The following is a 53,672-nucleotide window of genomic DNA, read 5'->3' as shown; positions in this document are numbered from 1 at the left end:
CCTTTCGCCTTTCGCCTTATATTTATTTTTCCAGATAAGTATAGGAATCCAATCCAGCCAACAACTCTTGCTCGAAAGCCTTTTTTTCTGTGTCGCTGAGCAAAGTGTTATCCAGCTTTTGCCGATAGGCGGCTTTTAAGGTATTGGTATTGATGTGCACATAATCCAGCAATTCACTGACGTTCTCGCCGGCCATGAACTCGCCAAATCGGTAGCCATTGTCATCTAATTCAATATTAATGGAATGGGTGTCGCCAAACAGGTTATGCATATCGCCTAAAATCTCCTGATAAGCTCCCACCATGAAAAAACCGATTAAATAACTGGCATCTTCGTTGATCTGATGCAGCGGCAGAGTGTTGCTGATGTTTTGATGATCGACATAGTGATCAATCCGGCCATCTGAATCGCAGGTTAAATCCTGCAGCACTGCGCGGCGGGTTGGTTGCTGCTCCAGTTGATGGATAGGCATAATCGGAAAAATTTGCTCAATACCCCAGATATCCGGCATGGACTGGAATAGCGAGAAATTGCAAAATACTTTATCCGCCAATTTTTCATCCAGCTCCTGCAAAATTTCCCGATGCTGATGATTATTTAGATTGAGTTTGTGTTGAATATGTTGGCACAAACTAACGTAGTTTTTTTCCGCTTCAGCCAGTTCAGTTAAGGCTAAATCGCCTTGCACAAAGCGGGCGCGCGCTTCCGCCATGTCGAATTGGGCATTATGGTAGGACTCGCTGATGTTATTAAGCATGGGCGGCGGTAAATTATCGGCCGCCTGCAGGCTTTCCACTTCCGTAACATTGGTAATCAACACCGCGTGGTGGGCGGTAATGGCCCGGCCGGATTCGGTGATGATGTTGGGGTGTGGCAGATTATGCTCCCGACTGATTTCAGCAAAACTGCGCACGATATTTTCTGCGTATTCGGTCATGCTGTAATTAATTGAACATTCGCGCCGGGAGCCGCTGCCGTCATAGTCCACTCCCAATCCGCCGCCGGCATCGACGGTGGTGATATTAGCGCCGAGTTGATGCAGTTGCAGATAAAACTGGCCGGCTTCTTTCAGGGCTAATTTTATATCGTGGATATTGGCGATCTGCGAACCCATATGAAAGTGCATCAGTTGCAAACAATCCAGCATGGATTTTTCCTGCAAACGCGCGATCAACTGCAGCACCTCGCTGGCATGCAAACCAAATTTGGATTTTTCGCCGCCGCTGTTTTGCCATTTGCCGGCGCTGATAGTCGATAAACGCACGCGCAAACCAATCAGAGGGCGTACCTTTAATTTAGCCGCTTCTTCAATGATCAATTCAAGCTCGGAGGGTTTTTCGATCACAATAAACACCGACAAGCCCATCAACTGCCCCATCAGTGCCATGCGTATATAGAGTCTGTCTTTATAGCCATTACAAACTATGGTGCCGCCGGATTTAGCCAGGCCCAGTATCGCTAATAGCTCCGGTTTGCTACCGGCTTCCAAACCAATGTGATCTGCAGAAACAATGCTTTCCACCACATTGCCCTGCTGATTGACTTTAATCGGATACACCGGTGTGTAATGGCCGCTGTAAGCATGCGTTTGGCGAGCCAGGTCGAAAGCCTGTTGCAGCTTGCGGATACGGTCGCCCAAAATATCGGTAAAACGCACCAGTACCGGAAAATTAAGGCCTTTGGCTTGTAAAGCCAGGGCAATCTCGTATAAATCGATCTCGGTGGCGCAATCGGTTTGCGGTTTGACACAGACATGTCCCTGCGCGTTAATGGAAAAATAACCGTTGCCCCATTGCTGGATGGCATAAAGCTGCTTGGATTGTTCAATCGACCATGGTTGTGTCTGCACGCACGCTCCTAAAAGGACTGTCATAAAGTGTGACAAATTCTAAAGTATAATGATGAAGCTTATATGACTTTTTAGGACTTTCATCATGCTCGACGCACAATGGTTCAGTGAAGCGCAAACTTCCTCCGGTACCGCTTTTTCATTAAAAATCACCCGCAAGCTGCACGAAGAGCAATCCGAGTTTCAGTTTCTGGAAATTTACGAAACCGAACAATTCGGCAATTTGATGGTGATCGACGGCTGCACCATGGTGTCTACCCGGGATAATTTTTTCTATCACGAGATGATGAGTCATCCTGTGTTATTCACACATCCCAATCCAAAGAGAGTCTGGATCATCGGCGGCGGTGATTGCGGTACTTTGCGGGAAGTCTTAAAACATCCGGGTGTCGAGCAAGCCGTGCAGATCGATATCGACGAACGAGTTACCCGATTGGCGGAAATTTATTTTCCTGAATTGTGCGAGTCCAACAACGACCCGCGTGCCGATTTGAAATTTATCGACGGCATTAAATGGGTGAAAGATGCGGCACCTAACAGCGTCGACATTATCATTGTCGACAGCACTGATCCGGTTGGCCCGGCGGAAGGTTTGTTCTGTGCCGATTTTTACAAAGATTGCTTCAACGCCTTGAGCGAAAACGGTATCGTGGTGCAGCAAAGCGAATCCGCTTTACTGCATATGAAAATCTTAAAAGAAATGCGCGACGAAATGCAGGCCGGCGGTTTTACCCATCTGCAAACCGTATTTTTCCCACAATGTATTTATCCATCCGGCTGGTGGAGCGCCACCATGGCCAGCAAACAAGATTTATCCAAATTCCGCGAAGCGGATGCTGCTAATAAAGGGTTTGATACCGTTTATTACAATAACGATATCCATAAAGCCAGTCTGGCCATGCCGGAGTTTTTCAAAAAAGCGTTTGCTTGATCTATAAATCTGGGTCCGGTGAAATTCCATCACCGGATTTGGCGCTGGCAGAACTGACATATTTGTCAGTTGAAAGCAAAAATGTCAGGGCTTTTGCTATAGAAATTAGTCCTGATTAAATTTGAAATGACTCTTTTTAAGTTCCATTGAGCACTGATAAAAAATAAATTACATGAAAAAATAACATTTAATAACAGTATCTTACTAACCATTTCACTCATTGAGTGGTAGGATTTTTTAATTATGGTCTAAATAGTAGAATTAATTGGCACGCTAATCGCTTTAATCTTTGTATTAATTGACTACCTGTTTACCCAATATTGGTGAACAGGTAATAAAGTCAAAATACATCAAAAATAATAAACACGGTGGGCCAATGATGAAAATTAAATCTTTCAATACTGTTTTGACGTTAGCGGCTTTTGCCGCACTGTACTTTTTTTTGCCGGCAGATAAGGTTACATCCAATGTGGTCGAAAATACGCCACAGACTGAGTCTTCACAACTCAACGTTAATCAAAAATCAAATCTTCCAAAAGCAATAAGAGGAAGTTATTTACATTCAGCCTAATTTTGCTAAATCCTGCTTTGTTACTTAGGTATGAAAATAGCCGGCACTGATAGTCTATATGACTTAAATGTCGGCTTTTAAGCTCAACGCCCGATTTTGCTCGTTTCATTGACGGTTCTGGTCAACTCTTCGTGCGAAAGATGACGTACATCTTTACCTTTAACCATGTAAATCACATGTTCACAGACATTACAGGCATGATCACCAATACGCTCTAAGGCACGAGCAGTCCACAGCACGTCTAAAGCACGCGTGATATTACGCGGGTCTTCCATCATCTGCGTAATCAGTTGTCGAGTAATGCTGCCATATTCACGATCAACTTTGCTATCTTGCGCGGTAATGGCGACGAGTTCTTCAGTATCGGTACGGGCATAAGAATCCAGCGCACCATTCAGCATTTCTTTAACCATATCCAGCAAATGCTCGATTTCGAAATATTTATCCTGATAAAACTCCCCACCCTCGAGGCGCATAGCCATTTTGGCGATACGCGTAGCTTCATCGCCGATACGTTCCAGATCAGTAATTATCTTCAGGGTAGCGATCAACATCCTTAAATCAAATGCGGCCGGTTGACGCTTGGCCATGATTTCAGTGCATTCATGATCGATATCTTTTTCCAGTGCATTGATCAATTGATCTTGCTCTATGACTTTTTCCGCACTCTCGGCGTCAGAAGACATAAACGCTTTAGTGGCTAATTCGACCTGCTCTTCAACCAAGCCGCCCATCGCCAGCACCTTGTTACGGATTTGTTCCATCTCATTGTTGAATTGCCGGGATATGTGTTGTTTGATAATCATGTTATCCATAGCTTTTCTCCTAACCGTAACGTCCGGTAATGTAATCTTCAGTTTGTTTTTTTGCAGGGTTGGTGAACAGCTCACTGGTCTCACCAAATTCAATCAATTCACCCATGTACATAAATGCCGTAAAATCAGAAACTCGCGCCGCCTGCTGCATGTTATGCGTAACAATGACGATAGTATATTTTTCCTTGAGTTCATCGATCAGTTCTTCGATTTTCAAAGTAGAGATCGGATCCAGGGCAGAGGCCGGTTCATCCAACAAAATCACTTCTGGTTCTATGGCAATGGCTCTGGCAATCACCAAACGCTGTTGCTGACCACCCGATAAACCCAAAGCGTTATCGTTTAATCGATCTTTTGCCTCATCCCACAATGCCGCTCCACGCAGAGATTTTTCCACGATTTCATCCAGCACACGTCTATCATTGACCCCCTGAATTCGTAGGCCGTAAGCTACGTTTTCATAAATACTCTTCGGAAACGGATTGGGTTTTTGAAATACCATACCCACCCGCCGCCGCAAGGCTGCGACATTAACATTTTTATCGTATATATCTTCGCCATCCAGTAATAGTTTACCCTGGATGGTGACGCCATCGACCAGATCGTTCATACGGTTGATACAACGCAATAAAGTCGATTTGCCGCAACCACTGGGGCCAATATACGCGGTGACTTTTTTCCGCGGCATTTCCATATTTACGCCATGTAATGCCTGTTTGCTGCCGTAAAATAAATTTAGATTCTGTACCGTAATGCAAGGGTCAAATTTATCGTTAGTCGTTTTACTGCCTCGATTTAGCGCACTAATATCAATAGCGTGAGTTTTTATTGCTTCTGTGGTCATTTTAATTTTCCAAACGTGTCTTGTTGACGAACAACGTTAATTTTCTAATGCGCGGTATTTTTCTCGGAGGTTATTTCGTATCGTGATAGCAAACATATTCAAGCCAATAATCACAACCACTAATAACAAGGACGTCGCGTACACCAAAGGCCGTGCTGCCTCGACATTAGGGCTTTGGAAGCCTACATCATAAATATGAAACCCTAAATGCATAAATTTTCTGTCCAAATGCAAATAGGGAAAGTTTCCATCCAACGGCAAGGTTGGAGCCAGCTTGACCACACCCACCAACATTAATGGCGCCACCTCGCCCGCTGCACGCGCAACGGCTAAAATCAAACCGGTCATGATAGCCGGGCTAGCCATAGGCAACACAGTACGCCATAACGTTTCTGCTTTGGTTGCCCCCAATGCCAAACTGCCTTCTCGAATCGATTTGGGAATACGCGATAAACCTTCTTCAGTCGCCACAATCACCACAGGTAACGTCAATAAAGCCAAGGTCAGCGAAGCCCATAGCAAACCCGGTGTGCCGAAAACCGGCGCAGGTGCTGCTTCAGGAAAAAATAAACGGTCTATATTGCCACCCAGGATATAAACAAAAAACCCTAAACCGAATACCCCGTAAACAATAGACGGCACCCCGGCTAAATTGTTGACCGCTATCCGAATCAGTCGGGTAATAAAGCCCTGTTTGGCATACTCACGCAGATAAACTGCGGCAATTACACCCAGAGGCGTTACCAGAACCGCCATCAGCATAACCATTAATACGGTGCCAAATATGGCCGGAAAAATACCACCTTCAGTATTGGCTTCGCGTGGATCGTCGCTGATAAAGGCAATAACGTTTTTAATGTATTCGATAGATTTATCCAGCGCACTCATTGCGTTGGGTCTAGTCAGCTTGATGACCCTGTTCAAAGGAATGCTAATTTCACGGCCGCCAGCTTCTGAAACCACGATACTGCAGCATTTATTAGCAATATTCAGTTTAAGCAACTCTGCTTGAATGACTTTGTATTCCTCTTCATAGGCCAATTTCTGCTTGGCAAACGCCTGTTTCTTGCTGTCATCCCACTCGTTTTTCAGCTCCAACGCCCGTTGTTTCAAACGTAAACGCTCTAGATTGTAATTAATCGACCCCATTTCCTTTTTTTGCAGATGGTCGATTTCATCGAACAACTGCAAGTTTTTTTCTATCTGTTCCTGCGCTACCGGCCACGCTTTTGCGCCCTCGGCAATCACTTGACCATTCTGTTTAACTGCCAGTAGTCGTCCGTAAAAATTACCCCATTCTCGTCGTTCAACGGCAATCAAATCCTCCGGGGTAGTTTTGTCTTGAATGTATTGATCCTGTATCCAACGAAAATCCGTGCCCAGGATGTCACGATTACCGGTTTTAATCAGGTATTGTTGTAAATAGTCAGCACCATTCAAAACCTCCAGCCCCGCCGAAATGGCTTGCGCTTTATGCAACAAGGACTCATCGACTTCCTCACCTATGATAACTGAGCTTTGGCCTTGCCTATCCTTATAATGATATTCCACAACATCCGCCGGCCAAAAATGTCCTAGGCCGCGCACAGCAATCAACATCAATAATCCCAACACCAGCAACAAGTTGATACTCACTGCACCGGCAGTCATCCATATCCACGGTAAACCGCTTTTAAACCATGCTTTTATCATAACGAACTATATTTTTGTCTTAGATTCTGACGAATCAATTCAGCAACCGAATTGACGACGAAGGTAAACATAAACAGCACCAAAGCCGCTAAAAACAATACCCGATAGTGTGTGCTATTAACTTCTGCTTCCGGCATTTCGACGGCGATATTGGCAGATAGGGTGCGTAAACCCTGGAAGATACTTAAATCCATCACAGGGGTATTACCGGTTGCCATCAATACGATCATGGTTTCGCCAACAGCACGCCCAAGTCCGATCATCACAGCCGAGAAAATGCCAGGGCTAGCAGTGAGTATCACAACCTTGGCCAAAGTCTGCCAAGGTGTAGCACCCAACGCCAAAGAACCGGTAGTTAAGTGTTTAGGTACACTGAAAATGGCATCTTCGGCAATCGAGAATACCATCGGAATGACGGCAAAGCCCATGGCTAAACCAACCACCAAAGTATTACGTTGATCGTAGCCGATATCTAACTCCTTTAGCATCCAGATGCGTAAATCGCCATTAAAGAACAACGCATCAATACCCGGACTTATTACAAACGCCAGCCAGCAGCTTAAAACGATAACGGGTAACAGCAAGATGGCATCCCAACCTTCCGGCAATTTATTGCGAATAGTTTTCGGCATAAACTGCCAGCAATAGGCAAACAGCATCACAACTACCGGCACGACGAATAACATGGCAAAGATGCCGGTCAGATTTTTCTCCACAAACGGCGCCAACCACAAACCCGCCAAGAACCCCAAAATCACCGTGGGTAATGCACCCATGATTTCGATGCCTGGTTTAACATACTGACGCATGCCGGTTGCCATGAAATAACCCGTATAAATTGCCCCGAACAGTGCTAATGGAATAGCCACCAACATGGAGTAAAAAGCTGCTTTCAAGGTACCGAACACTAACGGGGTCAAACTCATTTTAGGTTCGAAATCGTTGCTAGCGGCAGAAGACTGCCAGATGTAGTCCGGTTCCGGATAACTCTCGTACCAGACTTTTTCCCACAAAGAGGACCAGGACACTTCCGGATGCTCGTTTTCAACTGTCCAGAAATGAATTTTAGCGTCCTCTGTTTCCAACAACATGGCATTGGCGCGTGGCGACAAAGTAACCGCTATTGGTTTGCCATTAAAAGCCTTTTCCTTGATAGCCTCACGCTCTGAAGTTGAATTGTAAATACCTATCACACCTTGTGTATCAGCCACTAACATCCCCTTTCGACGTTGCTCCGGGTTGATAGTGACCAGCGGCGAATCAGAAACCTTAAATGAGCGTAATTTCTGCACACTGTAATGATTTTGCTTATCGCGTACGATAGTCCATTGCGAAAGCAAGCCTGTGCTATCACCAATCAATACTGAAATATCCCCATTCAGAAATTCCATACTGGTAATTTGTATCCCTTGACTGGTGACATTCAGTTTATAGGCAGCAGTCGGTTTACTTTTATCGGTAATATCGATAACACTTAGTTCACCACTACGAGAGGCCAGATAAAGGTTGCGCTGCTCTTTATCCATCAATACAAATTCGATGTTTTCGCTGGGTAAATCAATGTCAGAATCGATACGCTCCCAGCTGACTTCATCATCAAACAGGGATTCTTTTTTGCTTAGGTTAGTCAACACCAAACGATTATCTGCCGTTTTCGCAAACAGGGTATTGCTTTTATCCCCCAACTTTACTGCCAGTTTAATTAAGGGCTGACCCAAGTTATCCACCACTACCGGCTCTTGGCCTAACGGATATTGGATTGATGGCGTAATGACGCGTTTGTCATTCGGATACGACAATTTGTAGGCGTGTTTAACAACCAAGGCACGTCCATCAGATAAGCCATAAGCAATCACACCTTTATCAACACCACCATGGGCATAGCTGGTAATTTGAACGCCTTCCGGAATTGGCAGCGGATCAATGCGAATGGTTGCGCCATCGGCAACATTAAAAAATATGACCTTAGCCTGATCAGTAAAACGCACCCCAACTTCGTTTTGTTCTTCCATAGACAAAAACACTGTCTTGCCCAACGCCTGCTCGGGCGCACTATATTGGTTGACAGCTTCGGCATGCGCCGGTAGTAGCAAGGGAAAAACCACGTAAAGTAGATAAAAAAAGATCAAAACAATTGCAAGAATAATACTGAGGCCGCCAAATACGACCGCATGTGCAACGATTTTATCTTTCAAAAGCCGCCAGCGTTGGTACGCATCGCTCGATGACAGTTGTAGCAACGTCGATTTGGAAGAGGATGATTGATTTTCAGGCATAAACTAAACGGTCAAAGTAAGCAGAGTGTCCTTGTAACATTTTACAAGACTCAGTTATAAAAAAGCCGATAAACCACTAAGGTAATTTATCGGCTTTTATCGGGTTTAAAATCAAAATCCTTTACTAAGATATTGATTTTTTAAAGTATTCCGTAAGGCTTCCATGCCAAATATTTCCCTAAATCACTCATCCTTAAATGATAATTACTGAATTAAAGTCAACGCTTTTTCCACTGCTTTAGCAGGCAGTGGAATATAGCCGTCTTTAACAACGACTTGCTGACCGGTTTTTGATAACACCATTTTAATGAACTCTTTTTCTAGAGGCGCTAAAGGCTCGTTAGGTTTTTTATTGACATAGACATACAAGAAGCGAGACAGCGGATAAGCACCGGAAGTAGCATTCTCTGGCGTTGGCTCAACAAAAGCCGCGCCTTCTTTTGCTGACAATGGAATCGCTTTTACACCGGAAGTGGTGTAACCGATACCTGAATAACCAATACCGTTATTAGAAGTAGTCACCGCTTGCACGACAGAAGCAGAACCTGGTTGCTCGTTAACATTGCTTTTGTAATCACCTTTACAAAGTGCTTCGTCTTTAAAGAAACCATAGGTACCGGAAACCGAATTACGACCATACAATTGAATAGGTTTAGCTACCCAGCCACCTGTTAAGCCAGCTTCACCCCAAGTGCTGATGTCGGTTGCATAACCGCATTTGCGAGTAGAAGACATAATGGCATCTACTTGCGGAATGCTTAAACCTTTGACTGGGTTGTCTTTATTAACAAATACCGCCAAAGCATCAATTGCGACTGGAATTGCAGTCGGTTTGTAGCCATATTTACCTTCGAACTCGTCGATTTCGTTATCTTTCATTTTACGGCTCATAGGACCCAGGTTAGAAGTACCTTCGGTCAAAGCCGGTGGCGCAGTTGATGATCCAGCCGCTTGAATTTGAATGTTTACGTTAGGATATTGCTTGCCAAACTCTTCAGCCCATAACGTCATTAGGTTTGCCAGTGTATCCGAACCGACACTGGAAATATTACCGGATACGCCGCTAGCAGGCACATAATCTGGTAACGATGGATCAACAGTAGTGGGTGCAGCTTCTGCTCCGCCTGCCAAAAATGCTGTAGAAGCAAAGCCAAAGCCTAAAATAAGTGATTTCAGCTGAAATGTTTTTTTCATATTATTTCTCAATCAATGTTTAAAACCAGAATCTATACTGCCCTGTGAGCGTGACAATAGTATGAAGCAAATATGACAGTTTTATGACAACAGCTAATTGTAAGCCGCTACCCGGGTTTTTACTATCCTTTAAGATCGCCTTGCCGGGCCAGTTTTATAAAGCTATAGGTAAAATCAACACTCGCATCATCTGCCACATCTTCCCGACTGAGCTGCTGCCAACCAGCATCCACGATCTGGGGGAAAAAGGTATCGCCGGTAAATGGCTTATCAATTTGAGTCAGATATAAATAATCTGCTTCCGGAAGCAATGCTTCATACAGAGTCGCACCACCGATCACAAATAATTCAGCACTGTTTTTAGCATAATCCAGCGCGCACCCGATATCAGTAAATACCCGACAGCCAGCTTGTTGATAATCCGCATTTCTGCTGATGATTAAATTCTCACGTCCGGGCAGGGGCCGGCCGATGGCTTCAAAGGTTTTACGACCCATTAAAATCGGCGAACCCAGCGTAATTTGTTTGAAACGTTTTAAATCAGCCGATAAATGCCAGGGCATTTGACCATTTAAGCCGATAGCACGATTACTGGCCATCGCCACGATCAGTGAAATTTTCATGTGTAATGTTTTAAGATGCACAGCTTCTAAGATTATGGCTGCGCATCTTACTATTTTATGAAAAACATATTGTTGGTTTTTACCGGCGGCACTATTGGCTCGCAACTCCAAAATGGCACGATCGATACCCATCAAAATGCTGGCTTTAAACTGATCCAGTTATTTCAACAACATTACCCCAATCAAAATCAGCTTAGCTTTAAAACCATCCAAACGGAACAAATTCTTAGTGAGAACTTGCATCCGCAATTTTGGCAACAGGTCATTGCTACGATAGAAGCTGAAGTTTTAGATAATGTTGACGGTGTCATCATCACGCACGGCACTGACACGCTCGCCTTTAGCGCTGCAGCTTTAGGGATTTATTTCAATCAAATCAAAATCCCCATATTGCTGGTTTCCAGCAATATGCCATTGGAAAACCCAAATGCCAATGGTTTGAAAAATTTTATCTGTGCGGTGGATTACATCCGGCAAAAGCAGGCAGCGGGTGTATTTGTACCCTATCAAAATCCAGGTCACCCCATGCATTTACACATTGCTACTCGCATCAGTAGCTGCCTGCCGCTGAGCAGTGATTTTATCAGTGTGCAATCCAAACCTTATCTGTTATTTGAAAACGGCAAATTTACCCACCAACACGAACTGCCAACAAGAATGACCCCAAGCTATCCGCTTAAAAAACAATTTGCCAATATTCTATTGATAAAACCCTATCCAGGATTGAATTACAGTCACTTCAATTTGGATAACATTGATGCAGTACTACACGATTTGTATCACTCCGGTACTGCCTGCACCTCGGAGCAATGGGGCCAACAGCATAGTCTGCTTGTTTTTAGTGAACATTGTCACCATCGCAATATTCCTCTGTTTCTGGCACCCAGCATCAAAACCGATGCCCTATATAGTACAACTCAGCAATTACTTACCCATAATACAAAAATGATCTGGAATACTTCGCTGGAAAGCGCGTATGCCAAACTCGCATTGGCATACGCAAACTTTACCGACAATCAAACAATTGATGATTTTCTGATGCGAGATATTGCTTGGGAACAAGTTTAAATAATCACCATTTCTTTTTCATCAGCGACCCACTCTAAACCAGGCGGCATACAACGCAGGTAAAAACAGCAAGGTTAATAATGTGGCTACCGTTAATCCACCCATAATCGCAACCGCCATGGGACCAAAAAATGCGCTTTGGGTGAGTGGAATCATGGCCAAGATGGACGCAGCGGCAGTCAGTACGATAGGTCTAAATCGGCGTACGGTGGATTCTACGATGGCATCAACATCGCTCAATCCGGCGTGTTTATCCTGATCGATTTGATCGACCAAGATTACCGAATTACGCATAATCATACCGGACAAGGCAATGGTGCCCAGCATGGCGACAAAACCAAATGGCTGATTAAAAAGCAACAAAAACAACGTGACGCCTATCATGCCCAAAGGCGCGGTTAAAACTACCAGCGCCACTCGGGAAAAGCTTTGTAATTGAATCATCAATACCGTCAACACCGTCAAGATAAATAACGGCATTCCCGCTGCAATAGAATCACTGCCTTTGGCCGATTCTTCCACCGCCCCGCCGGTTTCCAGCCAATAGCCAAGTGGCAGTTTACGTTTAAAATCCGCCAGTATTTCTTCAACCTGATCTGAAACTGTTGGTGCTTGCATGTTGCCATATAAATGCCCACGCACTGTGATCGTAGGAATTCGGTTACGCCGCCAGATTACACCCTCTTCAAAACCATAATCAAAGCTGGCAATTTGTGACAATGGCACACTTTGGCCGCCGGAAATTGGAATCATTAGATTGGGCAAGCGAGACAAGTGTCGACGCTCGGTTTCTGCGCCGCGAACCAACACATCAATACGCTCTATACCTTCTCTAAACTCCGTAACATATAAACCCTTTAAAGCTCCATTGACTAAATTGGCAATATTATTCGAACTGATCCCTAACAAGCGGGCTTTGGATTGATCAACCTCTACTCTGACCACTTTTACCGGTTCTTCCCAATCCAGTTGCACATTGGATAGATAAGGATTTGCGCGCATGATTTGAGCAACTTGCTGCGCCAAGGCTTTAAGCGTGGCGATATCCGGTCCGGAAACCCGAAATTGCACTGGAAAGCCGACCGGAGGGCCATTTTCCAAACGCAATACACTGGCACGCAAACTGGGGAAATCTTGCTCGAACAATTGAATCAATTGCTTACGTAAACGCTCCCTATCTTTTGCACCGTCAGTCAAAATAACGAACTGGGCAAAATTACGCTGTGGTAATTGCTGGTCCAGCGGCAGATAAAACCGTGGGCTACCGGTACCGATATAAGCAACATAATTTTCGATACCGGTTTGCTGATCAAGCCAGGCCTCCAGTTTTTTGACTTCGGTTTCGCTGGCGGCATAGGACACACCTTCAGCCAGGCGTAAATCCACGATTAATTCCGGACGCGTTGAGTCGGGGAAAAATTGTTGCTGTACCAGGGAAAATCCAGCCATGGATCCGATAAATAAACACAAGGTAATACCAATCACCCACCAACGCTGATTGACGCAGATACTTACTAATCGTCGAAAATAACGATAAAAAGGTGACTGATAAGTCTCGTGCTGCCGGTTTTCCTGATCAACACTGTCTGTTTGTGGCAGCCATTTTTTTAACCAAACTACGATTCGAGGAGATTGCTGTTTCTTACCGGTAAAATCCGGCAATATGCGGTAGCCCAGATAAGGTACAAAAATCACCGCAGCCAACCAGGACACCAGTAGGGCAATCACCACCACTTGAAAGATGGAGCGGGTATATTCGCCGGTAGTGGAGTTAGCCGTGGCAATGGGCAAAAAACCTGCAGCTGTGACTAAAGTACCACTCAGCATCGGCATGGCAGTTGAGGTATATGCAAAGGCTGCTGCACGGGTGCGCTCCCACCCCTGTTCCATTTTAGACGCCATCATTTCTACAGCAATAATGGCGTCATCCACCAGCAAGCCTAAAGCCAGAATCAATGCACCTAGCGAGATCTTGTGCAAACCTACATCAAATAAGTGCATCAACCAAAAGGTGATTGCCAACACTACCGGAATAGTAATCGCCACCACGATGCCGGTGCGCAAACCCAAAGACAACAAACTGACCGCCAAAACGATGATCACCGCTTCGCTGAGCGATCTTATAAACTCATTAATAGAGTGCTGTACAGCTTTGGGTTGCGAAGATACCGTGTTTAATTCCAAGCCGACCGGTAATTGGGCTTGTATCCGTTGAATGGTATTATCGAGATGAGTTCCGAGTTTGATTACATCGCCGCCCTCTTGCATGGACACGCCAATCAGCATGGCTTCCCGTCCGTTATATCGGACCTTTTCTTTTGCAGGATCCTCGTAACCCCGGCTAATACTGGCCACATCACCTAAGCGGAATTCATGACCGTTGGCGCGCAACCGAGTATCCCGTAATTCCTGTAACTGATCGTAACGTCCGCTGATGGCAATCCGAACCCGTTCCTGCTCGGAATCGAAATTACCACTGCTGGTCACCAAATTCTGCAGTTGTAAGGTACCCAGCAAGGTAGCGGTATCTATGCCTAAAGTGGCCAGTTTGGCATTGGATAAATCAATATAAATGCGTTGCTTCTGTTCGCCGAAAAAGTCGACTTTGGCTACATCTTTAATCTGCAACAATTCTGCTCTAACCACTTCGGCCTGACGCTTTAATTCGGCATAATCGTAACCATTGCCGGTCAGCGCATAAAGATTGCCATACACATCGCCAAACTCGTCGTTGAAAGCAGGCCCTTCGACACCATCAGGTAAGGTCGAACGAATATCCGAAATTTTTTTACGGGCTTGATACCAAATATTGTCGATTTCCTCAGGCGGCGCAGAATCTTTGGCTAACAAAAAAATCAGCGATTCGCCAGGACGGGAATAGCTGCGTAAATTATCCAGCCAGGGCACTTCCTGGAGTTTTTTTTCCAGCTTGTCTGTAACCTGTTGCTCCACCTCCGTAGCACTGGCACCTGGCCATCCGGTTCGAATAACCATCACTTTAAAGGTAAACGGCGGATCCTCCGACTGCCCTAAATGCGTGTAGGACATCATACCCACCAAAGTCAACATCAACATGGCATACAACACCAGCGCAGGATGCTTCAACGACCATTCTGATAAATTGAAGCGTCTCATGGATTTATCTGCGCTTGCACCGGACGCACCACCTGTCCTGGCACCAAAGTATGTACACCGGCTACTACTACCTGTTCACCTGTTTGCAAACCGTGAGTAATGATAATGCCATCTTCCCTAAACATACCGGTTTGCACCGCTCTGGATTCTACTTGACCGTTTTCCGGATTGACCACCCAAACTACGGTTTCTCCTGCATACTGGGTTACTGCCGGTAACGGTAAGAGCAGTTCTTGACTGTCTTTATTGTAAAAACGCACACCGGCCGTCATCCCCAAACGCACATTATTATCCGCATCTGGTAAGGCAACCCTGATTTGAAAAGTGCGGGTAACACTATCGGCAGCAGGCGCTACTTCGCGTACCTTGCCTTGATATAACCGAGTCGGTTCAGCCCATAATCGCACCTCGGCTGGCAGATTGATTTCAATGCCTTGCATACGCGACTCCGGCACAGCAATCGACACTTCTCTATCTTCCGGTTTAGCAATACGCACAACAGTCTCGCCTGCGGCAACCACTTGACCGGGTTCGGCGTGAATTTCGGTTACCACGCCCTCTCTTTCAGCCCGTAAATCTGTGTACGCAAATTGGTTATCCGATACAGAGGCCTGGGCTTGGGTTTGTTTGACCAAAGCAATCGCAGATTTAAGTTTAGCCTCTTGAATATCAATAGCCTGCTTTGATATGAATTTTCGCTGGTAAAGCTGTTGCAATCGATCAAGTTCTGCACGTGCCAATACCAAATCAGCTTGTGCTGATTGAACTTGTGCTTGAGCTGCTTTTGCCGTCAAGCCGGTATCCTGATTATCCAGTTTGGCTAAAATCTGACCTTTTTTAACCACAGCACCAACATCGACGTAACGTTTGATAATCTTGCCGCTGATACGGAAGCCTTGCGCTGTTTCATAACGTGAACGTATTTCCCCAATCAAAATAGTCGGCGATGCTGTGGTTTTTTCACCCACAGTCACCACTAAAGCTGGTCTTGGTGGTAACTGTGGCGGCTGGGTTTGTTCACATCCAAACAAAAACAAGCCACTTATTATCAACAAAAATATCTTCATTCAAATTCCTTTAAAGGCTTATCCAAATGGATTAAATCAGGACGACTATCCCAGAGACTTTATAATCAATTCCAAAGGTGCCAGTGAAATCAAAGCCCTAAATAAACAAGCATTGTCATTGACCAAGCCATAACATTCATAATCCAAGGCAGTCGAAAACTGTTCGCCAAAATCATGCTCTGCACTGTCTTCAGCAGGTTTGATCAAAATATGCAGTGCATCATTACTCTTTAATTGCGTAAGTTGTTGTCTATCGACACTTATTTTATGTGAGGTATACACCATTGGGTTATTCTCGAAATCATGGTGACTCTTTAAGGCTTTTTCTAGTAAAGCACTGGAAAGTAACGCACACGGAAACATTTCCGGAAATCCGACTTTGTCCTGCAGTTCATCAAAAAATTCAGTTTGATCGCGCAGGGAACCGCAGAGGAAATTTTTGGCATTACTAGTGGTCATGAATTTTCGTTTTAAAAAATGACCACTAGTCAAAAAACTACGATCGGCGTGTAATCGTAAATCCCCTAAATCAGAAAAATTTGCCTCAGCTAGATAAAGCGGCTGACTGCTTTCTTTTTTGTACCCCATTAAAGCTAACTTAGCATTGCTTTTTACCATGATCCGATTACTCAGTACCGGCTCAGACTGATTTTTGAATTGCGAAGCTTTTACCTCGACCTCGACAAACTGATCAGCCTTAATGGCGTTAGCAAACGAGAACTGATAATTACTGAAATTTAAGCCATGCTCTTCAATCAATGCCTGTTCATCCGCCTGGCGGCGAAAGTTAGCCATTTTGCCTTCAATGAGTGACTCCAGCTGAAAACCCAGTGTTATAGGTCCCTGAAAGGGATTGTCCTTGATTTTTTTCCAATTTTTACTGTCATGGAACAAATTAAAGTCGTCCGTAGAATTGCGAGTTACGTCGATATGAAGCTGAGTAAAAATGTCTGCATGGATATCGTGCATAACAGGCTCCTGTTGGTTTTCGATTAAAGTTGGCAAAATTATTAGGAATTTAGTCCACAGCTGTTGAAAGCTTGTGCACAAGAGTCTGTTAAATCTGTGGATAAAATAATGATAAAAATAGCCTGTAGGTTATCCACAATGGCATAACAAGTCTTAATCCTAGAAGAACACAGGCTTATAATTAAACCAAAACCATGATTCTTATAACAAAAAATAGGTTTTCCACAACACAAGCTCGTGCTAGTAGTAATAATAGATTTTAAATATCTATATATTGTTATTATTAGTTGAAATTGCTGGTTTATAAAAGCTCTATGCTAAACCGATTGCCAATTTCATTTATTCAGGTTCATTATCCATCTGCATTTGTTCGGTCAAGCTTTTCGGCAATTTCTTTTTGACTTTTACCCCCAATTCTTCAAAAGAACTGGCCTGACGCAATAAATTTCCACTGCCTGTACTGAGCTTGTTGACGATGCCATCGTAGGTTTTATGCACAGTGCTTAGTTGATTACCGAGCTTTTCGATATCTTCTGCAAAACCACGAATTTTGTCATATAAAGTGCCGGCTTTATCAGCAATCAAGCGGGCATTTTCATTTTGTTGTTCATATCGCCAGATATTCTGAATGGTACGCAATGTAGCCAACAGCGTGGTTGGGGTAACAACCACGATTTTATGCTCGAAAGCATCACTGAATAATTTTTCATCCGCTTGAAATGCCGCCATAAATGCAGCTTCTATAGGCATGAATAACAATACAAAGTCCAACGAACGCAAACCTTTCAGGCTGGAATAGTCTTTACTGCTAAGACTTTTGATATGGTTACGCACGGCTTCGGTGTGTTGTTTCAAAGCCTCAATACGTTGATGATCTTCTTCGGCTGAACAATAACGTTCGTAAGCCACTAAGGAAACTTTTGAATCGATAATCACATCTTTATTATCAGGCAAGCGGATGATGACATCGGGTTTGAACATCCGGTTATCTTGATCGCGCAAGTTAGCCTGCGTTTCATACTCAATGCCTTTGCGTAAACCCGATTGCTCTAACACTTTTTCCAGAATCATCTCTCCCCAGTTACCTTGGGTTTTATGATCACCTTTTAACGCACGGGTTAGATTTAAGGCTTCTTGATTCATTTTTTGCGTATCGCGACGTAGAGAGACTATTTCTTCACGTAAGGAAATGCGATCTTTAGTTTCGTTGTCATATACGTTTTCGACACGATTTTTGAATTCACCCAATTGCAACTTTAAAGGAGCTACCAAACTTTCGATACTGGTTTTATTGTGTTCGACAAACTGCTTGCCGCGTTCCTCAAAAATGCGGTGAGCCAAATTTTCAAATTGTGCTTTGAGTTGATTTTCCGCATCTTGCAATAAACGGATTTTTTCGGCGTTGCTTTTGTGTTGTTCTTGTTGGCGGGCGTTGAGATCGGCATTTTCGGTTTTTAGTTGTAACAGTTGTTGTCGCAAACTTTGTAGCTCAACTTCTTTTTGCTGCAATAAAACCAGCCGTTCCTCGGTAACCGCCAGCTTAATGTTTTGTTGTTGCAGTTGTGCCTGCTGATTTTCGATTAATTCGTTTTGTGCCCGACGACGGTTGCCCGCTGGCCAAGCACTTAAAACAAAACCCAATACTGCCGCTAGCAATGTCGCTAGCGGCCAAAGCCATTGATCCATCACAGGGTTTTAAAAACCGCTGCGGCAGCATCGATAGTGAATTGAATATCATCGTCGGTGTGTGCAGCTGAAACAAAACCGGCTTCAAATGCTGAGGGTGCCAAGTAAACACCTTGATCCAGCATGCCATGAAAAAAGCGTTTAAAGCGATCCTGATTGCATTGCATGACTTGCGCAAAGCGGGTGATGTGTTTTTCTTCGCTGAAAAATAAACCAAACATGCCGCCGACTTGATTAGTGGTAAAGCCAATGCCGGCTTGATCGGCCGCTTGTTGCAAGCCATTGACTAACTGGCTGGTTTTGTTGCTGAGATGGTCATAAAAATCCGGCGCCCCGATTAATTCCAGGGTTTTCAAGCCAGCAGCCATTGCCACCGGATTACCGGATAAAGTACCGGCTTGATAGACAGGACCCAGTGGCGCTAGATGTTGCATGATTTTCCGACTACCACCAAAAGCACCCACCGGCATGCCGCCACCGATGATTTTGCCCAAGGTGGTTAAATCCGGCTTAACCATGTATAAACCTTGGGCACTCTGCAAACTAACTCGAAACCCTGTCATCACTTCGTCAAAAATCAATACGCTGCCATATTGGTCACAGACTTCACGTAAGGTTTCCAAAAATCCGGCTTCCGGTGGAATGCAGTTCATATTGCCCGCTACCGGCTCGACGATGATGCAGGCGATTTTGTCACCCAATTCGGCAAAGGTTTTGCGTACATTATCACTGTCGTTATAGGTCAAGGTAATGGTATCAGCCGCCACTGATGCAGGTACACCCGGCGAACTGGGTACTCCAAAAGTCAAAGCACCTGAGCCGGCTTTCACCAGTAATGAATCTGAATGACCATGGTAACAACCTTCAAACTTGACGATTTTGTCGCGACCGGTAAAACCGCGTGCCAAACGTAAGGCACTCATCGTGGCTTCGGTACCGGAACTAACCATGCGTACCATCTCAATGGAGGGTAGCAATTGGCAGACTTTCTCTGCCATACGGGTTTCGATTTCGGTCGGCGCACCAAAGCTAAGACCTTTTTCGGCGGTTTGTTTAACGCTTTCGATCACCTCTGCATGAGCATGGCCCAGAATCATCGGCCCCCAAGAACCCACATAATCGACATAGCGTTTATTTTCGCTGTCGAACACATAAGCGCCTTGGGCATGATCAAAATACACAGGGGTACCGCCTACACCACTAAAGGAACGGACGGGTGAATTGACGCCACCGGGAATAAATTTTTTGGCTTGAGAGAATAAATCGCTAGCTTGGGTCATGATAAAGAATGTGAGTAGATAGAAAAAATAAAGGGCACGAAGAGACACTCTCCGTACCCTTGGCTAAATTGATGAAGCTTATTTTTTGCCGAAAATATGTGGGCCTTTAGGTTGCTGTTTGTTTTGCACACAAAAATAGGCTGCAGCATCAAATTTGATTTGTAGCGAGTGGGTATTTTCGTGCTCTTTCAGGAATTTTTTGGCTTCTTCGCTTGATAGGTCTTTCATCATATGTTTGGCAATACACATGCAATCTTTATCAAGGCGTGGTTTGTCGACATCCGGATTGTTCGAGCTTTTGAGTTCGCGTGCCACGCACTGATCTGAAAACTCATGCTCAAATTCATGTTTAACCACGTCAGTAACTATTTCATCATGGGTATGATCAAAAGGGTTATGTACAGGTTTGGTAGCTGTGGTTGGCGTTTTAGCTACAACTGGTTTATCGTCGGAACAAGCTGTTAAAAGTGTGACACTCATGCTAGTCAATAGCACAAATAAAATAGGTTTTATTTTCATAATAGTTAGAATGTTATAGTTTTAGTTGAGTAGGTTTTGCAGTAATGGAGCTAATCGCTGTTGTTGTGTGATCTGTAATAAACGATTGGCTGTGATGACACTTTTTAATTGATTAAAAGCCAGATCAAAATCATCATTCACAATCAGATAATCGAATTCTGGATAATGACCCATTTCCGTAACGGCATCCCGCATACGCCGAGCGATAATGTCATCACTATCTTGTCCGCGATTTTGTAAACGTTGTTTTAACACTTCAATCGAAGGTGGCAAGATAAAAATGGATAGACTGTCAGGTAGCAGCTTTCTGATTTGTTGCGCACCTTGCCAGTCGATTTCTAAAATTACATCCAAACCTTGCGCCAAATTATCTGCTACGGTTTTTTGTGCTGTGCCATAAAAATTATCGAATACTTGAGCATATTCCAGAAACGCCTGATCTTCGAGCATGGTTTGGAATGTATCGACCGAAACGAAAAAATAATCTCGTCCGTTGCTTTCTCCATTACGCATGTTACGCGTAGTATGCGAAACTGAAACCACCAGTTGATCCATTTCTGTTTGCAGTTTTTTTACCAGACTGGTTTTGCCAGCCCCGGACGGAGCAGAGATGATATAAAGTTTGCCTGTAATCATTTGATTTTGCTTATGCTCCAAAAGGTAAAGGTTTAATTAAGCTCAGCTGCCATTTTTTTCTGATATTGCTCAAGAGTCAAGCCAAAAACCGTCCAATAGGGGGGCTGTGGTATTATTAACGGCCTTTCTAACCCCATCTTTGAATGCCGATGAGCGCTATTTGGAACAATTGTCTGGCCAAGCTTGAACACGAAATCCCCACAACCGATTTCAGTACCTGGATAAGACCACTGCAAGCATTAGAAACCGATAGCGAATTAAAACTATTGGCGCCGAACCGGTTTATTATCGATCATATCAAGCAGCACTTTTTTTCCATTATCGAAGATGCGGTAAATGAATTTTCTAATGCTACTTTAGCCGTTCATTTTGAAATAGGCAGCAAAAAATCGCCAGCCATAAAAGCGCCTACCTTGATGAAAGCGCCCACGCAGAAAAAAAACCAGCCCAACTTTTTAAATAGAGCCTTTACCTTTGAAAGTTTTGTCGAAGGCAAATCCAACCAGTTGGCTAAAGCCGCATCTATGACGGTATCCGACAACATTGGCAAGGTCTATAACCCACTATTTATCTATGGCAACTCCGGTTTGGGGAAAACTCATTTGATGCATGCCATCGGCAATGCGGTTTTGCTAAAAAATCCTGATGCCAACATTGTCTATTTGCATTCGGAAAAGTTTGTGCAGGATATGGTGAAAGCGCTGCAACAAAACAGTATCAACAACTTTAAAGACTACTATCGCAACATTGATGTGTTGTTGATGGACGATATTCAATTTTTGGCCGGCAAAGAGCGCTCTCAGGAAGAGTTTTTCCATACCTTCAATAATTTGCTGGATCAAAAGCATCAGGTAGTGTTGACCTGCGATAAATATCCAAAGGAAATTCAAGGTCTGGAAGATCGCCTGAAGTCACGTTTTAGCTGGGGCTTGCCTGTCGCAATTGAGCCACCGGATCTGGAAACGCGCACAGCTATTTTGATTAAGAAAGCTGAACAAGTCGGTGTTGAGTTAGATCAAAAAGTTGCTTTTTTTATTGCTCAGCGCATACCCTCGAATGTCAGAGATTTAGAAGGCGCATTACGTCGAGTAGTTGCCAACTCGCAATTCACTGGTCGCGATATTACTGTGGAATTTACCAAAGAAGCTTTGCATGATTTGATTAGTCTGCAGGACAAATTGGTTAGCATCGATAACATCCAGAAAACGGTAGCTGACTATTTCAAAATTCGCTTGGCGGATTTATCTGCCAAAAGCCGTAAACAATCGTTGACGCGTCCACGGCAAATCGCCATGTGTCTAGCACGAGAGTTAACCTCTCATAGTTATCCTGAAATTGGCGATGCTTTCGGTGGTCGCGATCACACCACTGTTATCAATGCTTGCAAACGGGTTGCTGAACTAAAAGATAACGATGTCAAAATCGCTGAAGATTATAAAAACCTGTTGAGAACTCTATCGCATTAAGTGCGGATAAGTTGGGGATAAACTGAGCTGTAATTGTCCTTGTTGAGTTATCCCCAATTCATTAACAGACTAAAATTAAGTTAAACAACAAGATAAAAGCAGGCCAAGATAATGATTTTTATGCCTAAAATCAGCTTTTCAACAGATTTTTGTTCACTTAGTAATAACAATAAATAAAAATATCTATATGAAATTTATTATTAATAGAGATCAAATATTAGCGCCGCTGCAGCAAATCGTCAGTGTGATCGAAAAGCGGCAGACCATGCTAATCCTTTCAAATGTGCTGCTACAGATAGCTGATAACCAACTGGTGATAACCGGTTCCGATACCGAGATTCAAATAGTCTGCAAGCTCAACCTTGAAACCGAAGCAGAATCGGGAGACATTACCGTACCGGCGCGGAAGTTTTTAGATATTTGTCGCTTGTTACCGACCGGGGCAGAAATCAAGTTTGAATTACATGATGACAAGGTTAAATTAAGCTCAGGACGCAGTCGGTTTTCTTTGAGCACGCTTCCCGCAGAGCACTATCCAGAATTTAATGAATCAGAATTCGATTATCAGTTTTTGCTAAATGCCGGTAAGCTGAAGAAAGGTCTCGATAAAACCATATTTTGTATGGCTAACCAGGATGTACGTTATTACCTAAACGGTTTGATGTTACAAATCAGTAATACGCGATTGAAATTGGTGGCTTCTGACGGGCATCGATTATCGATATTTGAAGATGATATCGGCCAGAGTACCGGTTACGAAGCGCGCATTATTTTGCCAAGAAAGGCTGTGCAAGAGTTAAGTCGTTTGCTGGATGATGCTGATGCAGAATTGAATATCCAGTTTTCCAGTAACCACATCAAAATTTACTACAAGGATGTGGTGTTCTCATCGAAATTGATAGACGCCAAATTTCCGGATTTTGGCAAAGTGTTCAATCAAGCCTTTATGACGCCTATTCTGATTCAAAAGCAATTACTCAGAGATGCATTGACTCGGGTCGCTATTTTGACCAATGAAAAATTCAAGGGAGTAACCCTGGATATTGCCAATGATTTAGTCAAACTAAGCACTCACAATCCGGAGCATGACGAAGCTGAAGAAGAACTGGTTATCGACTTTCAAGGTCAGCCATTAAGTATTTCTTTCAACTCACAATACATGCTGGATGCTGTGACTAATCTGGATTCGGAATTGGCGGTGATTACTCTGGCCAGTAATGCCAGCACCTGTTTTATTGAAGAGCCGGAGCAGCCTTTATTTAAATTTATTGTTATGCCGATGCGCATATAGACTCAATTTATGACGTTGTTGAAACTGGATGTGTTCTCGGTCAGAAACATTCATTCGGCAAGTATTCAGCCGTCACCCGGCATCAATTTAATCATTGGTGCCAATGCCAGCGGCAAAAGCGCATTGCTTGAAGCTATCTTTATTTTAGGCAGAGCCCGCTCTTTCCGTAGTAATCATCTCAAACAAGCTATCTGTTTCGATCAGTCGCAAATGATCATTGCGGCACAGCATCGTCAGCCCAATGGTTCAGAGACCCGTTTAGGGGTTCAAGTAGATGCCAAGCAATGCGAAATTCGTATTGATCAAGAAAGTCGGCAAAAAGCCGATTTGGCGTATACCTTGCCCGTGCAACTAATCCATCCCAAAAGCTACCAATTGCTGGATGCCGGTCCACAAAATCGGCGTGAATTTCTGGACTGGGGTATCTTTAACCACAAGCGCCAATTTTTACCTGCCTGGCGCAAATTTAGTAAGGCACTGCAACAACGTAATGCTTTGCTTAAAACGCGTCAGATCAAACAGCTTTCTGCTTGGGATAAAGAATTAGTTGAGTACGGAGTTTTGGTTAACGAATTTCGGCAAGACTATATCCAATTGCTACAGCCTGAATTTTTACAAATGGCGGGACAATTTCTGGATACCACGCAGATTGAAATGCGCTTTAATTGTGGTTGGGATGACAAGCAACCCTTAGAACAAATTTTAAGATCGGATTTTGAAAAAGATTTGCGCTATGGCTATACCCATAGTGGCCCGCATCGGGCTGACTTTCTTACCTACCTCAATACAAGACTGGCTAAGGATTTTTTGTCACGCGGCCAACAAAAATTACTCGTGCTAGCCTTGCTACTATCACAAGTGAGTTTGTTGAATAACCAGGCCCAAAACAACTGCTGTATTTTGATTGATGACCTTGCTGCCGAATTGGATACAGAAAACCGGTCAAAATTGTTAAAATACCTCGCTGGAACAGGTTGTCAGGTATTTATGACCAGCACCGAGTTAACTAACTTCGGTGATTTAAGCCTTATAGATAATTATAAAGTGTTTCACGTGGAACAAGGTTACATCAAACAGCTTTAACGTTTCACGTGGAACAATAAAAACACACATCAAGCAGGTATCTTCTAGCTCTTTTGTTTGATAGACAGAAGCTGATACAGCATTGTTGTACAACACCAAAACTGGAATACAAAACCATGAGTGAGCAATACGATAGTTCGAATATCACAGTACTTAAAGGACTGGATGCTGTCAGAAAACGTCCAGGCATGTACATAGGCGATACAGACGATGGTTCCGGTCTACATCACATGGTGTTCGAGGTTGTCGACAACTCCATTGATGAAGCCTTGGCAGGTTATTGCAAAGGTGTCGATGTGGTGATTCATGAAAACGGCTCGATATCGGTTTACGATGACGGTCGCGGGATTCCAGTTGATATTCATAAAGAGGAAGGCCGCTCTGCTGCAGAAGTGATTATGACCGTGTTGCACGCTGGCGGTAAATTCGACGACAACGCCTATAAAGTCTCAGGTGGCTTGCATGGTGTCGGGGTATCGGTGGTTAATGCATTATCGGAAGAGTTAATCCTAAAAGTACGCAAGAACGGCAAGCTCTACATGCAAAAATATATGCTCGGTGAGCCAGTAGCGCCTATGGCGATCGTGGGTGACGCCGAAGGCAGTGGAACTTATATCAACTTTAAACCGAGCCCAACCATTTTTACCCATATCGAATTTCATTACGAAATTCTAGCCAAGCGACTGCGCGAGCTGTCGTTTCTTAATTCCGGTGTGCGGATATCTTTACGAGACGAGCGAACCGGCAAAGAAGATGTCTTTGAGTTTGAAGGCGGCATCAGTGCTTTCGTACAGCATCTGAATAAAAACAAAACCCCGTTGTTCGAAAAAGTATTTCACTTTCAAGCCGAGAAGGAAGGGGTGGTCGTGGAAGTGGCAATGCAGTGGAACGATTCCTATCAGGAAAACGTATTCTGTTACACCAACAATATCCCACAGCGCGATGGCGGCACCCATTTGGCCGGTTTTAGAGCGGCATTAACCCGCACTATCAATCAATACATTGAAAGCAACGGCTTGGCCAAAAAGGAAAAAGTAGCTACTACGGGTGACGATGCTCGTGAAGGCTTGACCGCCGTGTTATCGGTCAAAGTGCCTGATCCAAAATTCTCCTCGCAAACCAAAGACAAGTTGGTATCGTCAGAAGTAAAACCGCTGGTGGAATCGACCATGAACGAAAAGCTGCAGGAATTTTTACTGGAGCAGCCGCAAGTCGCCAAATCTATCGTCAATAAAATTATCGATGCGGCCCGCGCGCGCGATGCAGCGCGTAAGGCTAGAGAAATGACCCGCCGCAAAACCACTCTGGATATTGCCGGCCTGCCTGGGAAATTGGCGGATTGTCAGGAAAAAGATCCCGCCCTATCAGAATTGTTTATTGTGGAAGGGGACTCGGCGGGCGGCTCTGCAAAACAGGGTCGTGATCGCCGCACGCAAGCCATTCTGCCTTTGAAAGGTAAAATCTTAAACGTGGAAAAAGCCCGTTTCGATAAAATGATCTCATCCGAAGAGGTCGGTACCCTGATCACTGCCTTAGGTTGCGGGATTGGTAAAGATGAATACAACATCGACAAGCTGCGTTATCACCGCATCATCATCATGACCGATGCTGACGTCGACGGTTCACACATCCGCACCTTGCTGCTGACCTTCTTCTATCGTCAACTGCCGGAGTTGGTGGAGCGTGGACATATCTACATCGCCCAGCCGCCGTTGTACAAAGTCAAAAAAGGTAAGCAGGAACATTACGTCAAAGACGACAGTGCGTTGAACCAATATTTGATTCAATTGGCGCTGGATAAAGCCCAACTGCAAACAGACATCGATACCCCATTGATTCAGGGTCAGGGTTTGGAAAAACTAGCCACTGAATTTGCTGAGGTAATGGGGATTATTAATCGTTTATCCAGACGTTATGATGATTTGTTTCTGGAACAGATGACTTATCTGCCACCTTTGAATGACGAAACCAAAGCCGATAAGGATAAATTGAATGCCTGGATTAAACTGCTGGAAACCAACCTGAATACGGGTGATCACAAAGCGGTATTCAGCACCGAATTGAAATATCAAGACAGCGATGATTTCGATGTCACCGTCAATAAACGCCTGCACGGCATCACCAAAACCTTTGTCTTGCACGCCACCTTTTTTACCGGCAAGGATTACCAAAAAATTGCCCACTTTGCCGAACAAACCTTAAGCCTGTTTGGTGTTAATTCCTTGATGAAGATGGGCGAACGCGAGCAATCGGTTAGCACTTTCAAACAGGCATTCGAATGGATGATGAAGGAAGTCAAAAAAGGCCAGCATATTCAGCGCTACAAAGGTCTGGGAGAGATGAACCCGGAACAGTTGTGGGAAACCACCCTGGACGCCAACAGCCGCCGCTTGCTAAAAGTGACCATCAAAGACGCTGTCGGCGCCGATGAAATCTTCACCACCCTAATGGGCGACGTGGTTGAACCTCGCCGCGATTTTATTGTGAAGAATGCGCTGGATGTGGCGAATCTGGATGTTTGATTTTTGAGAATATTTTCCTGACTTGCTTTCCGTATATCGTCAGAAAAGGGATGATATACGGAAATGTATAATCACTTGTTATGCATCCAAGTAGTCTTCACCATAATTGAAGGAGTTAACAAATTGGCTTTAAGTAGTTCATATACTCAAGCATACGGAAAGTTGGAGGAATTTTTCAGTAAAATTCGTGACGGCCAGGCTCCCCCTTTGTTTACAAATCAGCTCCTTAAAGATTTGGGGTTTAAGTCAAATAATCATAGGCCTTATATAGCAATTATGAAGGCTTTGGGATTTCTTTCGTCTGATGGGAAGCCTACACAAAGATACTCTGACTATCGGGATCATTCGAAATCTAAGCTCGTCATGGGGGAAGGACTAAAGGAAGCTTATTCAGATATTTTCCTTATTAAGGAAAATCCAACGCAAGCGGACAAATCGACGATAGAGGGAAAGTTTAAGAGTTATCACAACGTCAGCGATACAGTTGCAAAACACATGACGAGCACTTTCTTTGCCTTATTGGCCTTAGCTGATTTAAATGGCCAATTAGCGGCAACTAGCGATGGGTCCGAAAAACAGGAAGAAGCTGCTGAATCCGAAATTCAAAATCCTGTTGCACCACAAATTAGTCATCTAGGAACGGGCCTGCATTACAATATCCAAATTCACTTACCCGCCACCAAAGATGTAGAGGTTTATAACGCAATTTTTAAATCTCTTAAGGAGCATTTGTATTGAAACACAAAGATTTACGAGATTTCTTGTTTCGTGGTTTGTTGTTTGAAGCAGAGGCTTCTGAGTTTCAAAAAGCTGGGATAAAGATTGGGGCAGACCAAACGGAAACAGAGCAACAGCTTCTGGCAGAAGCCTTAGCTCCTTTTCCAGTAGGAATTAGAAATAAGTCGTTAGAAATGGCTCGTCTATATTCGGTATTGTTCGCGTTTGAAAACCATGTAAGGGACTTTATTAGAGAAACATTAACAGAATCAGAAGGCGTTGACTGGTTAGATAAGTTACCCCAGAAAATTCGACAACATGCCGAAAATAGACAACAAACGGCTATAAAGGATTCCTGGTTAGAGGGCGAAAAAACAGATTTACTTGGCTTTTTAGATTTTGGTCACTTGGCCCAGTTGATTCTTACTAAGTGGGAGCATTTTGAATCGATAATTCCTTCGCAGCACTGGCTAAAGCAAAGAATGGATGAGTTGGAAAAGTCACGTAATTTTATAGCCCATAATAGAATGTTATTACCGAGTGAATTTCAAAGAATGTATATGTACATAGCTGATTGGAATCGAGTCGTTGGACTGTAAATGCATAACAGCCGCATTAACTCCGACCTTCGCCGCAATGCGGCTCAGCCGGGTTGTGCGGAGCGTTAAATGTACACGGAGAGACAATCACATGACAGAAAAATCTAAGTCCCCTTATCTCAAAGCAAGGCCGTAAGGTGCAATCGTAGGGCGTCAATAGGCGTAGCCGTATTGCGCCGCATGTTGGCTTTAAAAATCATTCGGCGTATTACGCTATCGCTAATACGCCCTACACGGGCTGGACGCTACGTAATAAACCCGCGTAGCGCCGATTAACTCTATCTTAGGTTATTACCATGGTTAGGCTGCTCTATCACGGCGTAAACAAGACAATGGACGCCGACAACCAAGGGGTGATTCGCCCAAAGGGATCAACGTCTAAGGTGGCAGCTAAGTATGATGGGAAAATTAGACATGACGGTAAGTTTTCCCATGGCTATAGCGAGGCAAATGCGGCCAGAGCTCAGCAGATAGACGGCAGTCCTTATGTCCCTCGTACCATCTCAACATCTAGTTCTGAAGCTATAGCAACGTATTTCGCAACAACCGGGAACACCGAAGATGGCTTCATATATGTAATTGATGCCGAACAATTAACGCAAGAAGGGGTACTTGATTTTGAGTTCGCTGACCCAGAGCATCCACATGAGCTGGAAGTCACTCTAGTTTTACAATTACACGACTTCGTTCCGCCTGTCCTCATTGTTAGAAAGTACGAGGTAAAAAGTGATTGGATGCAAACATAACAAGCGTTTCAATTTGACCTAAAGAAACTACACTCCTATCGTAAGGCCGTAGGGCGTCAATAGGCGTAGCCGTATTGCGCCGCATGTTGGCTTTAAATCATTCGGCGTATTACGCTATCGCTAATACGCCCTACGCGGGCTAAAGTTTTTTCCACATTTGTTTAGTCCGACATAGGCCTAATAACGTGCTTCTGTCTTTACTTTAACGGCGGAGGGGGTGGAGAGCCGGGTGGTGGCGGTGGAATCTGAGCGGCGGGTCTTGGGGTGGATTGTTGATTTTCATTCAGCAACTGCCCTGAAACCGGTACACGATGGCCTTTGGCATACATGCATTGAATATAGGCATTATCATAGCCTTCCTGGGTCGCTGTGGCCGCGCTACTGCCTTTGCTCATACCGACCGCACTTCCGGCCACCAATCCGGCTCCAGAGCCAATAGCGGCACCGCTACCGCCGCCGAAAGCAGCCCCGGCAGCAGCCCCAATTGCGGTTCCCACCACAGCGCTACCAACTCCACTGACTGCCGCTGCCTGATTGGCATTAGAACCACCGACTTGTCCGGAGGCAAATTGTTGACAAAGGTAATCATCTTGTCGAAATTGATCAAATGTCATTCTCGAACCCGGCAGCACCATCACACTTGGACCTGTTGGCATTTGTGCGCATCCTGACAGAAAAACCATCGCAGCCAACCCGATAAATCTAATCTTCTGTTTCATACGGTATCTTCCTTTATTGTGGTGGAATGGGGTCAACTTGACGCCAGCCATTCGGGCACTCTTGTACGTAAGGATAATAGCCTTCCGGATCGCTACAGTAATACCAAAAGCCTGGCGAAAGTGGCTGCGCAGGTTGAGGTTGACTGCGCTCGATATAAACAGGAGGATTCACAGGAACTGTAACAATTGCCGGTGGATAGTATGGGTAATAAGGTTGATAAGGGTAGGCGTAGTAAGGCCGGGAATAGAAGGGTGCACCGAAGTAAAAGCCAAAATTGGGGCCACGGTTATAGCCGTAATGACCACCACGACCATAATATCCGCCGCCTCCACGATGATAACGATCTGCATAAACATTAGTCGAACTGAGCAAGACCAAAGCAGTCAGCACTAGAAAAAAAAACCTTTTGTTATGCATCTTAATGCCCTCAAAACTGAATAATCTGACTGTCATAAAACCTATTTTTGCAAGATATCACTCGATTTAGAGCGATGTAAAATCTATGAAATAGATTATCGGCGATTGCTTATTATTGGCTTAAGGTAATGTCTGTCAGAGTTTATTTTGTGACGCTAGAAAATGTTGCGCGCCAAGATTTTTGCTTCAAAAGAAAGCTGCAGCGCTAAAAAATGCTATCAAGCAAGAAACAGAGTCAGGAGTGTGACTTAGTTTCCAGCCAAACGCCTGCTTCATTTTTATGGGTGGTAATTTCCAATCCGGCTTGCTGATAATGTCGATAACGTTGCCGTCCGGCCTGTTTGCTGGCTTCACTGTTATCCAGAATTTCCAGGATGCGTTCTGTAGGTTGGCTGGTGGCAGGAAAATGTGTGGATAGGTTGACGATGACTTTCTGCCAAGCTGTTGGAATATCGCTGCCGCCAATCAGGATGGTATTTTGAAGCGCAGGCGGCAAGCCTTGATAAAGCTGGTGGGGTACAAAACTACCGGCACGAAAAGTCCATAGTAGTTTATCGATTTCGTTGGCCTGTTCGTCGTTATCGGTTAATAGATAACAAAACTGGCCGCTACGATAAATCTTTTCAATCAATTTGCAGGCAAAGTCCTGGCGCTCATGCTGTGAGCTGGAGGCCAGGATATAAAAGATAACTTCAGGATGCTGCACGGTTAATCAGATATTGGCTCAATAAAGCGACTGGCCGCCCTGTTGCGCCTTTGGCAGCACCTGTGCGCCAGGCAGTGCCGGCGATATCGATATGTGCCCAGCGATATTTTTCGGTAAATTTGGACAAAAACACCGCAGCGGTAATGCTGCCGCCGTCCGGACCGCCAATATTGGCTAAATCGGCGAAGTTGGATTTGAGTTGTTCTTGATATTCTTCCCAAATTGGCATCCGCCACAACAAATCGCAAGCGGTTTCGCTGGCATCTAGCAAATCATCGCAAAGCTTGTCGTCGTTAGCAAACAAACCGCTGGGTACACGACCTAAGGCCACGATGCAGGCGCCGGTTAAGGTAGCCATATCGATAACGACTTCCGGCTCATACTTTTTGGCATAGGTCAGTGTGTCGCACAGAATTAAACGGCCTTCGGCGTCGGTATTTAACACTTCTATGGTTTTGCCTGCCATGCTGGTGAGGATGTCACCCGGTTTGTTGGCCGCGCCATCCGGCAGGTTTTCCGAGGATGGAATCAGGCCGACAATATTCAGATTAAGATTCAACAGGCTGGCGGCACGTAATATCCCCAAAACGCTGGCACCACCGCACATATCGTATTTCATTTCGTCCATGCCGGCGCCGGGTTTCAGGGAAATGCCGCCAGCATCGAAAGTCAGACCTTTGCCGACCAAGACTATTGGTTTGGTATGTGTATCGGTGCCTTTATATTCCAGACAAATTAATTTGGCCGGCTGACGACTACCGCGTGATACCGACAGAAAAGCACCCATTCCTAAGGCTTCCATATCGGTTTCTTCAAGGATTTCGCAGGTTAAATTTTCGTGCTGACCGGCTAAAACCAGTGCCTGTTCAGCCAGATAAGTGGGGGTGCAAATGTTACCGGGCAAATCAGCCAATTGCTTGGCCAATGCCATACCTTGGGCAATTGCGATACCTTGTTGTAAACCGGTTTCTGCTAGCTGTTTGTTGGTATCATTGACGATGATATTCAAGCTTTGCAATGGGGTTTTATCGTCACATTGTTTGGTGGTGGTGTATTGATATAAGCCATCATTGACCACTTCGACGATTTGACGTGCCAGCCATTGGGCGTCGGCTTTTTCGATTTCTAGATCGAGCAAGGCGCAACTGACATTAACGACTTTACTGTCTTTTAATACCTTGGTGACTGCCGCTATAGCTTTACGAAATTGTTTAAGGCTGAGTGAGCCGCGCTTACCTAAGCCAACCAACACTACTCTTTCAATACTGCTATTCGGTAGATTATTGATTAACAGAGTTTCGGCATTTTTACCTTTGATGTCGCCTCGTGTAATCAGTTTGTTAATCAAACCATCTAAAAGCCCATCCAGATGGGTTGCAGCCGGGCTTAATTGTTGATTTTCGTAAATTCCGACCACAAGACAGTCGCTTTGTAGTTTGTCTAAGGTTACGCTTTCTATAGAATAGTCCATGGCAGTGTCTGTAAGTATCGTAAAGTGAGGGTTCCCGGAGCCGGGCTTTTCCCCAATTATACATGACAGCGCAGGTAAACATGAGGCCGGGCTTAAGCGAGTCAGCCTAGAAAATTTGACAAAAGTCGTTCAATACTTGGAGAACGTTGTTGAGCATTGATAAACCCCTACCCAGCGCCGGTAAGCCTTTCAGGCTATTTACGGTATTGGACAAGATGATAATCAAAGACCTGTTTAAGACCGTTTTTTCGGTGCTGACTGTGTTAGTGGTGATTATTGTCAGCCGAAAATTCATCAAAATTCTAGCTCAGGCCATTGAGGGCAATATCGCTACTGAGACGGTGCTTAGTCTGCTAGGGCTAAAAATTGTGATTGCCGCTACGACTTTTTTACCCGCTGCGCTGTTTATGGCGGTTTTGATGATATTGGGCCGCATGCATCGCGAACAGGAAATGGCTGCCATTGCCTCTGCAGGTGGTGGCGTATTCACCATCTATCGGGCTGTATTCTGGCTGGTCGTGCCTTTAAGCATTTGTGCCGCCGGCTTGTCCATGATCGCCTCACCCTGGGCGGAAGCGCAAACCGAAAAACTTATGCACCAAGATGAGGAAAATGCTGATGTGCGTGGTATTTCGGCAGGCCGTTTCAGTGAATACAGTAGTGGCGAATTGATTTTTTATACCGAAAAGGTTGATCAGTTCGGCAAAATGCACAATGTGTTTGTACAAAACAAGCAAGGCGAAAAGCTTGGGGTGGTAAATGCCGATTATGGTCGTATGGAATTCTTGCCAGGCGGTTTGTATCTTATCCTGGAGCAGGGCGAGCGTGTGCAAGGTATTCCTGGCCAGAAAGACTTTACCATCGAAACTTTTAAAGAATATGCCGTCTTGGTAGAGAAAAAAGCCGTTGCCTTTATGCCTCGTCTGGAAGCATTACCCACCGAAAAAATCTGGAAATCCACCACGATAAACGAGATTGCTTTAATGCAGGACAGACTGAATGCACCAATGGGCGTTTTATTGCTGGCCTTTTTGGCCGTGCCATTGGCAAAGTCTTCACCTCGTGGCGGGGTTTATGGCAGCGTGTTGATCGCATTTGGCATATATTTTAGTTATGCCAATTTACAGCGTGTTAATCATAGCTGGGTCATCAGTGGTATCGTTCCCAGTTGGTTGGGTTATTTTTGGGTGGAAGCCATATTGGCTGCGATAGGTTTTTTGATGCTGATACGCTTATACAACTGGAAATGGTTGCTACTTAAACTGACTGGCAAGGTGTCGTAGTGAATGTTCTGACTTTATACATTGTTAAAGAGGTCACCAAAGGCTCTCTGTTAGCGGTACTTTTGTTGTTGACGTTGTTTAATCTGTTTACCTTTAGTGATGAATTAAAGGATTTGGGTAATGGCAATTATGGTCTGAAACAAATTCTGATGTATGTCGCTTTGACCTCGCCGCGGGTTTTTTATGACCTGGTGCCTTCTGCGGCTTTGCTGGGCAGTTTGTTTGTGGTCGGAGCAATGGCTAATAACCGCGAAATCGTTGCCATACGTGCGGCTGGATTATCCACCGCCTGGATTATCCGCAGCATCATGTTGGCAGGTTTGGTGTTGGTGATAGTGGCGGTTTTTGTCGGTGAGTTTGTCGCTCCGGCCAGTGAACGTGCGGCACAAATATTAAAAAATACGGCGCAGAATAATGGCGTAGTCATGCGTTCTCAATACGGCATGTGGTTACGGGAAGGCAATCGGTTTATCAATGTACGCAAGGTCGACGATGACGGCTCTTTAGGCGACATTCGGGTTTATGAAATTGATGAGCAACACAGACTCGATCGGATAACTCAAGCCGAGCATGCCACTTTTCTCGGTGATAAAAAATGGCAATTGAACAACGTCAAACAAACTTTTGTTACGCCGAAACAGATCAATGCCGACAATCTACCTGAAATGTCATGGCAATCTTCAATTGATTCCGATTTGTTAAAAGTCGCCGTGGTTAACTCAGATAATATGTCGCTTTATGATTTATTCATGTACATCGACTTTTTGAAAAAAAATAATCAAAAATCACAAAATTATGAGTTGGCATTCTGGGGTAGGCTGGTTAATCCATTTGTGACATTTGTGATGTTGATGGTTTCTGCACCTTTTGTGATTGGCATTGGTCGAGGTATCAGTACCGGAGGGCGCATCATGATGGGCGTGTTGATTGGTATGGGCTTTAACATCGTAGACCAAATAACCGGCCATCTTGGATTGGTCTATGAGATTAATCCCATGCTAATGGCCGTGCTACCAAGCTCATTGATGTTTTGTATTGCGGTTTTTGCGGTCTGGCGGGTCAGTTGACCAGTTAACCTAAAAGCATATATGCCAACAAATCGACAGAATTAGTCAGAATTTATGCTTAATCTATCGGCCTTTCGCATCGGAGGCCAAATGAAAAAAGTCAAAAAGCATCTTTATTGTTCGCGTTGTGGGTGTGAAATATCGGCTGAGGAGCGTCGGAGCTCAACCGATACAAGCTGTGGTTTATGCAGTAATATGCAAATGGAAGCCAAACAAATTTGGTTAAACAAACGCCAAACGGCAAAACCAATTTTATCCATCGTTCCTTCCATCAAATCTCAATAGCGCCATCTACTATACGAATACGCCGTTTTGCCCGCTCACCGATGTTGTTGTCATGAGTGATAATCATCAAGGTGACGCCTTGTTGATTGAGTTTTTCCAATAAATCGATGATTTCCATGCCCGCCTTACTGTCCAAATTGCCGGTCGGTTCGTCTGCCAGCAAAATGGCTGGTTGCATAATCATGGCTCGGGCGATGGCAATGCGTTGCAACTGACCCCCAGACAGCTGGTTGGGTTTGTGTTCGCCACGGTCGAGCAAGTTTACCGAAGCTAAAGCCTGTTGTACTTTCTGCTTACGTTCTTTATTATCGACCCCGGCTAATATCATCGGCATTTCAATGTTTTCAGCTGCGGTCAATCTTGGAATCAAATGAAAAAACTGAAATACAAAGCCGATATTGTCTCGACGAATTTTTGCCAGCTCATCATCCGTTTGTCGGGTGACATCGTTGCCATTTAAAATATAATTGCCGGAAGTCGGCTGATCCAGCAAGGCAATTATATTCAACAAAGTAGACTTTCCGGAACCGGAAGGCCCCATCACTGAGACATATTCTCCAGACTCTACCGACAGATTAACGCCATTCAAAGCATGCACCGTCTGGTCGCCAACTTGAAAATAGCGGTGAATATCAGTCAAATGCATCATGGTTTGATAATAACCTTGGCCCCATCAATCACGCCCTCTTTACCTACCGACATGACCACTCGATCGCCTGCTTTTAATCCTGATAATACTTCGGTATAGGTCCAATTAGATAAGCCAGGCTGGAAGTTTTTTTCGTGCAATACATGGTCATTATCGATCAATAAAACCCGGTTATTATCCAAAATGGCTTCGGCCGGTAATCGCAAGGCCTGATCCTTGTTGGCCAGCAACACTTCAACATCGGCACTGTAACCCGGCATTAATTCTGCCAGATCTTTCGGGTCTTTCAGGGTGACTTCTACTTCAACTGTGCGTGCCTGTTTTTCTTTTTCCAATACATAGGGCGCTACCCGGGTGACTATGCCCGAGTAGCGTTTATCCGGAAATGCATCCAGTGATACCCCGGCAGGCATACCAGTCTTAATGCTTGCGGCATCCACTTCATCAATCGGTGCAGAGACTGTCAAACAACTGATATCCAGTAAATCGATAGGCGGCAGAGTGGGAATGCCTGGTGGCGATGGGGTGACAAATTCGCCCAGTTCGGCGTTTACTTCAGCCACCGTACCGTCAAACGGCGCCAATATCAGAGTGCGTCGTACGGCCGTATCCGCAACAGTGACCTGAGCTTCTGCAACTTCAATCGCTTGCAATGCAGCTCGACAAGCTGCACGTTGTGCTTTGCTTCCGGTGACAGACTTGTCGACCTGTTCTATCGAAACAATTTGCTTGTTTTGTTGTAGGCGCGACAAGCGGGCAGCCTCACGCTCAGCACCACCCGCTAGCTGGCAAGCCTGATCGGCGCTGGCTCGGCTGGCTTTGATCTGTGACTTTTGCAAGGCAACTTGAGCTTTTAAATCCTGATTCCACACTTCTAGCAGCAATTGGCCTTGCTTGACTTTGTCACCTTCGGTGACATACAAAGCCGCAACCTGTCCGCCTGTTGCCGGCGCTAAATAAGCCCGCCGGCAAGCTTTGACAGTGCCGACTCGGGTATTGGCAACCGTGGTTTGTACTTCACCTTTCGCTACGGTGTAGGCGGCCACCGAGACTGGTTCCGGGCCACGACTGACAAAATAAGCAATTCCCGCAACGACCAAAGCGACAATGATGATGGCGGATTGGTTTTTCATGAGGATTTAAAAGTTATCCAATTTCAATTGCCTAATCAAGAAAGACATCGGTGATTAAAAACACACAGGAACGCGGAGCCGCTTTCACGACACCAATCGTTGCTCCAAATTGCTGCGCAAGGCTTCCAAAAAATCCTCGGTAGTCAAATAATGTGAGTCGTTTAAATCATCGCCGTAGATGCATAAAGCCAGATCTTTAGTCATTTTACCGGCTTCCACTGTGTCGACACAGACTTGTTCCAGCGTTTCGCAGAATTGGATCAAATCGTCATTACCATCCAGCTTTCCGCGAAACGCCAAGCCCCGCGTCCAAGCGAAAATGGATGCAATCGGATTGGTAGAGGTTTTTTTGCCCTGCTGATGCAGGCGATAGTGTCGAGTGACTGTGCCGTGTGCTGCTTCTGCTTCCATGATTTTGCCATCCGGCGTCACCAGCGTGGATGTCATCAAACCCAGTGAACCGAAACCTTGCGCGACGGTGTCTGATTGCACGTCACCATCGTAGTTTTTACAAGCCCAAACAAAAGCGCCATTCCATTTCAAGGCCGAAGCCACCATATCGTCTATCAGTTTATGTTCGTAAACAATCCCTTTGGCGAGAAATTGATCTTTGTATTCGGTTTGGTAAATGGCCTCGAAAATATCCTTGAAGCGGCCATCGTATTTTTTCAGGATAGTGTTTTTGGTGGATAAATATAACGGCCAGCCACGATCAAGCGCTACGTTAAAACAGCTGCGAGCAAAACCGGCGATGGATTCGTCAGTGTTATACATCGCCATCGCCACACCATCGCCTGCAAAGTGATAGACCTCAAACGCTTGTTCTTCGCTGCCATCGTCCGGGGTAAAGCTGATACGCAATTTGCCTTTTCCTTTGGTAACAAAATCTGTAGCGCGGTATTGATCACCAAAAGCATGCCGACCTATACAAATGGGCTGCGTCCAGTTTGGCACCAAACGTGGCACATTTTGGCAAATGATAGGTTCGCGGAACACAGTGCCATCCAGGATATTACGAATGGTGCCATTGGGCGATTTGTACATTTTTTTTAAATTAAATTCGGCAACCCTATCCTCATCTGGCGTGATCGTGGCGCATTTTATGCCAACCCCATGTTTTTTGATGGCATAGGCAGCGTCTATTGTGACCTGATCATCTGTAGCGTCGCGGTGCTCGATGCTTAGGTCAAAATACTCAATGCTTAAATCCAGATAAGGCAGTATCAATTGGTCTTTGATGAAGTGCCAGATAATTCGGGTCATTTCATCACCATCAATTTCTACGACTGGGTTTACGACGCGTATTTTATTCATGCCTTACTCCGCATAATGGATGATGATCTCAGTATAGCGTGCTGATCTGGAGAACGCTTCTGCTTTATTGTTGCCGTTGCACGGACTGCCACTTAGTTGTATAAGAAGATAACACCGAGGCTAATTCTGAGCCACCCATAGCAGCTTAGGCTGCGGAGAATAATAATGAAAGACTACCAAGAAGTGCGTGGAAATTTACTGAACATGCTGGAAGAACTGGATGATAGATTGGGGAAAATTACCGACGATGTCAGACATTTAGATAGACCGTTGGAGCAGGATTGTTCCGAACAGGCGACCGAAAATGAAAATGACGAAGTGCTGGATGCACTGGGCAATGCCGCTCGGGGTGAGGGGGATAAAATCAGGCAAGCCATCTCCAGAATCGATGCCGGCACCTACGGCACTTGTCTGAGGTGTGGGGCGTCGATCAAAAAAGAACGTCTGGCGGCATTACCTTATGCCAATCTGTGTATTCATTGCGCGGAACGTGACGAGCAACACTGATTTGACTATCGATCAAGCTTACAGGTTAAACCTTATCGATCACGAGCGATTTGATGATCAATTTGTACTATTCTTGCTCATATCATTTCATCATTGCTGAGACTCGACTATGGATATCGCCGAATTATTGACCTTTTCAGTTAAAAACAAAGCTTCAGATTTACATCTTTCTGCGGGATTACCGCCTATGATTCGGGTTGATGGCGATATTCGTCGCATAAATATTCCGGCTTTGGAGCATAAAGAAGTCCATGCGCTGATTTATGACATCATGAACGACAAGCAGCGCCGCGATTTCGAAGAGTTTCTGGAAACAGACTTTTCCTTCGCTTTACCCGGTGTGGCGCGTTTCAGGGTTAATGCATTCAATCAGGATAGAGGTGCGGGTGCTGTATTTCGGACCATTCCTTCCAAAGTTCTGACACTGGAAGAGCTGGGCGCACCTAAATTCTTTGAAGAAGTTTGTAACAAACCGCGCGGCTTGATTCTGGTTACCGGCCCAACCGGCTCCGGTAAATCAACCACTTTGGCGGCAATGATCAATCATATCAACTCTAATGATTACTCGCATATTCTGACCGTTGAAGATCCGATCGAATTTGTACACGAAAGTCAAAAATCCTTGATTAATCAGCGTGAGGTTCACCGCGATACTTTGGGTTTTACCGAAGCCTTGCGTTCGGCACTACGGGAAGACCCGGACATTATTCTGGTCGGTGAGATGCGCGATCTGGAAACCATACGTCTGGCTTTAACCGCAGCCGAAACCGGTCACTTGGTATTTGGTACGTTGCATACGACCTCGGCCGCCAAGACCATAGACCGTATTATCGATGTATTCCCGGCGGCGGAAAAAGACATGATACGCTCCATGTTGTCCGAATCGTTGCAGGCGGTTATTTCGCAAACCTTATTGAAAAAAGTGGGCGGCGGTCGGATTGCTGCGCATGAGATCATGGTCGGCACTGCGGCGATTCGCAATCTGATTCGTGAAGCCAAAGTGGCGCAAATGTATTCGGCCATTCAAACCGGACGTAAAGATGGCATGCAGACACTGGATCAAAATCTCAAGGAATTAGTCGACAAAGGCCTGATTACTGCCAAAGCCGCCATGGTAAAAGCTGTCAACAAAGACCTGTTCCGTTAATTCAGGAGGCCCTATGGATTTCAAAGCATTGTTAGCCTTGATGGTGGAAAAAAAGGCTTCGGATTTATTTATCACCGCTGGCAAACCGCCTTGTATGAAGATTGACGGTAAAGTGGTAGACGTATCGAAAAATATCCTCAGCAAAGATCAAGCCCTGAAAATCGTCCTAAGTATCATGGAGCAGCGGCAGAAGGACGAATTTGAACACACCAAGGAATGTCAGTTTGCTATGGGTGTGGATGGCTTAGGTCGTTTCCGGGTCAGCGTTTTTACTCAGCGTGATGCGGCCGGCATGGTGTTACGTCGGATCGAAACCAACATCCCCTCTTCAGAAGAACTGCATTTGCCGCCGACTTTGAAAGAACTCATTATGTACAAACGCGGCCTGGTGTTGTTTGTGGGGGCAACCGGTACCGGTAAATCAACTTCGCTAGCCGCATTGATTCGGCATCGTAACGAAAACAGTAACGGCCATATTATTACCATTGAAGATCCGATTGAGTTTGTGCATCCGCATAAAGGTTGCATCATCACCCAACGTGAAGTCGGGCTGGATACCGAGTCCTACGAAGTGGCTCTGAAAAACACCTTACGGCAAGCACCGGATGTAATTCTTATCGGTGAGGTCAGAACCAGGGAAACCATGCAGCATGCCATTACCTTTTCCGAAACCGGGCATTTGTGTTTATGTACCCTGCATGCGAACAATGCCAATCAGGCACTCGATCGAATTCTGCATTTTTTCCCGGAAGAGATGCATGGGCAAATTTTCATGGATTTATCGCTAAATTTACGCGGCATCGTTGCTCAGCAACTGGTCAAACGCGCCGATGGCAAGGGTCGTTACCCCGCCATTGAAATTTTGCTAAATACCCCGTTGGTATCGGATTTGATTCGCAAAGGCGAAGTGCATAAACTAAAAGAACTGATGAAAAATTCGCGCGAAAACGGCATGCAGACTTTCGATCAGGCACTATACGATTTGTATACTGCCGGTAGAATTAGTTATGAAGATGCATTGAATTCTGCAGATTCCAGAAACGAGGTCAGATTGATGATCAAGCTGGGTGCAGAAAATGCCAATTTTGATGATGACGACCTAAAATTAACGGAAACCGAAGAAAATAACGGTAGCCTTTACCGATAAATAACAAATTATGTCCATGATTTTTTTAGCCCATATTTCACAACGCCTCAGCTTAGGCTTAGCATTATTAATGTTTGGCGGTTGTGCCAATCAAGCCGAAAAACCTCTAGCAAGTACTCAAGGCAGCAGCACTCCGACTATACAAGCCGCCCCTAGTCAGCCCAAAAAGACAGCGCCAACTATTCATGCGCAAACTAGCGTTGGTGGCTATCATGCCAATAGTGTTTCCGGAGATTATGCCGGTTATCAATCTGTGAATCGGTTTATCGATGAGATGGTACAAAAACATGGGTTTGACCGCGCCTATCTCAACGGCCTGTTTTCGCAAGCCAAGCGTAAGCAATGGACATTGGACTATCTGGCGAAGTCCGATAAAAGTTTAAAATCTAAACCTAGCCAAGGCAGTTGGTCTCGCTATCGAGCCAAGTTTCTGGATAGCAGACATATCAATAGTGGTGTTAGTTTTTGGCGTGAACATCGATTGGCTTTGCAGCGTGCCAGTAAGCAGTATGGTGTGCCGGCAGAATACATCCTTGGCATAATGGCGGTTGAAACCACGTTTGGCAGCTATGTCGGCAGTCATAGGGTGATTGATGCATTGACCACGTTATCTTTTGATTATCAGCGGCGCGGCGAATATTTTCGCGGCGAACTGGAAAACTTTCTGCTAATGTCGCGTAGCGAACATATAAACCCAGCAAAACCAGTAGGTTCATTTGCTGGTGCCATGGGTTTAGGACAGTTTATGCCCAGCAGTTTTTTAGAATGGGCGGTGGATTTTAACGCTGATGGCCATCGAGATCTTTGGGATCCGGAAGATAGTATCGGCAGTGTAGCGAATTATTTTTCTCAACATGGCTGGCAACCCGGAAAGCCGGTAGTTTCGCCGTTACGTGGAAATCTTTCTGCAGCCAGTAATATGGAGCCAGGACTGGATAATTTGTATTCTATCAATAGCCTACAAAAAGCTGGCTTATTGCCTGCCATTGATTGTCATTGTGATGATCCTTTGCGTCTAATATGGCTGAGACACAATAGTAATGATGAGTATTTATTGGGCTATCCTAATTTCTACGTTATTACCCGTTATAACCACAGCACCCATTATGCGATGGCTGTGCATGAGCTAGCAAAGGCCATCAAAAGTGCTTATAGTTCAAGTGCTAGCCGGTAGTTGATTTCTAAAAAACTAACTTAACGTTGCAAGTAGTTCATTCTAAAAGTGCTGGCGTTGTATTTTATGAATGCAGATTTACTGAGTAGACCCTAAATATATTGGTCGATACCCTGTTGGGCACAAATTAAAGCTGTATCGTTGAGACGATTCAGTAGACGCTGATAATTTTCATCATGTTGGCTTCTATCGTTTTGGCGATGCCAAAGGTGAATAACCGGCACCGCAAAGCGGCCTTCTTTGCGTTTGATGCCGTTATGAATTAATCGGATTATCAAATCTGAGTCTTCGTAGCCCCAACCTTCAAAGATTTCGTCGAAACCGTTCACAGCAAAAAAGTCCTGCTTCCATACTGCCAGATTGCAGGTCATGGCTTTTTGCCAGCGCTGCGGATGACGATAACGCCAATGGTTGACAGGTATATATAGTAACGGCAGCAAGCGATTAACGTGTCGTTGCAACCATTGAGTCAGGAAAAAACCGACTGATTGCTTATGCAGCGGTATTTTTTGCTGCAACACTTTTTTGGTATAGCTTTCACTTAATAACAGCCTGTTACCAGGGATAAAATAGCCGGTTTCTGCCAGTTTGCGATGGCGATCGATAAAATTTGGGAAAGCGACACAATCACTATCCATAAATAATAAATAATCGCCGCGACAGGCAGCCACTGCCTTATTGCGAATTGTGCCGGCTCTAAAGCCACGGTCTTCTTGATAGATATGCAAGACATGTATTTGGCTGACTTGCTTAAAATTTGCGACTAATTGCTGCGTCTCAGGCGTGGAGCCATCATCGGCAATAATAATTTCAAAGCCTTGATCATGCTGATCCTGCAAACTGTCCAAGCAAGCGGCTAGAGCCTCTGGCCAATTATAAGTAGTGATGATGATCGATATTAACCTAATCATTTTTTTGCTTGCAATGCAGATTACGCAATTTTAAATACTTGTAATAACTGCCTTCAGCGTTGGATATTGCCAACATCAAGCCTTCAGCGCCATCTAAGATGGCTGCTTTGAGGAAATAAGTGCGTATAAAGGTCCAAAGCCCTTTAATAATAGCCAAACCCAGATTAGACTTTTTACCTTGAGTTAACAGTTTTTGCGCGCCAAGTGAGGAATAGCTGTTGATCTTATGCAGCACTTCGTTAGGGTCAACGAAGGCTTCATGCAGTATTGGGTTATCTAAGCGATCAATCTTGCCAGTCACTACAATACGTTCGTGGACGATATCATCAGTAAAATGCCCAGATTCACGCTGAAATAATCGCAGCACATAATCAGGCCACCAGCCGCCATGTTTGATTTGTCGACCACAATAGCTAGATAGTCTGGGGATTTCAAATCCTTGAATATGAGTGCTTTCCAGCATGGCCTGTTGTATTTCTGCTTTTAATTCATCGTTTATAATCTCATCAGCATCAAGCGATAATACCCATTCATACTGGGCTTTTTCTAGCGCACGCTGTTTTTGTGGGCCAAAGCCTGGCCAATCAGTAACAAATATTTGATCGGTGAATTGTTTACAGATAGCGACGGTATCATCCGTACTGCCAGAATCCAAGACAATGATTTCATCCGCCCATGCCACCGATGCCAGGCAACGTGCTATATGTTGGGATTCATTTTTGGTGATGATGATGACGCTAAGCATGCTTTAGAAGTTATTAGTGGTGCAGAGTACAGGGCGATTAAGGTTATAAACCAATGCCCTTCCGTGTGATCTAAAAGGGATGAGTTGAAAAAACAGCTTGCAACAAAACTTAGCCATATTCCTTGCAGTAGCCAACGCTGTGTTTGCGCTAAGTGGGTTGCATGTCTCAGAATTGAGGCTAGAAATGCCAAGAACATAAATAAGCCAAGTAAGCCGAGTTGGGCGGTTATCAGTAAATATTCATTGTGGGGGTTAACCATTTGTGAAAGATTAGGAAAAATCTCATGAAACTTATAAGGTAGACCTCCTATGCCGTCACCTAACCAAGGCGATTGTTGGATGATGGTTAGCGTGCTATTCCACCAAGTTAACCGTAACCCCATTGAGGTATCACCTACACTTGGGTCGTTATGATAAAAACTAATTGATTGGTCAATCCCTTCATGAAGTCGTTCGGCATAGGGCGAGAAAAGTAAGAACAGTGTAAAAGCGGCAATGGTGGTAACGCCAAATATAAGGGCTGTTCTAAAGCTGAAAACTTGTAGAAAAAATAGCGCTGATAATAGCAGGAAAGCTAATTGACCTGTTCTACCGTCTGCAACAATAAATAGATTTACAACAACCAAAATTAATACACTGGCCCAAAGTAATCTGTAGCTTTTATTACCGTAAAGTTGATGTATGCAAAAAAAGCCTAAAAACGCCATGAATAGGCTGTGGGTAATGTGATTTTTGAGTAGAAGTTCGCTTAAGTCCGAGGGTAATAAGTCGAAAAATCCCGCAAAAGCAATAATCAGGCTTGTTATCAATGCGGCTAGTAAAAAGTTTTCACACCGTTTTCGTTGATGATCAGTATTTAGAAATGGAATTAAAACCAACAATAGCAGTAACTTGCGATATTTTGATAAAGTGGCGAAAGCTTCAGGATAAGGAGCCAGCGAGTAGCTGATGCTAAATAACATATATGCCAATAGCAGCAAGGCAAAAAGTATCATGGGGGCTTGCCTGGCTATTAGTATCGTATACTTAATCTGACCTGATGCAAGCCATAACAAGGCAATAAAAATTGATAATACTAATGTCGCAGCTGTAGAGAAATGAATGGCGATAATGAAAAAAGGCACGGCTTTTTCACCTAAAGAAAAGGCTCTACTCTGTAGGGAGTTAGTGTTTTTTAATATGTGCATCTGTAAGATTTTTATATAAGAATTCCAGCGTCATTCGGGTATATTTTTCTTGTCAATCGCCTTAAGGCATAAGTTGGCGGATGATATCGATGACCAGCGTAGCCGGTAGATGATCCAGACAAGAACTATAACTGTTTCGACGTCTTTCGCAACCTTCCTGTTGGCAGGGCAGGCAGTTTTTCTCAGTTTGGCCCTGAATCAAATACACATTACCAACTTGCTTTGTTCCAAGTGATGAAAAGGGTGATGTGTCGGCAGCGTAATTAGATGGCCAAGGCGCCCACTTTTTAGGGTCTGTGGGGCCAAATATAGCGAATGTTAGTGTGCCGGTGGCCGCGGCCAAATGTGTAATACCGGTATCTGGGCCAACAAATAATACGGCATTGCAAATTAACTCGGTTAATTTTGCGAGAGACAATTGTCCGGCCAGATTTGTGCTGGATATAGCTAGTTGTTGTTGCATTTCAGCTAAATATTGCAGTTCGTTTGCCTGACCACTGCCGGTAAATACAATGTGCAAGCCTCGTTGACTTAAAAATTCAATCAATTGTCGCCAGCCTTCACGATGCCATTCCTTATAACGCCACTGCGGCATAATATGTAGAACTGCATAAGGTTTTGAGGGTAATTGAGCCACAGGCATTTTCGATTGCGGCGGAGTTAGTTTATAGCAAGGTTTAATTGCAAGGGGCTTACAAAAGCGCAAATTTTCCAGTACCGCATGATCGTAGTCTGTTTTAAATATCAGCCAATCATTCAGTAACCATTTTTTCCACCAAGCTTTACCCGGCTCTTCGGGTACAAAACCCAGGCTAATTTTGCCTGCCATGATGGCGCATAAGATGGGCCTGTCACCTGCTTGAGTTGAAATGGCTAGATCGTAACGTCGAAACAAACTAAACAATAGTTTGCTAAATGTAATGAAATTAGGTTTACCGTTTAAGGTAATGATCTGGTTGATGTCTGGATTGCCTTCCAGCATGGCAGCATTCGTCTTGAAAGTTAGCACATCTAACGTGGCCGCTGGATAGGCTAGTTTGAGCGAACTGATCAACGGCGTAGTCAGCAATGTATCGCCTAAAAAGCGCAGAGTTATCACCAAAACGCGTTTAGGCTGTATATTAATAATTCTGGTGGCTGGCATTTTAGTGTTGGACGAATAAAAGCAAATGATTAATTTTAAAGGTAAAAAGTGTTGATTACGGAGAATAATCTAAACAAACGCATGACTGACAGCCAAGTATATAAGCGTTTAATGCGTTTTGTGCTGCCCTATTGGCGTATGTTTGTGGTGAGCGCCATTGGCTTTGCAGTTTATGCCACTACTGAACCCGCAGTTGTCATGATAATTCAGCGCATCATTGATAGCTTTAATAGTCCAGATAGGAAGGATATTCAATATCTGCCGTTCCTATTCATCCTGCTGTTTTTAGTGCGGGGAGTCGGGGCTTTTTTAGGTAACTATTATTTGGCTCGAATATCTGGAAACGTGATTCATAAATTGCGTTGCGCCATTTTCGATCATTATACCCGCTTGTCTGTGCAATATTTCGATAGTCATAATAGTGGCTATATGATTTCGCGGATAACCAATAACATTGGTGAGGTAACGCGAGCAACCACCGATTCAGTGCGTTCCTACGTTCGTGAAGGCTTTACTGCACTTGGCTTACTGGGCTATTTGGTTTACACCAATTGGCAACTGACTTTGGTGTTTTTGGCAATTGCGCCTGTTGTGGTCTTGATGGTGCGGTACGTCGGTAAACGCTTAAAACGCTTGAGTCGAAATATGCAAGATACCGTTGGCGATTTAACTCATATCACCTCGGAAATGGTATCGGGTAATCGGATCGTTAAAAGTTTTGGCGGCGAAGACTATGAGCAGCGGCGATTTAAAGATTGTAGTCTGGAAAACCGCAAACAATACCGTAAGTTGATCATGACGGTTTCTCTGAATAATCCATTAATGCAATTATTAATTTCTTTTGCCTTGGCAGGAATGATGTATTTGGCATTGATAATCATGAAGAATTCATCTCCCGGCGAGTTTGTTGGATTTTTTACCGCAGCATTTTTGTTGCCAAAACCGATACGACAATTAAGCGATGCTAATGCGGAGATATTGCGTGGTCTTGCGGCAGCTGAAACCTTGTTTGAAGTGCTGGATGAGCCACTGGAAGTCGATAACGGCGATTATCAAACGCCACGTAGTCAAGGCCGGATAGAGTTTAAAGATTTAACATTCAATTATGCTGGTAGCGAAACTCCAGCCTTAAATAATATTAATTTGACTATAGAGCCTGGTCAGACAGTAGCCTTAGTGGGAGCCTCAGGTGGTGGTAAAAGCTCATTGATTAACCTGTTGCCGCGTTTTTACGATTACGATCAAGGCCAGATTCTGATTGATGGTGTTGAGCTAAAACGCTATCAGCTAGATTGTCTAAGACGACAGATTGCACTAGTAAACCAAAATGTCACTTTGTTTAATACCAGTATCGCCAATAATATTGCTTACGGCGGCTTGCAAGATGCTGATCGAAGTCAGATTGAGCAAGCTGCAACTGATGCTTATGCCATGGAATTTATCAATAAAATGCCACAAGGATTGGAGACCGATATAGGTGAGAATGGCGTTAAGTTGTCCGGTGGCCAGCGTCAGCGACTAGCGCTAGCACGCGCTTTGCTTAAAGATGCACCGATATTGATTTTGGATGAGGCTACTTCGGCTTTGGACACCGAGTCTGAGAGGTATATTCAAGCCGCATTGAATAGGGTGATGCAAGGACGTACTACATTAGTCGTCGCTCACCGATTGTCTACTATCGAGAATGCGGATGTGATTTTGGTAATGGACAAAGGTCGGATTATCGAACAAGGCACACATCAAGAATTGCTGAAACGAGATGGCGCTTATGCCAGATTACATAAAATGCAATTTAGTGATGATAGATCAGGTGGCGCAGCGCCGAAAACCTAATCCAAACAAGCTTTAGCACCTCAAAAAAAACCCCTACTGTTAACAGTAGGGGTTGTAGAGTTAACAGAGCTTGCGGACTGTTAGGGTACAACGAGGGAGGTACAACAAAACTTACGCTTTAAACGAATTAGAAAAATCCAAATTGCTTGCGATGGTGGCGGCGCCAAATAGCAGGGTAGAGAGGATAAACTCGCCTGACATGAAGCCGAATACACCGACGATAAAAAATATGCCTGTTAGTACGTCCTTATACAAATTTTTAGATTTGCTCATTTCTGCCCCTAGACTGATTTCAGTCGACTTAAAGAATATGGCTTAACTATAACGGCTATTTTTTCATTTACAATATAGTCATATATGTATGATTTGTTTCTTTTAATGAAACAAATCGTCATAAATACGTCATAATTGTTTAGTAAAATACTAGGTTATTGAAATATAAGCATTAACGCTTCAAGGTTGTGTTTGGGGATTTTGATTTGGTTTTGGACTTGCTCGGCAAAATCCTGATGCAGGATACTGCCATCGAGTTTTTTTAATTGATATTCCAGCATTTGCAACTGGTTGTAATCTAAAGTTAGCTGTAAGTTGAGCATTTCTATGTAATCAACGATGTCTGCCGATTCGATAACCTGCTTGGTAATATTGCCATAAGCGCGCGTTAAACCACCAGCGCCCAGTTTGACGCCGCCGAAATAGCGGATCACTGCCACCACAACATTGATTAACTGTTTGCCTTCCAAGTGTTGAAAAATAGGTTTTCCGGCCGTGCCACTGGGTTCGCCAGCATCGTTAAAGCGACAAATCAAGCCATTCGGTGACTGAATTCGGTAAGCATAGACAATATGGCTGGCATTGGGATGTTGTGCATGCAAGCCATTTAAAAAAAGCAAACCGTCACGCTCAGTTTGGCAGGGGGCGATGAGACCAATGAAACGTGACTTCTTGATGCTTTCCTCGACTTCGCAAGCCGTTACAACTATTTTCACCTTACAGCAGCTCGCTAATTTTAGGGTGATTTTGTAATAGTTGCTCACGAAAAGCTTCGACACAGCCTTCATCTGTACGCTGTTCGCGCGCAATCGGAACTTCAATGTCGCTGACGATGCGCATTGGTGATGGTGAAAGAAAAATCAACCTATCAGCCAATGCAATAGCTTCACGTAAATCGTGGGTGACAAACAATACCGTATGTGGACGCTTTTGCCACAGTGAATACAGCAGCCGTCTAACTTGCCGAGCGGTCGGTGCATCGAGTGACACAAACGGTTCGTCCATTAAAAGTATATCCGGATTGATAGCAAAGGCGCGGCTAATAGATACCCTGCGTTGCATACCTAGCGATAGCCGTTCCGGATATTGATGTTGAGCATCAAACAGCTGCATGTTGTCGAGCAGATTGTCGATTAACGAAGTCGGCGGTTTATCATCAAAAACGATTTCAATGTTTTGCCGTACCGTCAACCAGGGCAACAGTCTTGGATTTTGAAACACATATCCAATCGTCGGTGATTGCGTGGCTTGACCTATGTTGATCTGGCCTTCGAAATGTGGATCCAGGCCGGCGATCATGTTCAATAAGGTAGTTTTACCGCAGCCTGAAGGCCCCACTAAACAGACAAACTGTTGGGGATGCACGGTAAAGTCCAGATCGGCAATCGCGTGATGAAATTGTTCGGTATCGTGCGCCAGTACATAAGTTTTATTGCTGATGTTAATCCGAATATCACTCATCGCCGCCACCGTTGGGTTTTTCTATCCAGGGGTTTTAATACCAGTATCTCAATCAATTGAATTACTGCTATAAAAGCAAAGCTATAAGCTAACAGGCTGGCGACATCGAATAGCTGAAAGAAAATATGCAATTGATAACCCATGCCATTACTGCGGCCTAATAACTCCACTACTAAAATGATTTTCCAGATTAATGCTAGGCCGGAGCGGGTAGCCGCCATCACAAATGGATGCAGTTGCGGCCAGATGACATGCAAAAAGGTTTTACGTTTGCTGAAGCGGTAGCTCTGGGCCATTTCCAGCAAATCCTTATCTAAAGCTCTGGCACCCTCACGGATGGTCACAATCACATTCGGTAACTTATTAACCACTACGGCGAGTATCGCTGCCGATTCCACTAAGCCAAACCAGACGTAACAGAGGATGATGGTGACCAGTGCCGGGATATTGAGAAAAATCACCAGCCAATTGTCAAAAAAAGCGTCTAAGGTTTTATTGTTACCTAGAATGATGCCGATGGCACAGCCTATTAACATGGCCAGGCTGAAGCTGATTATAAGTCGCAGCAAAGTCACGCCAAGATGATACGGTAACTCGCCGGACATTGTGGCCTGCCAGAATGTTGCCGCTACAATGGCAGGTGTGGGCAAGGTTGGGCTGCGTAAAAACAACGCCAACCCTTGCCAGATCGCCAGCAGCAAAGTTATCGATAAAGCCGCCAGTAGCTTGTTACGATAAAGCCCAATGGATGGCATCAATCTGCAGACCAAAAAGTACCGGGTTGCAATTGTGTAGCTTTGCCGGTGAGTTTGTTATCGCCTAATTGGTGTAACAGCTGATAAATTTTTTCAGCAGCTTTTTGTTCGGCACTACCCCATTGCTTGACGCGACCCTGGCAATAACGGATTCTTAATTGCTGTTGGGTTGCAGCATCATTGGTATCGGTCATTGGGGCTATTTTTGCCCAGGCCTGATCAGAGCTGCAGAGTTTATCTTTAGCCGTTTGCGCAGCTGTTAGAAATTGTTGCAATGCTGCTTTATGCTGATCGCCCCAGCTTTGTTTAAACACATAACCCAGGCTAGGCACGGTTTCCTGTATACCCAATTGGCGGATGATGTCTTCGCCACTCAGTAATTGCCGATAACCTTGCGCTTCCAGACGGGCGGCAAAATGCCAATAGGTCAATAAAGCATCGATACGCTGACTGGTCAGTTGTTGATTTAATAAAGGCGGCGCGCCATAGATTTTTTCGACAGATTGATTCAGGTCGATATGCTGTTGTTGTGCCAAGGCTTGCAGTAACGACCAGTTTTTATCCAGCTCTCCGCCGGCAATGCCAAGTTTTTTGCCTTGTAGATCGGCAATGGTTTTGATGTTGCTATCAGCAGGCACCAAAAGTCCGCCGGCACTGGCGGAATAAGGGTAAAACGTATAATCATTGTTGTGTGCACGCATACTGGATACCCAGATCCAGTCGGAGATGATCATGTCGACACTGCCTGCCTGTAAAGCCACTTTGCCCGCTTGTTGATTGGTGATGGCAACGGTTTCCAAATTAAAGCCGGCATTGTCCAGTAATCCTTCGTTTTGCATGGCTGCCAATTCCCAGCCCAAGGTGCCGGATGCCAGTACGCCCAGACGAATCGTGCTGTTTTCTGCGGCTATGCTTAGGTTGGAAAACAAAGCGATACTAATTAAAAATAATAATTTTATATTCATAAAAATGTTGCCTGATTTACATGAGTAAAGCTTAATTTTAGCGCAGGCAGTCGTGATGAGAGAATCTTTGTCAGAACAATCCATGCGGCTATAGCTATATGTGTGGGCGCAAAGGTATTAGCGGAAGCCAAACTCGATGGTGTTTTGCTAGTGTTTGCCTGAAACCTGGTAATCTTGCAAAAATACTCTGGTCGCTATCTTGCTTAGCATGATGGCATAATCCATTTTCAGGAAACTTCAACCGATATTCTATGTCCGTGGCCCCTAAGCCAAAATCTAGCTACTCTCGCGCGAAATCGAGTGTGAAAAACACAACAAAACCCAAAAAAGCGCGCTCGCAATCGGTGGATAAAACCAGCAAGCCGCGCAAAGCTGTTCGCAAGCGGAAAACACCGCTAGCCTTTTGGAGTCGGAAAAATTTGCTTTTGTTAGTTTTGGAAGGCTTGGGTCTAGCGATCAGCGCTTTGTTGGGTAGCATGTTAACTTTAGGCTCTTCAGCCAATAGCTTTTCCGGCTCGAGTTTTTTTGCCGACTTATTGCCGTTTGCTGCCGGTATAGCTCTCTGGGTGATAATTGCTGCTGGTCTGTTAGTGGGATGGCTAAAATGTCGCAGTTGGCTATGGAACAAATCACACATGTTGCCAGCTGTGTTTGCCTTGAGTTTAAGCCTGGGCATGATTTGGTTTGTATCTCACGATGGCTATACGCAGGTGTTTACTCATTTTCGTAGCTTGGTGGGTGGCAAGCAGCAGGCTGCTCGCACGACACTGGCACATCAGGTTTATGCCGCTTATCGGCGTTACGATCAGCCTCAACTACAGAATATGATTCAACGCGCTGAAATTTTTGATTCAGATATTCAGCAAGCGGCCAAAGTTTTTGCGGTAGATGTCAATTTGTTGCACGGCATAGCCGCGGCTGAATCATCGTTTATTCCGCGTACTAGTCACGATGGTGGCCAAGGCTTGTTTCAAATCACGGCCGTACCAAAATTTATCCTTCAACAAGCAACCCAAGCTCTGGCTATCGCAAAACTGGATTTAGCTAATCCACGACACAATGCTTTTGTCGCAGCGGCTACCTTAAAACATTACTTAGCGGAGATGAATGATGATTTGTTTCTTGGCCTGCTAGCCTACAATATCGGTCCGCGTAATGGTGGTCTGAGTTTTATCATGCAGCAATACGGCGCCAGCGATTTTGTCAGCATGCAACCTTATCTACAAACATTGCCGCGAGATTATCCTATTCGGGTTTTGTCCTATGCGCTGGCATTTAAACTTTGGCAGCAGGACGGCAAGCTTTTGGCGTATCAAGAAGGCGATAACGCCATTCGTATCCAGCGCTTGGGTATTCCTGGCATGGCAGCACTTTTTTAAAGGGTAAACTTTATTTCATCAGCCGGTACGGGGCGACTGAAATAATAGCCTTGAAAATTCAGGCAGCCTTTGGCGGTGAGAAAATTGACCTGCTCCAGCGTCTCAACACCTTCGGCAATCACATTCAAGCCCAAGCTTTTCGCCATCATGATGATGGTTTCCACTATCACCGCTGCATTTACATTATCGATTTGTTTGACAAAGCTTTGATCAATTTTTAATTGACTGAGAGGCAGGCTTTTTAAATAAGACAAAGATGAATAGCCGATGCCAAAATCATCAATAGAAATTCTAATGCCCATCGCCTGCAAGGCTTGCATTTTTTCGATGGTATCTTCGATATCCTCGATTACGCAACCTTCGGTCAACTCAATCACCAGTCGTTTGGCCTGAATATCGGTATCCAGTAAGACTTGTTTG

The 53,672-nt window shown here is 44.6% G+C and carries 50 protein-coding genes (1 of these 50 only partly in view); 19 read left to right on the top strand and 31 right to left on the bottom strand.

What is annotated here, in order from left to right; genetic code table 11:
* Nucleotides 1-22: 22 nt before the first annotated feature.
* Nucleotides 23-1,849 (bottom strand): biosynthetic arginine decarboxylase, encoded by a 1,827-nt coding sequence (gene speA, locus A1359_RS11165; RefSeq protein ID WP_232322188.1) that lies wholly within the window; start codon nt 1,847-1,849, stop codon nt 23-25.
* 85 nt (nt 1,850-1,934) lie between these two features.
* Between speA and speE the strand changes: the two genes are divergently transcribed.
* Both speE and A1359_RS22460 read left to right on the top strand, forming a co-directional pair.
* Nucleotides 1,935-2,780 carry a polyamine aminopropyltransferase gene (gene speE, locus A1359_RS11160; protein WP_066982453.1) on the top strand — a complete coding sequence of 282 codons (846 nt, stop codon included), beginning with the start codon at nt 1,935-1,937 and terminating at the stop codon, nt 2,778-2,780.
* A 376-nt stretch (nt 2,781-3,156) separates the two neighbouring features.
* Nucleotides 3,157-3,351 (top strand): hypothetical protein, encoded by a 195-nt coding sequence (locus A1359_RS22460; RefSeq protein ID WP_232322187.1) that lies wholly within the window; start codon nt 3,157-3,159, stop codon nt 3,349-3,351.
* Nucleotides 3,352-3,434: 83 nt separating this feature from the next.
* On the opposite strand, the gene phoU is transcribed toward A1359_RS22460, so the two are convergent.
* The 6 genes from phoU to A1359_RS11130 form a co-directional block, all read right to left on the bottom strand.
* Nucleotides 3,435-4,166 carry a phosphate signaling complex protein PhoU gene (phoU, locus tag A1359_RS11155; RefSeq protein WP_066982450.1) on the bottom strand — a complete coding sequence of 244 codons (732 nt, stop codon included), beginning with the start codon at nt 4,164-4,166 and terminating at the stop codon, nt 3,435-3,437.
* A 10-nt stretch (nt 4,167-4,176) separates the two neighbouring features.
* Nucleotides 4,177-5,010 carry a phosphate ABC transporter ATP-binding protein PstB gene (gene pstB, locus A1359_RS11150; RefSeq protein WP_066982447.1) on the bottom strand — a complete coding sequence of 278 codons (834 nt, stop codon included), beginning with the start codon at nt 5,008-5,010 and terminating at the stop codon, nt 4,177-4,179.
* A 36-nt stretch (nt 5,011-5,046) separates the two neighbouring features.
* Nucleotides 5,047-6,702 carry a phosphate ABC transporter permease PstA gene (gene pstA, locus A1359_RS11145; RefSeq protein WP_066982443.1) on the bottom strand — a complete coding sequence of 552 codons (1,656 nt, stop codon included), beginning with the start codon at nt 6,700-6,702 and terminating at the stop codon, nt 5,047-5,049.
* Entirely contained in the window at nt 6,699-8,978 is a 2,280-nt protein-coding gene (locus A1359_RS11140; RefSeq protein WP_066982440.1) for an ABC transporter permease subunit, read from the bottom strand. Before A1359_RS11140 ends, pstA begins: the two co-directional genes overlap by 4 nt.
* Before the next feature lie 204 nt (nt 8,979-9,182).
* On the bottom strand, nt 9,183-10,172 hold the full coding sequence (locus A1359_RS11135; protein WP_157200534.1) for a PstS family phosphate ABC transporter substrate-binding protein: 990 nt from the start codon (nt 10,170-10,172) through the stop codon (nt 9,183-9,185).
* A 122-nt stretch (nt 10,173-10,294) separates the two neighbouring features.
* Nucleotides 10,295-10,795: a dihydrofolate reductase gene (locus tag A1359_RS11130; RefSeq protein ID WP_066982473.1), complete on the bottom strand. Its 501-nt coding sequence runs from the start codon at nt 10,793-10,795 to the stop codon at nt 10,295-10,297.
* Between the two features lie 57 nt (nt 10,796-10,852).
* On the opposite strand from A1359_RS11130, the gene A1359_RS11125 reads away from it, so the two are divergent.
* Nucleotides 10,853-11,863 carry an asparaginase domain-containing protein gene (locus A1359_RS11125; RefSeq protein WP_066982437.1) on the top strand — a complete coding sequence of 337 codons (1,011 nt, stop codon included), beginning with the start codon at nt 10,853-10,855 and terminating at the stop codon, nt 11,861-11,863.
* A gap of 21 nt (nt 11,864-11,884) precedes the next feature.
* On the opposite strand, the gene A1359_RS11120 is transcribed toward A1359_RS11125, so the two are convergent.
* From A1359_RS11120 to gmk, 7 genes are all read right to left on the bottom strand, one after another.
* Nucleotides 11,885-14,998, bottom strand: coding sequence for an efflux RND transporter permease subunit (locus A1359_RS11120; RefSeq protein WP_066982433.1), 3,114 nt, complete (start codon nt 14,996-14,998; stop codon nt 11,885-11,887).
* Nucleotides 14,995-16,065, bottom strand: coding sequence for an efflux RND transporter periplasmic adaptor subunit (locus tag A1359_RS11115; protein ID WP_066982430.1), 1,071 nt, complete (start codon nt 16,063-16,065; stop codon nt 14,995-14,997). Before A1359_RS11115 ends, A1359_RS11120 begins: the two co-directional genes overlap by 4 nt.
* A gap of 45 nt (nt 16,066-16,110) precedes the next feature.
* Nucleotides 16,111-17,034 (bottom strand): hypothetical protein, encoded by a 924-nt coding sequence (locus tag A1359_RS11110; protein ID WP_066982428.1) that lies wholly within the window; start codon nt 17,032-17,034, stop codon nt 16,111-16,113.
* Nucleotides 17,035-17,373: 339 nt separating this feature from the next.
* Nucleotides 17,374-18,720: a DNA recombination protein RmuC gene (locus A1359_RS11105; RefSeq protein WP_066982424.1), complete on the bottom strand. Its 1,347-nt coding sequence runs from the start codon at nt 18,718-18,720 to the stop codon at nt 17,374-17,376.
* Nucleotides 18,720-20,000: a glutamate-1-semialdehyde 2,1-aminomutase gene (hemL, locus tag A1359_RS11100; RefSeq protein ID WP_066982421.1), complete on the bottom strand. Its 1,281-nt coding sequence runs from the start codon at nt 19,998-20,000 to the stop codon at nt 18,720-18,722. The genes A1359_RS11105 and hemL overlap by 1 nt, the downstream gene beginning before the upstream one ends.
* 78 nt (nt 20,001-20,078) lie before the next feature.
* Complete coding sequence (locus A1359_RS11095) at nt 20,079-20,519, bottom strand: hypothetical protein (protein ID WP_066982418.1); 441 nt, start codon at nt 20,517-20,519, stop codon at nt 20,079-20,081.
* Nucleotides 20,520-20,540: 21 nt separating this feature from the next.
* Complete coding sequence (gmk, locus tag A1359_RS11090; RefSeq protein WP_066982415.1) at nt 20,541-21,155, bottom strand: guanylate kinase; 615 nt, start codon at nt 21,153-21,155, stop codon at nt 20,541-20,543.
* Between the two features lie 149 nt (nt 21,156-21,304).
* On the opposite strand from gmk, the gene dnaA reads away from it, so the two are divergent.
* The 7 genes from dnaA to A1359_RS11055 all read left to right on the top strand — a co-directional run bounded on the left by dnaA (nt 21,305) and on the right by A1359_RS11055 (nt 29,579).
* On the top strand, nt 21,305-22,621 hold the full coding sequence (gene dnaA, locus A1359_RS11085; protein WP_066982413.1) for a chromosomal replication initiator protein DnaA: 1,317 nt from the start codon (nt 21,305-21,307) through the stop codon (nt 22,619-22,621).
* A 187-nt stretch (nt 22,622-22,808) separates the two neighbouring features.
* A complete protein-coding gene (dnaN, locus tag A1359_RS11080; RefSeq protein WP_066982411.1) occupies nt 22,809-23,912 on the top strand; it encodes a DNA polymerase III subunit beta in 1,104 nt (367 codons plus the stop codon).
* Between the two features lie 9 nt (nt 23,913-23,921).
* A complete protein-coding gene (gene recF, locus A1359_RS11075; RefSeq protein WP_066982408.1) occupies nt 23,922-24,995 on the top strand; it encodes a DNA replication/repair protein RecF in 1,074 nt (357 codons plus the stop codon).
* A gap of 116 nt (nt 24,996-25,111) precedes the next feature.
* A complete protein-coding gene (gene gyrB, locus A1359_RS11070; RefSeq protein ID WP_066982405.1) occupies nt 25,112-27,517 on the top strand; it encodes a DNA topoisomerase (ATP-hydrolyzing) subunit B in 2,406 nt (801 codons plus the stop codon).
* A gap of 123 nt (nt 27,518-27,640) precedes the next feature.
* Nucleotides 27,641-28,255, top strand: a complete 615-nt coding sequence (locus tag A1359_RS11065; protein WP_157200533.1) for a DUF5343 domain-containing protein — start codon at nt 27,641-27,643, stop codon at nt 28,253-28,255.
* Nucleotides 28,252-28,833 carry a Swt1 family HEPN domain-containing protein gene (locus A1359_RS11060; protein ID WP_198159329.1) on the top strand — a complete coding sequence of 194 codons (582 nt, stop codon included), beginning with the start codon at nt 28,252-28,254 and terminating at the stop codon, nt 28,831-28,833. The genes A1359_RS11065 and A1359_RS11060 overlap by 4 nt, the downstream gene beginning before the upstream one ends.
* A 296-nt stretch (nt 28,834-29,129) precedes the next feature.
* Nucleotides 29,130-29,579: a hypothetical protein gene (locus A1359_RS11055; protein ID WP_066982399.1), complete on the top strand. Its 450-nt coding sequence runs from the start codon at nt 29,130-29,132 to the stop codon at nt 29,577-29,579.
* 197 nt (nt 29,580-29,776) lie between these two features.
* On the opposite strand, the gene A1359_RS11050 is transcribed toward A1359_RS11055, so the two are convergent.
* The 4 genes from A1359_RS11050 to A1359_RS11035 all read right to left on the bottom strand — a co-directional run bounded on the left by A1359_RS11050 (nt 29,777) and on the right by A1359_RS11035 (nt 32,893).
* Nucleotides 29,777-30,298 (bottom strand): glycine zipper family protein, encoded by a 522-nt coding sequence (locus A1359_RS11050; protein ID WP_066982396.1) that lies wholly within the window; start codon nt 30,296-30,298, stop codon nt 29,777-29,779.
* A 13-nt stretch (nt 30,299-30,311) separates the two neighbouring features.
* Nucleotides 30,312-30,716, bottom strand: a complete 405-nt coding sequence (locus A1359_RS11045; protein ID WP_066982467.1) for a hypothetical protein — start codon at nt 30,714-30,716, stop codon at nt 30,312-30,314.
* Between the two features lie 235 nt (nt 30,717-30,951).
* On the bottom strand, nt 30,952-31,422 hold the full coding sequence (locus tag A1359_RS11040; RefSeq protein ID WP_066982394.1) for a DNA polymerase III subunit chi: 471 nt from the start codon (nt 31,420-31,422) through the stop codon (nt 30,952-30,954).
* Nucleotides 31,409-32,893: a leucyl aminopeptidase gene (locus A1359_RS11035; protein WP_066982391.1), complete on the bottom strand. Its 1,485-nt coding sequence runs from the start codon at nt 32,891-32,893 to the stop codon at nt 31,409-31,411. The genes A1359_RS11040 and A1359_RS11035 overlap by 14 nt, the downstream gene beginning before the upstream one ends.
* A 149-nt stretch (nt 32,894-33,042) precedes the next feature.
* Between A1359_RS11035 and lptF the strand changes: the two genes are divergently transcribed.
* From lptF to A1359_RS22455, 3 genes are all read left to right on the top strand, one after another.
* Entirely contained in the window at nt 33,043-34,176 is a 1,134-nt protein-coding gene (gene lptF, locus A1359_RS11030; protein WP_066982388.1) for an LPS export ABC transporter permease LptF, read from the top strand.
* Nucleotides 34,176-35,243 (top strand): LPS export ABC transporter permease LptG, encoded by a 1,068-nt coding sequence (gene lptG, locus A1359_RS11025; RefSeq protein WP_066982385.1) that lies wholly within the window; start codon nt 34,176-34,178, stop codon nt 35,241-35,243. The genes lptF and lptG overlap by 1 nt, the downstream gene beginning before the upstream one ends.
* A 90-nt stretch (nt 35,244-35,333) precedes the next feature.
* Nucleotides 35,334-35,528, top strand: a complete 195-nt coding sequence (locus tag A1359_RS22455; RefSeq protein WP_157200531.1) for a hypothetical protein — start codon at nt 35,334-35,336, stop codon at nt 35,526-35,528.
* On the opposite strand, the gene A1359_RS11020 is transcribed toward A1359_RS22455, so the two are convergent.
* The 3 genes from A1359_RS11020 to A1359_RS11010 form a co-directional block, all read right to left on the bottom strand.
* Nucleotides 35,515-36,177 (bottom strand): ABC transporter ATP-binding protein, encoded by a 663-nt coding sequence (locus tag A1359_RS11020; RefSeq protein WP_066982382.1) that lies wholly within the window; start codon nt 36,175-36,177, stop codon nt 35,515-35,517. The genes A1359_RS22455 and A1359_RS11020 overlap by 14 nt on opposite strands.
* On the bottom strand, nt 36,174-37,310 hold the full coding sequence (locus tag A1359_RS11015; RefSeq protein ID WP_066982379.1) for an efflux RND transporter periplasmic adaptor subunit: 1,137 nt from the start codon (nt 37,308-37,310) through the stop codon (nt 36,174-36,176). Before A1359_RS11015 ends, A1359_RS11020 begins: the two co-directional genes overlap by 4 nt.
* Before the next feature lie 84 nt (nt 37,311-37,394).
* Nucleotides 37,395-38,624, bottom strand: coding sequence for an NADP-dependent isocitrate dehydrogenase (locus A1359_RS11010; RefSeq protein ID WP_066982376.1), 1,230 nt, complete (start codon nt 38,622-38,624; stop codon nt 37,395-37,397).
* Nucleotides 38,625-38,789: 165 nt separating this feature from the next.
* Between A1359_RS11010 and A1359_RS11005 the strand changes: the two genes are divergently transcribed.
* From A1359_RS11005 to mltB, 4 genes are all read left to right on the top strand, one after another.
* Entirely contained in the window at nt 38,790-39,131 is a 342-nt protein-coding gene (locus tag A1359_RS11005; protein ID WP_066982373.1) for a TraR/DksA family transcriptional regulator, read from the top strand.
* Between the two features lie 109 nt (nt 39,132-39,240).
* Entirely contained in the window at nt 39,241-40,278 is a 1,038-nt protein-coding gene (locus A1359_RS11000) for a type IV pilus twitching motility protein PilT (RefSeq protein WP_066982370.1), read from the top strand.
* A 13-nt stretch (nt 40,279-40,291) separates the two neighbouring features.
* A complete protein-coding gene (locus tag A1359_RS10995; protein ID WP_066982367.1) occupies nt 40,292-41,425 on the top strand; it encodes a PilT/PilU family type 4a pilus ATPase in 1,134 nt (377 codons plus the stop codon).
* Between the two features lie 10 nt (nt 41,426-41,435).
* Nucleotides 41,436-42,599: a lytic murein transglycosylase B gene (gene mltB, locus A1359_RS10990; RefSeq protein WP_408606544.1), complete on the top strand. Its 1,164-nt coding sequence runs from the start codon at nt 41,436-41,438 to the stop codon at nt 42,597-42,599.
* 92 nt (nt 42,600-42,691) lie between these two features.
* Here the strand turns inward: mltB and A1359_RS10985 are convergent, their stop codons facing one another.
* From A1359_RS10985 to A1359_RS10970, 4 genes are all read right to left on the bottom strand, one after another.
* A complete protein-coding gene (locus A1359_RS10985) occupies nt 42,692-43,510 on the bottom strand; it encodes a glycosyltransferase family 2 protein (RefSeq protein ID WP_066982362.1) in 819 nt (272 codons plus the stop codon).
* Nucleotides 43,503-44,255: a glycosyltransferase family 2 protein gene (locus A1359_RS10980; RefSeq protein ID WP_066982359.1), complete on the bottom strand. Its 753-nt coding sequence runs from the start codon at nt 44,253-44,255 to the stop codon at nt 43,503-43,505. Before A1359_RS10980 ends, A1359_RS10985 begins: the two co-directional genes overlap by 8 nt.
* Entirely contained in the window at nt 44,210-45,379 is a 1,170-nt protein-coding gene (locus tag A1359_RS10975; RefSeq protein WP_198159327.1) for an O-antigen ligase family protein, read from the bottom strand. Before A1359_RS10975 ends, A1359_RS10980 begins: the two co-directional genes overlap by 46 nt.
* Before the next feature lie 124 nt (nt 45,380-45,503).
* Entirely contained in the window at nt 45,504-46,586 is a 1,083-nt protein-coding gene (locus A1359_RS10970; protein WP_066982351.1) for a glycosyltransferase family 9 protein, read from the bottom strand.
* Between the two features lie 81 nt (nt 46,587-46,667).
* Between A1359_RS10970 and msbA the strand changes: the two genes are divergently transcribed.
* Complete coding sequence (msbA, locus tag A1359_RS10965; RefSeq protein WP_066982349.1) at nt 46,668-48,419, top strand: lipid A export permease/ATP-binding protein MsbA; 1,752 nt, start codon at nt 46,668-46,670, stop codon at nt 48,417-48,419.
* 111 nt (nt 48,420-48,530) lie between these two features.
* On the opposite strand, the gene A1359_RS22785 is transcribed toward msbA, so the two are convergent.
* From A1359_RS22785 to A1359_RS10945, 5 genes are all read right to left on the bottom strand, one after another.
* Nucleotides 48,531-48,692 carry a hypothetical protein gene (locus A1359_RS22785; protein ID WP_198159326.1) on the bottom strand — a complete coding sequence of 54 codons (162 nt, stop codon included), beginning with the start codon at nt 48,690-48,692 and terminating at the stop codon, nt 48,531-48,533.
* Nucleotides 48,693-48,847: 155 nt separating this feature from the next.
* On the bottom strand, nt 48,848-49,408 hold the full coding sequence (locus tag A1359_RS10960) for a YigZ family protein (protein ID WP_066982345.1): 561 nt from the start codon (nt 49,406-49,408) through the stop codon (nt 48,848-48,850).
* 1 nt (nt 49,409) lies between these two features.
* Complete coding sequence (locus tag A1359_RS10955) at nt 49,410-50,153, bottom strand: ABC transporter ATP-binding protein (RefSeq protein ID WP_066982342.1); 744 nt, start codon at nt 50,151-50,153, stop codon at nt 49,410-49,412.
* Complete coding sequence (locus A1359_RS10950) at nt 50,150-50,908, bottom strand: ABC transporter permease (protein WP_066982337.1); 759 nt, start codon at nt 50,906-50,908, stop codon at nt 50,150-50,152. Before A1359_RS10950 ends, A1359_RS10955 begins: the two co-directional genes overlap by 4 nt.
* A complete protein-coding gene (locus A1359_RS10945) occupies nt 50,908-51,873 on the bottom strand; it encodes an ABC transporter substrate-binding protein (RefSeq protein ID WP_066982335.1) in 966 nt (321 codons plus the stop codon). Before A1359_RS10945 ends, A1359_RS10950 begins: the two co-directional genes overlap by 1 nt.
* Nucleotides 51,874-52,175: 302 nt before the next feature.
* Here A1359_RS10945 and A1359_RS10940 point away from each other — a divergent pair, with 302 nt between their 5' ends.
* Nucleotides 52,176-53,252, top strand: coding sequence for a lytic transglycosylase domain-containing protein (locus A1359_RS10940; RefSeq protein ID WP_232322186.1), 1,077 nt, complete (start codon nt 52,176-52,178; stop codon nt 53,250-53,252).
* Here A1359_RS10940 and A1359_RS10935 read toward each other — a convergent pair.
* Nucleotides 53,249-53,672: the end of an EAL domain-containing protein gene (locus A1359_RS10935; protein ID WP_066982465.1), read on the bottom strand. 2,873 nt of this gene lie beyond the right edge of the window; 424 of the gene's 3,297 nt are visible here — the last part of the coding sequence; its start codon lies off the right edge, out of view; it ends in the stop codon at nt 53,249-53,251. The two genes, A1359_RS10940 and A1359_RS10935, sit on opposite strands and share 4 nt — an antisense overlap.

The sequence above is a fragment of the Methylomonas lenta genome (genome assembly GCF_001644015.1).
Classification (GTDB): Bacteria; Pseudomonadota; Gammaproteobacteria; order Methylococcales; family Methylomonadaceae; genus Methylomonas; species Methylomonas lenta.
Note: the sequence above shows the minus strand (reverse complement) of the source record. Positions and strands in the feature narration are given on the sequence as shown.

Bases quoted from the DNA above. Each gene is read 5' to 3' on its own strand.
- speE (WP_066982453.1), top strand. From the start codon at position 1,935: ATGCTCGACGCACAATGGTTCAGTGAAGCGCAAACTTCCTCCGGTACC.
- A1359_RS10995 (WP_066982367.1), top strand. From the start codon at position 40,292: ATGGATTTCAAAGCATTGTTAGCCTTGATGGTGGAAAAAAAGGCTTCG.
- A1359_RS11125 (WP_066982437.1), top strand. From the start codon at position 10,853: ATGAAAAACATATTGTTGGTTTTTACCGGCGGCACTATTGGCTCGCAA.
- A1359_RS10985 (WP_066982362.1), bottom strand. From the start codon at position 43,510: ATGATTAGGTTAATATCGATCATCATCACTACTTATAATTGGCCAGAG.
- recF (WP_066982408.1), top strand. From the start codon at position 23,922: ATGACGTTGTTGAAACTGGATGTGTTCTCGGTCAGAAACATTCATTCG.
- A1359_RS11115 (WP_066982430.1), bottom strand. From the start codon at position 16,065: ATGAAGATATTTTTGTTGATAATAAGTGGCTTGTTTTTGTTTGGATGT.
- A1359_RS11015 (WP_066982379.1), bottom strand. From the start codon at position 37,310: ATGAAAAACCAATCCGCCATCATCATTGTCGCTTTGGTCGTTGCGGGA.
- A1359_RS11110 (WP_066982428.1), bottom strand. From the start codon at position 17,034: ATGCACGATATCCATGCAGACATTTTTACTCAGCTTCATATCGACGTA.
- gmk (WP_066982415.1), bottom strand. From the start codon at position 21,155: ATGATTACAGGCAAACTTTATATCATCTCTGCTCCGTCCGGGGCTGGC.
- A1359_RS11105 (WP_066982424.1), bottom strand. From the start codon at position 18,720: ATGGATCAATGGCTTTGGCCGCTAGCGACATTGCTAGCGGCAGTATTG.
- A1359_RS11020 (WP_066982382.1), bottom strand. From the start codon at position 36,177: ATGATGCATTTGACTGATATTCACCGCTATTTTCAAGTTGGCGACCAG.
- phoU (WP_066982450.1), bottom strand. From the start codon at position 4,166: ATGGATAACATGATTATCAAACAACACATATCCCGGCAATTCAACAAT.
- hemL (WP_066982421.1), bottom strand. From the start codon at position 20,000: ATGACCCAAGCTAGCGATTTATTCTCTCAAGCCAAAAAATTTATTCCC.
- A1359_RS22460 (WP_232322187.1), top strand. From the start codon at position 3,157: ATGATGAAAATTAAATCTTTCAATACTGTTTTGACGTTAGCGGCTTTT.
- A1359_RS11055 (WP_066982399.1), top strand. From the start codon at position 29,130: ATGGTTAGGCTGCTCTATCACGGCGTAAACAAGACAATGGACGCCGAC.
- A1359_RS11135 (WP_157200534.1), bottom strand. From the start codon at position 10,172: ATGAAAAAAACATTTCAGCTGAAATCACTTATTTTAGGCTTTGGCTTT.
- A1359_RS10970 (WP_066982351.1), bottom strand. From the start codon at position 46,586: ATGCCAGCCACCAGAATTATTAATATACAGCCTAAACGCGTTTTGGTG.
- A1359_RS11120 (WP_066982433.1), bottom strand. From the start codon at position 14,998: ATGAGACGCTTCAATTTATCAGAATGGTCGTTGAAGCATCCTGCGCTG.
- A1359_RS11095 (WP_066982418.1), bottom strand. From the start codon at position 20,519: ATGAAAATAAAACCTATTTTATTTGTGCTATTGACTAGCATGAGTGTC.
- A1359_RS22785 (WP_198159326.1), bottom strand. From the start codon at position 48,692: ATGAGCAAATCTAAAAATTTGTATAAGGACGTACTAACAGGCATATTT.
- A1359_RS10980 (WP_066982359.1), bottom strand. From the start codon at position 44,255: ATGCTTAGCGTCATCATCATCACCAAAAATGAATCCCAACATATAGCA.
- gyrB (WP_066982405.1), top strand. From the start codon at position 25,112: ATGAGTGAGCAATACGATAGTTCGAATATCACAGTACTTAAAGGACTG.
- A1359_RS11010 (WP_066982376.1), bottom strand. From the start codon at position 38,624: ATGAATAAAATACGCGTCGTAAACCCAGTCGTAGAAATTGATGGTGAT.
- A1359_RS11130 (WP_066982473.1), bottom strand. From the start codon at position 10,795: ATGAAAATTTCACTGATCGTGGCGATGGCCAGTAATCGTGCTATCGGC.
- A1359_RS10955 (WP_066982342.1), bottom strand. From the start codon at position 50,153: ATGAGTGATATTCGGATTAACATCAGCAATAAAACTTATGTACTGGCG.
- A1359_RS11005 (WP_066982373.1), top strand. From the start codon at position 38,790: ATGAAAGACTACCAAGAAGTGCGTGGAAATTTACTGAACATGCTGGAA.
- A1359_RS11045 (WP_066982467.1), bottom strand. From the start codon at position 30,716: ATGCATAACAAAAGGTTTTTTTTTCTAGTGCTGACTGCTTTGGTCTTG.
- A1359_RS11050 (WP_066982396.1), bottom strand. From the start codon at position 30,298: ATGAAACAGAAGATTAGATTTATCGGGTTGGCTGCGATGGTTTTTCTG.
- A1359_RS11000 (WP_066982370.1), top strand. From the start codon at position 39,241: ATGGATATCGCCGAATTATTGACCTTTTCAGTTAAAAACAAAGCTTCA.
- mltB (WP_408606544.1), top strand. From the start codon at position 41,436: ATGTCCATGATTTTTTTAGCCCATATTTCACAACGCCTCAGCTTAGGC.
- A1359_RS10950 (WP_066982337.1), bottom strand. From the start codon at position 50,908: ATGCCATCCATTGGGCTTTATCGTAACAAGCTACTGGCGGCTTTATCG.
- dnaN (WP_066982411.1), top strand. From the start codon at position 22,809: ATGAAATTTATTATTAATAGAGATCAAATATTAGCGCCGCTGCAGCAA.
- pstA (WP_066982443.1), bottom strand. From the start codon at position 6,702: ATGATAAAAGCATGGTTTAAAAGCGGTTTACCGTGGATATGGATGACT.
- dnaA (WP_066982413.1), top strand. From the start codon at position 21,305: ATGAGCGCTATTTGGAACAATTGTCTGGCCAAGCTTGAACACGAAATC.
- A1359_RS22455 (WP_157200531.1), top strand. From the start codon at position 35,334: ATGAAAAAAGTCAAAAAGCATCTTTATTGTTCGCGTTGTGGGTGTGAA.
- msbA (WP_066982349.1), top strand. From the start codon at position 46,668: ATGACTGACAGCCAAGTATATAAGCGTTTAATGCGTTTTGTGCTGCCC.
- A1359_RS11035 (WP_066982391.1), bottom strand. From the start codon at position 32,893: ATGGACTATTCTATAGAAAGCGTAACCTTAGACAAACTACAAAGCGAC.
- pstB (WP_066982447.1), bottom strand. From the start codon at position 5,010: ATGACCACAGAAGCAATAAAAACTCACGCTATTGATATTAGTGCGCTA.
- A1359_RS10945 (WP_066982335.1), bottom strand. From the start codon at position 51,873: ATGAATATAAAATTATTATTTTTAATTAGTATCGCTTTGTTTTCCAAC.
- A1359_RS11140 (WP_066982440.1), bottom strand. From the start codon at position 8,978: ATGCCTGAAAATCAATCATCCTCTTCCAAATCGACGTTGCTACAACTG.